The following is a 48748-nucleotide window of genomic DNA, read 5'->3' on the forward strand; positions in this document are numbered from 1 at the left end:
ACGCAAGCTCCGCTGCAGCACCAACCGGATCACCAACATCGTGAAGGCCGTCGTCGTCCTTCACCATGCCTCAACCTGAGGTTGGAAAGGGCTCATTGATCCTCGACCGTTTGCCACTGAACTTTGGCCGGTCGGCTACTGCCGGTCTGGCGCCTCGGAACGTCGAGCCCGAGATTCGCCCCGCTGAGGGTGATGACGAGCACCCACGTGCACACGGGGAGCGTGAGAACCACTCCGCCCTCCAGGAGGCATCCCATACCAAGGCCGAGCCCTTGCTCCGACCGGAGGGACTGCCGCCATACTGCTATCGCCGCCACCATGCCCAAGACACCCATGAAGCCCCCCGGCGCGAACGCCGGACACTCCGGCGTAACAGTCACGGTGCGCCGGTCCTCCCCGCACGAGTACGCCTACTCAACCCTGGCAAGCGGCAAGGACGAAGGGGCACGGGAACGACCAAGCCTTCGGCCGGGAGGTCGGGGGCGTCCGACCGGGCGCCGACGAAGAGAGCGGAACCACCGTGACCAGGGCGATCAAGGGGAACGGCACAGTGGGGCCATCTTCAGTGACAACCGGTCAAGGATCAGTGGCAGGGGACACCGAACCCGCCATAACGGGGGCTGTCCGCGACCCTCTCTACGCTCGAACGTATGAGCACTCCGCCGCCCTCAGAGGGGCTAACGCTTGCGGCCGTCGCCACCATCGTCGAGACGCGCATCCTTGTGGACACGGTTGAGATCTTCCGTCCGGGACCGCAAATCCTGAACCCGGACACTGGCGTCTACGAGCCCGGCCCAGACACGATCCTCTATCAGGACACCGGGGCGGTCTTTTCCCAAGGCGGCCCCGGTCTGGTCCTGTCCCTGGAAGGGCAGGCGTACGCCGACGACACCCGCAACCGCTACCGTCTGCTGACTCCGCTGGACGCGCCGCTCGCCTCACGGGACGACCATGTACGGGTCACCGTCGCCACTCAGGACCCTGGCCTGCTCAACCGGACGTGGCGGGTCCTGGACATCTCCGACGCGAACTCCCTCGCGATCGTCCGTACGACGTGGCTGGACGAGTCCACGCAGACGACGGGAGCGTGAGCAGTGGATATTGAGCAGGCACGCAACGACCTTGAGGCGCTGCTGACGGACACGGTGCGGATCTCCCGTACGGCCGGTCAGCCCGTCCTCGACCCGGATTCGGGGGAGCCCGGCGAGACTCCGACGAGTGTCGTGTACGAAGGGGCCGGTGCGGTGCTGTCGTCGCACGGGCAGATCGTGGTTGCTCAAATCCTCGGCTTTGACTGGCTGTCAGAGGGCGCAGCCTGGTATCGGCTGGTGACTCCGACTGCGACGCCAGTGGCCATGCCCGGCGACCTGGTGGAGGTCATCACTGAGGGTGCGGATGGCCGGACGGGACGCACCTGGCTGGCCGAGGACGCCACCGAGGCGTCCACGGTGGAGATCTGCCGCACCACCCGGCTCACGGAGCGGATCACCTTCGCCCCGTCCGCGATCTGAAGGGGCTGTCCGCGGCGGTCCGTAGGCTGATCGGTATGGATGATCAGCTGCGTCAGGTGCGGATCACCGCCGACCGGGCCGCCAGCACGGTGGCTCTCGACGGCCGCGATATCTCCTCCAAGGTCAACGGCTACCAGCTTCGCCAGTACGCCGGGGAGCCGGCGGAGCTGCTGCTGTCCCTGTCACCGCTCGTCAAGGACGAGTTCGACGGACTGGCCCGTGTCGTCGTTGGTGTGCTCCCTGATCCGGGCCCTGCCGCAGCAGGCTTCCTTTCGGCGATCGATGCGGGGGAGCTTGAGCGGCACGTGCTGTCCCGACACGACCTCATGGACGGCGGACCCAACGAGCTGACCCGGGCCATGCTGCTTCTCCTGCAGGAGTGGGCGTCGGGCAAGTGGCAGCCGGAGGTGACCGATGCCGTCCCCCAGTAGCCCGCACTTCGGCGCCCGTCCCGGCGCGGGCGCCTACAGCAACGCCGCTCAGGTCGCCGCAGCCCTGCAGGGGCGTGCCGAACTGGTGCTGCCACAGACGGTGTCAGTGGTGCGGCACTACGCGATGCTGCTGGAGACCCAGATCAAGGCGAACGCGAGCGGTAGGCCGGGTCCGAACGTGATCACGGGTGACTACCGGCGGTCGTGGACGCACGAGGTGCACGTGAGCGGCGACGTGGTGACCGGGGTCGTTGGCACCAACAAGCCGCAGGCGCGCCGCCTGGAGTACGGATTCATCGGGCCGGACAGTCTGGGCCGCAGATACGACCAGCCGCCTTACCCTCACGTCGGCCCGGCCGTGGAGACGGTGCGGCCCCTGTTCGTTGAGGCCCTCGGCCAGATCGCCGACGGGCAGTGAGGAGGATCATTAGATGAGCGTGTCGGGGCGTCAGGTGGCGCTCGCCGTGCAGACGATGCTGCAGACGGCCACCGCCCGCTCGTGCGGGTATGGGACTGCACCCACATCGACGTCGCAGCCGACGGGGAACACCATCCCGTACAGCGTGCTGTACGAGCTGGGGCAGACCTCCGGCATCGGCCCGTCGCTCGGGGACTCCGACGCGGACGCCCGAGTGCTGCTGCAGGTGTCATCGGTAGGCACAACCGCCGAGCAGGCGTCACTGCATGCCGACAAGGTGCGCCAGGCGTTCTTGGCGCGGGTGCCCGGCAGCGGACTGTTCCTTAACCCGATCAGCGTCGTGGGTGCGACGGTCATCGGCCGGGAGCTGGACCGCGAGGACGGGACCAGTGTCGTCAGCTCCACCTACACTTACGTGCAGCGATTCGTCCTGACGGTCTCGACACCGAACAGCTGATCGGATCACACCTCACCGCGGAGGCCCTCTCGCGGACGTCCGGCCACACGGCACGGGCTGACCCCCTGGCTCGCATCTGCGACCTGTTGGGGACGGGCCTCCGTGCATCCGGGGCCGGGGTCCCCGGAGAGCGAGAATCCCCTTGGGTACCACCCAGCAGCGGTTCATGCGCCGCGGCATCACGAAGATCTACTTCCTGAAGACGATCGCCGCCGCTACGAACGTGCCGATCCGCCCCGAGCTGACGGGCACCAACTCCACTGACCTGTCAGGTGTGATCGCCGACATCGCCGGATGGTCGCTGGCCAACTCCCCGATCGACACCCCTGACATGGGCTCGACCCTCACCACGAACATCCCGGGCGAGGACAAGGCCGACTCTTCCAGCCTCACCTTCTACGAGGACCAGGCGGCGGAGACCATCGAGACCCTTCTGTCGAAGGGCGCCGAGGGCTTCGTTGTCATCCTGCGCAAGGGCGACATCCCGGCGAGCAAGTCCATGGACATCTTCCCCGTGCGCGTCGCGGGCCGCGCCCCCGCCTACTCGACGGGCTCGGACCCGGCGAAGTTCACCGCCACCTTCGCCATCTCCGGGACGCCGACGCTCGACGCCGCCGTTCCGGCTTCCAACTGACCTGGGGATGCTGCATGACTACTGTCGTACCGCCGGCCGTCGCTGTCTCTAAGGACGCGCACTGGGCCGCGAAGATGGCCCGGCTGCGGGCCCGGAAGCTGCCCGAGCGCACTCTGTCGTTCTGTGACGACGAAGAGGTGAAGACGGCTGTCACTGATGCGGCGATGGCGCTCGCGAAAGCTCGCGCCGCGGCGATCACCGAGTGCGCTGAGCAGGGTATCTGCGAGGACCAGCGCGACGCATGGGTGGCCTCCAGCCCGCAAGTACTCGCCGCTGACGGGTCCCTGGACCAGGCGCAGGAGGCACTGGCGGAGGCGACGCTGACTCTGACCTTCCGGGCATTGCCCCGGCCTGTGTGGGAGCAGCTGCTGCGTGAGCACGCGCCGAGCGAGGCACAGGCCGACCAGGGCATGGAATACAACGTCGAGACCTTCCCGGCCGCCGCGATCTTCGCCTGCCACGTCGAACGCGACGAGGCAGGCGAAGAGGTGGAGGGCATGAGCGGTGCCGACGCTCAGGAGCTGCTGGACACGTGGGTGGATGCGGAAGCGAAAGCCCTGTTCACCGCAGTCATGCTCGTCAACCAGACGCTGCGCGTGGACCTGGGAAAAGGCTGATCTCCGAACCGGGCTTCCGGGCGGAGATGGAGCTGTGCCACACCTATGGAATGCCGCACAGCCAGTTCACGGGGGCCGGTGATGGGCGTTGGACGGCGCTGGACCGGTCGAAGGCGCTGGCGTGGCTCGTATACACGCGGGCGGTGTGCTCCGGGTGCGGCACCAGGGCGGGTGAGTGGCAGCCGGAACTGGGCGGGGACCGGTTCGCCTACGTCGCCGATGCGAGCACGTGTCCGGGGTGTGAGCTGCTGGCGATGGAGCGGGAGCAGGTACCGGACGGTCCGGAAGGACGCGGGGTCAAGATCGGGCTCAAGCCCAGGCGGGAGCAGTAGGTGAGCGGCAGCGCCTACAACCTGTACGTCAATCTGCAGGCGCAGACGGGCGGGCTGACGGGCGGTCTGAGGCAGTCCGCGACGCAGCTGCGCCAGTTCGACGGGCAGCTGCAGCAGGTCAACCAGACGCTGATGGAGACCGGGTCGGCCACGCAGCGACTGGCCCGGCTGCAGGCGTCCGCGTCGGCTGACGCAGTCCTGGGCCAGGCGCGTGTCACCGCAGCCCTGGAACGCACCGCGGCCGCGCAAAGGGCTGCCGCCGCAGCCGCCGAACGATCCGGCCGCGCCCAAGCCTTGTCCGCGAACCTCGCCGCGAAGGCGGAGAGAGAGCGGGCCGCGGCGGTCGCGGCCGGCGGGCGAACGCTGCGCGCTCAAGCGGTCGCACAGACCATGGCGGCCCGCGCCCAGGCCGCAACCGGGCGGGGCGCGGTCGCGGCACAGGCCACCGCGAACGCCGCGGCCGCGGCGGCGACACGGGCCGCGCAGGCGCAGACCGTGCAGGAGGAACGGGCGGTCGCCGCGCAGGCCGCTGCCGCCCGCGCAGCCGGGGTATCGACGCGGGCGACGCAGGCCCGGCAGGCGGCAGATGCTCGGGCCTTGCAGACGCTGGCCGCCCGCAACGAGGCGGAGGCTGCCGCGTCGGCGCGCGCTGCGGCCAACGCTGCTGCCGTGCGCCAGGCGGAGGCCGCCGCGCTCGCGGAGACCCGCGCGGCCACGCAGGCCCGGGTCGGCGGCTACCTGCGCACCGGACTGGTGCTGTCGGCGGTCCTCGGCGCGGGGGTAGTGGGGGCCGTGGCGCTGGAGAAGCACATGGCGAACGTCATGACGATTTCCCAGCAGATCAACGCGACGACGGTCAGCGGGTTCACCGACAAGATCGTGGATCTGTCGAAGGACATGACGCAGTCCGCGAACCAGCTCGCCGAGGGCCTGTACCAGGTCGTCTCGACGGGTTTCGACGGCTCGGACGCGATGACGATCCTCGGGGTGGCCGCGAAGGGTGCCAGCGCGGGCCTGACGACAACGGAGATCTCTGCGCGGGCCCTGCTGGGTGTGCTGAAGGCGTACGGACTGACAGCCGCGGATGCCAGCGGCGTCATGGACGTGATGTTCCAGACCGTCAACAAGGGCGTCATCAGCTTCGAGGAGTTGGCGCTGCACCTGGGCGACATCGTGCCGATGGCTGCTGCTGCCGGCATCAGGTTCGAGGACCTGGCCTCCGCGTACGCCGCGGTGACCCTCGCGGGCGTTCCTGCGGCGGAGTCGGCGACCGGCCTGAACATGCTGATGACCAGGCTGATGCAGCCGACCCGAGAACTGAGCGACTTGATGCGCAAGCTCGGCTACGAGTCGGCGGCCTCGGCGGTGCAGCAGGACGGCCTGTACGTCGTTGTGAACAAGGTGGCCAAGGCCACGCACGGCTCCGCTGAGGCAATCACCACCTTGTTCCACGATGTGCGGGCCTCCCGCGCGATGCTGGCCCTGGCCGCCAACGACGGCAAGAACTACGCCGACACCTACCAGGCCATCGCCAACGAGGTGGAGCGGGCCGGGGCCGCGCACAAGGCGTTCGAGATGCAGATCAACACCACCGCTGGCCAGTGGCAGATGTTCGTCAACCGCAGCAAGGCTCTGGGTATCGACCTCGGGCGGGCACTGCTGCCGGTACTGCAGAGCGTCGGCAACGCCCTGTCGGTGTTCGCTGGCACGATCGCAGACGCGCCGGGCCCGCTGAAGTCGGTCGGCGCTGGCCTGTTGGTGATATCGGCGTCCGGGGCGCTCGCCCTGGCCATGATCACGCGAATCACGGCGCAGTGGCAGACATTCCGGCTCGCTCAGGCTGAAGCTTCGGCAGGCGGCGCGGTCATGCCGGCGGTCCTCAAGGGCGCGGGCCTGGCGGTGTCGGGTCTGACGGCGCTGCTGGCGGTGGGTGTGCTCGCCTACTCGGCCTACTCCGCTTCCAAGGAACAGGCCAAGGCGGCAACCGACGACCTCGTGCAGGCTCTGCGCAGCGAGAGGGAGGAGGGGGATCAAGGAGCGGGTCTGCGGGCCCTGACCGAGTCGCTGACCAGCTCCGACGATGCCACAAAGCTCAAGAAGGCTGGCATCGACATGGCTTCCGCCTTGGACGCCATCACCTCCGGCGGCCGGAAGCTTGCAGATCTGAAGAAGGAGATCTGGCGGAACGCTTCCTTCTCCACGGTGGACGTGTCGGGTCAGGTGAGCACGACCCTGACCTCCGAGGGCCGAGGCGCGATGGACGCCCTCGACAAGCAGCACCGCATCTGGTCCGGCGCGGTGAAGAAGGAGGCCGAACTCGCTGCCGCGATGGAGATCGTCAACGCCAAGGTGCAGCAGGCGAAGGGCGGCGCGGCGAAGGCATGGACACTCGACGCTTTGGTGCCCACTGGCAAGGACGGGCTGCCGCAATACACCGATGAGATGAAGGCGATGGCGCAGGCCCTCGGCTCCATCGTCGACCCGGCTAAGGCATGGCAGGCGGCGCAGGACAAGGTGGCCAAGTCCAACAAGAACGCCACCGCGACGCTGCAGGACTATCTAAGAGAGCTGCGCGGCCAGTTGAAGGCGCAGCGCAGTTTCCAGGGCAACCTCAGCAAGCTGGCCGTGGCCGGGTACGGCGACCTCACTGACCACTTCGCCAAGCTCGGCGTGTCGTCGGCGCCGATCCTCGACGAGCTCGTGAAGCAGCTCAGCAAGGGCAAGACGAAGGTCGCCGACGAGCTGGAATCGATCATCACCGAGGCGGCGTCCCGCGCGCAGCCCGCGTTCCAGGCGGGACTAGCACAGTTGCCCGCGATCGCAGCCCGCTACGGCAAGAAGATCGCCAAGCAGTTCGCCGACGCCGCCGAGACCAACGACGCCCGCAAGTTCGGGCGAGTCATGCAGGCGATGGCCGTCTCCGACATGAGCCGCGCCGTGAAAGCGGGCAGCACGGCCGCCCGGACGCAGCTGCGGCGCGGCATGAGCCTGCTGGCACAGGTGGCCGCCGAGAAGGGCGCTGACGCGGCGACCGCACTGCAACAAGCCCTGCTGTCCGGGGACGTGACCACCGCCATGGACCAGATCCGAGCCATCTGGGGGGCGGACCCGCCGATCAGCGAGAAGGACCTGCAGAGCGTTGTGTCCGCGTTCCACACGGCGGGCGGCAAAGCCAAGGGCGAGTGGTCGGCGATGCTGGATCTGATCCAGCAGGTCGCCAAGACGAAAGGCACTGCAGCCGCCTCAGCCCTGACCTCCGCTCTGCTGTCCGGGGACATGGCAGCCGTCCAGGCGCAGTTGGATGCGATCGGCGCGAGCGTGCGGGAGATCCCCGGCACCAAGAACATCTCCGTCAGCGTGGACCCGCCAGCGCCGGTGTCAGTGACCGTGATCCCGCGTATTGGGGCCGGGCCCCTCGCCAACAAGCCGATGCCACAGGCCGATGGCTCCATGCTGTCGTTCTACGCTGGCGGCGGCCTGCGAGAACGGCATGTGGCGCAGGTCGCCCCGCGGGGAGCGTGGCGGGTGTGGGCCGAGCCGGAGACCGGCGGGGAGGCGTACATCCCCCTGGCCGCGTCCAAGCGGGCCCGTTCCAAGGAGATCCTCGACCAGGTGGCGCACCGGTTCGGGGCGACCGTCCAGTACCACGCCGACGGCGGCCTCTCGAACTGGTCGTACACGCCAGCGGGCGGCATGGACGGCGTGATCTCCCTGTCGTCCATCGCGTCGGACTCGATGAACAAGAACGGCACCGCCCTCGATCTGGGCAAGTTCTCGAAGAACCTGCACAAGTCGGTGGTGGAGGCGCAGCGGTGGCGTAAGGACCTGGCGACGGTTGCCCGCCGCGCCGGCCAGGACGTCGCCGATGCGCTGGAGGCGATGGGCTCCGAGGGCATCAGCCTGACGCACAAGATGGCCACCGGCAGCTCGAAGTACCTCAAGAGCATGTCGGCCGACTTGAAGAAGCTGGCCGAGGCAGCGAAAGCCTCCCTGTCCGACTACACCAGCCAGCTCGGCGGGGCGACGAAGCAGACGTCCGAGTTCCAGAAGAACCTGGCCAAGCTGGCGGCCGAGGGCTATGGGGACCTGGCGGCCAGACTGGCCGCGCAGGGCGACCAGGCCGCGCAGGACCTTGCGGCGCAGGCCGTCAAGAGCAAGAAGGGCGCCGCGAAGGCCGACAAAGCGTCGAAGGCCGCGTCGGCGACGCTGTCCGACGAGGACCTGGCCGACCTGCTGACGATCATTGCCGCGGTCAAGACGAACAAGACGGGCATCCACCAGGTCGCCGACGCCACCAAGCTTGGCGAGGACCGGATCATCGAGGTCGCCAACGCGGGCAAGTCCCAGCTGCAGAAAGCCCTCGGTTCTCGGGCCGGCCGACTGCTTGCCGACCTGGGGCGAGCCAACAAGGGTCTCTCGTACGCGTCGGGTGGCGTGCTGACGCCTGGCCTGTACGCGACGAGCAACGGCCTGGTGCGGTTCGCCGAGCCCTCCACCGGCGGCGAGGCGTACATCCCGCTCGGGCAGAACTGGCGGCAGCCGGCGACGCAGGTACTCGAGGACGTCGCCCACCGCTTCGGCTACACGCTGACTGCTCAGGGGGTGACCGGGCCCACGCGTGTGGACGCCCATCCGTCCGGCGGGGTGCAGGTCGTGGTGGTGAAGGAGATGAGCAGGCCACTCATCGGCCACATGCCGGTGACGGTCACCGCCGGTACGGACGGTCGCGGGGCGGCACAGGAGATGGGCGCGGAGGTGATGCGCCGTCTTCGGGCCGCGCAGCGAGGAGGCAAGGTGTGACGGCTCTCGGCGACTACCAGCTTGATGTCGGCGGACTGGTGATCGGAACGGGCACGCTGCTGCCGGTCGGGGAGGTCACCGGCCTGGGTGCTCCCGACCGGCGCACCGCCGACGTCGACAATCCCAGCGACGACGGCGGGTTTCCGGGAGTGGACCTGTTTGGCTCGCGCACGGTGTCGATCGAGGCAGGTATCCGCACTCCTGACGATCCGGGCGCGGCCCTCGATCTCCTTGCCCAGCTGCAGCAGGTCACCGGAGCCGACAGCATCCGCAAGACGGCGGGGTCGCTGGCCGTGCTGCGGGCCAAGTGGCCTGGCCGGGACGTGAAGCGCCTGTACGGCAGGTGGCGGCGGGTGGAGGCCGTGTCGATGTCGCAGGCCCTGTATGGGTGGATTCCGCTCACGCTGGAGTTCGCGGCGACGGATCCGCGCTGGCATGCCGACGCCGCGCAGCGCCTGGTGCTGCCGCTGGACATCTCGAACGACTCGCAGGGGTTCACGGCCCCCGTGGAGGCCCCGATCACCACCGGGGTTTCTGATCCGTCGGAGCGGCCCGGCTGGGTGACCAACGGTGGTGACGTGGCCGCGTGGCCACAGCTGCGCATCGACGGGCCGGTCACTAATCCCAAGGTGTGGGTGGTGGGGACCGGCCGCTACCTGCAGTTGCAGACGAGCCTCGTCGCGGGGGAGCGGATCGACATCGACACCCGGCCCGGGACCCGCTGGGTGCTGCGTAACAGGTCCGGTAACGCGGCGCCGGCGCTGACTTCGGGGTCCCGTCTGGACCTGTTCCAGATCCCGCCGAGGACGAGCGAGATCCGGTGGACCGCCACCGATTACACGAACACCTGCCGCCTGACCCTGTCGTGGCGCGACGCCTACACCGCCCTGTGAGGACACCGAGATGACGCTGATTCAGCCCCCGATGATGGTCAACGGCGGCAAGCATCCCGCCCGCACCATGCGCATGATGATCCGCGACCTGTCGCGCGGGTCGCAGGGCGTGACCGAGTACAACGACCTGAAAGTCACTCAGCAGACGACCCCGGGTGCCGGGGTCCAGGTCGGCGACGGCTCCGGGGTGGTGCGCGGTGCCTCCTGGGGGCAGGGCTCCTACACCCAGTACAACGTGGGAACGGCGCCGGTGAACATCGCCCCGACCGGGGCGCAGGGCCGCACCGACATGGTGGTGCTGCGGGTCCTGGACCCCGAGTACGAGGGCAGCCTGGACCCGGCCAAGGACGACATCGGCTTTTTCTCTGTCGTCTCCAACGTGTCGGCGGCGGCAACCCAGCCGCCGGCGGGGATGACCGCGATTCCGCTCGCGCGGATCACGCTTCCCCCGAACTGCGCCACCGTCACCAACACGATGGTCACGGACCTGAGGACGATCGCCAACCCCCGCCGAACCCGGAAGCTGCAGACTGCTTTCCCCGGCACAACGCTGAACCGGCTCGTGTACCAGGACAATCACTGGCACACCTGGCCGGTGGCGGCTCACTGGACCATCGACGTGCCGCCGTGGGCGGTCACCGCGAAGATCGTGACCACCATCGCCGGACTGCGTCTGGACAGCGCCGACGTCTTCGCCCACATGCAGCAGGTGTTCGGGACCACGCAGGGCCAGGACACGATCATCGACGACGACCAGGGCGCCAACACCCGCCGTAACACCGTCGTGCTCGCCGACAGCCTGACCATTCCTGCCGCGATGCGCGGCACCATCCAGGTCTTGTATCTGCAGACCTTCATGTCCAAGGCCGAGACCGGGAACCTCGGCGTGGACGGCGGCACCTCCCTCATCACGGACGTGGAGTTCGAAGAGGGCGTGATCTGACGGTGCACTCCTACCGCTACCTGACCTGCGATGCAGTCAGCGGGAGCGTCCTGGCCTGGGATCTGCCGCTGACCGGCGTCACCTACGGCCCGGAGCTGAACGGGCCCGGGGGGCTGCAGGCCACTCTGGAGCCGCATCTGGCGCATGTCCTGGACAGCATGGTCGACCCCGGCAACACGCTGATCTTCGCCGAACGGGACTCCAAGCTGATGTGGGGCGGCCTGATCTGGCGGGCCGAGCCGGAGGGCGGCAAGTACCCGATCGAGGCCGCCGGGTTTGGCTCCTACCTGAACAAACGCTACGACCTGCACGGCAACCTCGACGGCCGCGGCCCCTACACGTACGGCGACCCGTGCAAGGTGATCGGGGACGTATGGGCGTACTGCCAGGCGCAGCCGGACGGCAACCTGGGTGTGGTCGTCGACTCCACCGCCTCCAAGGCGACGATCGGCACCCCGGAGGAGCCGTACGCGTCCACCTGGTGGGAGTCCCGCGCGCTGGCCGACATCGTCGCCGACGCGGTCGGCGTGTTCGGTGGGCCGGAGTGGACCGAGCAGGTGGCCTGGGTGGGCGGACAACCCGAGCGGCGCATCCGTCTCGGCTGGCCCCGCCTGGGCGCACGCCGCACGGACGTGTCGGTCACCAGCGGCGTGAACATCGCCGACCTGATACCGGTCACCTACGACGGCGACAGGTACGCGCAAGTCGTAGTCGCTCTCGGATCGGGGGAGGGGCAGGCCCGGCGGCGCGCCACCGATGCCGTACGGGATGGGCGGCTGCGCCTGGAGGACGTGCTCGATCTGCCCACCGTCAAAGGGCAGGACCAGCTTGCGGCGAAGGCCCGCGCGGGCCGGATCGCCCGTCAGCACCGCGGCTCGATCGAGCAGGTCGACATCATCGACCACCCCGCCGCCCGCTTCGGCTCGTTCCAGGTGGGCGACGACGTGTGGGTGCAGGTCCACGACGAGTGGACCGACTACGACGGTTGGGCGCGGGTGACCGGATGGACACTCACGCCGGCGCAGGGGGACCAGCAGGAACGGATGACGGTGGGCCTCGCGCCCGCCGACTCCTTCACCTATGGAGGCTGAACCCTTTGGCTGACACGCTCGCCGTTCTCGCGGCGAGAATCGCGAACCTGGAGCGTCTGGTGCGTGACCTGTCGCGTACCAGTCGCCTGGCGAACTCCTCAATCGAGAACGGCTCCATCGCCGTCTACGACGACGGCGGCCTGCTGCGCGGCAGCATCGGCATACAGCCGGACGGCACAGTGGCGCTGGCCGCCGTCAACGGACCCACTCCGCCTGTTCCCACCGCCCCCACCACCGCCTCCGTCCGTGGGGGTGTCGCCGTCTCCTGGGACGGGAAGTTCACCGACGGCAGCCAGGCCCCGGCCGACTTCGCCAGTGTGGAGGTCCACTTCTCCACCGGCGCCGACTTCCCCAATGGCGGCTCCCTTTTCGCCGCGTTCTACTCGGCGCAGGGCCAGACGATGACCGTGCCTGCTGGCGGTCCGGTGTGGGTGCGCCTTGTGTGCGTGTCGACGTCCGGTAAGGCCTCCGAACCGTCCGCTGCGGCGGGTCCGGCCGGTCCGTCCCCGGTGGTCGCGCAGGAGGTGTTGGCCGGCGTCATTACCGAACTGTCGCTGGCCGACGGGGCGGTCACGCGGGCCAAGATCGAGGCGGGGGCGGTGGACGGTACCGTTCTGGCCGATGGCGCGGTCACCACGCCGAAGCTGGTTGCGGGTGAGATCAACGGCCTCGTGCTTGCCGCCGGGACGGTCAACGCCGACCGGCTCGTTGCCGCAAGCATCACCGCCGCCCAGATCAAGGCACTGAGCCTCACCGGTGACCGGCTCGTCGCCAATACGGTCACCGCTGACCAGCTGGCAGCCGGGACGATCACGGCAGCGTCGGGTGTGATCTCCTCGATCGACGCCACTGTGATCACCGTCGGGAAGATCAAGGCGACGCAGATCGACGCGACGAACCTGGTGATCTCGGCCGCCAACGTCAATGGCACGGTCACCTCCGCCAGTACGGCGGGCAGCGCCAGCACGGTGACCGACTCCATCGGGGCCGGTGTGACCCTGCCGCCTACTCAGATGGGCGCTGGGCAGATCCCGCAGACCACCACGATCAACGGCGGGTCCATTCTCACAGGCACTCTGGATGCGACCAGCATCAAGGCCGGGACCATCTCCGTTGACCGCCTGTCGGCCGGTCTGGCCGGGCAAGTCGGACAGAAGTGGTACGACTTCGGTGACTCGGCGCCGGCTTGGCAGAATCCAGGCGGCACGATGACCACAGTCGCCGTGGCGGACGCGCAATCCGGCGGCAGCGTCATGCGATGCGTCGGCTACGTGCAGGGCGCCTACCGGCCCGACGTGAAGATCCCCTTCGACCCGGCGGTGACGTACCGGGTCAGTCTGCGAATACGGCAGACCGTCGCCAACTCGACCCCCGGCACGAACCAGACGCTGTATGCAGGAGTGGCGGGCCTGGCGGGCGACGGCGTGACCTTCGTCAACAACACCGGCGCCAACTCGAAGTCCAGCCAGTTCTATGTGTCTGCCGACGGTCAGCAGTTGGTCGCCGGCGCAGGCTGGGTGACGTACACCGGCTACATCAAGGGCACCGCGACCAGCCCGGTCAGAACAGTGGCAGCAAACGCCAATGCGCCCGCTCAACTGCACTCCAGCGTCCGCTACCTCACGCCGTTCATGTACGCCAACTACCAGAACGGTACGGGCACGGTCGAGGTGGACATGTTCGCCATCGAGGTCGTGGAGTCCGGCGGCATCACCGCGAGCAACATCAAGGCCGGTGCCATCGACGGGCAGACGATCACCGGTGCCGTCGTGCGGGCCGTGCGCAGCGACGGCTCAGTGGCCGCGCTGATGGCGCCCGACCTCGGCGACGGCAGCGCCGGATTCCTGACCACCTCCGCCGATGGCCAGAGGTTCGCACGGCTGGAATCCGGGGAGTTGATCTTCGGTGTTGCGGGTGTGGACCAGCTCATCCCCACCGGCATTCAGGCCCAGGTTTCCGGTGCCACTTTGGATATCCAGTCCGGCGCCATCGGCACCGGGGCTCAGGCCCACATCATTCTCGCCAGCGCGGACAGTCCGCTCGCCTCAGGAGACGGCGCACCGTTCATCTCCCTGGAGTGGGACGGCGACAGCGGTCCCAGTAACTCGGACATGGTGGTCGACGTGGGCGGGTTGCTCAAGCCCAGGAACTTCCTTTGGGGGCGCGTCACGATCACGCCCTCGGCGTCCAACACACCGACATCCCTGACCGTGACCGGGCTCAACATCCGAGGCAAAACCTTTCGCGGCCTGGCCTCGGCGGTCACAACCGTCCCCGGAACACAGGTTCTCGGGGTCGGCTGTTCAAGCGTCACCGCGGTGTCCGCCACGTTCTGGGTGACGCGAACGAATACGACCCCGACTGCTATCGACTACCTACTGATTGGAGGCTGACATGCCCGGCGAAGAGCAGCCCGTTCTTGTGTCCGCCACCTGCCACACCGATGCATGCCCTGTGAGCGGGGTGACGTTCACCGGAGTGCCCATGTACCCCACCCCGGAGGCGCCGGTCTACAACGCCGTGTGCGGACAGTGCGGCAAGGCGGTCACCGACATCGTGCCGGTCACGCCCTGACTGCGCGGCAGCCGTCGCAACCTGACGGCGCGTCCTCGCATGCCCGTAGACTCATGGACGGCGCGGGGCACGCCTATCCAAGGAGTGCGCGGTGACACAGCCGCCGAGTGCCGAGCCCACCCTGTGGGAACTGCACCGCGCCATGGCGCAGTTGCGTGAGGACCAGCGCGGCGGGATCGCCCAACTCCGTGTTGACCTGCGTGCCGACCTCGCCGCGCTGGCCGGGCGCTTGGACCAGGTCGTCACAGAAGACGTCTATCGGGCCGACCAGCGCACCGTGCTCCAGCGTCTGGAGATCCTGGAGCGCGATCTCACCGCCGCGCAGCGGCAGCGCGAAGAGGACCAGGCTCATCAGACCACAAACCGCCGCCTGATCATCTCCGCGTTCGTCGCCCCTCTAGTGGTCTACGCACTCCAGCTATGGCAGGCATCGCGCGGTGCCAGCCCGTAGGAGGCGGGCCGCAGGACGAAGAACGACATCATCGATTCAGGCGCGGGGGAGAAGGCAGTACGCGCCCGATGACAGTAAGAGGAGTCGACGTCGCCTCGTACCAGGCGACCGACTACAGCACTCGCGGACTCGATTTCGCGTTCATCAAGATCACCGAGGGCACCACCTATACGAATCCGAAGTGGGTCGCGGAGCGCAAGACTGCCCGCGATGCCGGCCTGGTCACCGGCTTCTACCACTTCATCCGGCCTGGCGACGTAACCAAGCAAGCCGACTACTTCCTGTCGAAGATCACACTTCGCGCCGGCGACATTCTCGCCCTCGACTGGGAAGACCCAGGGGTGAGTTGCGCCCAGAAGGACGGCTGGATCCGCTACGTCCAGAAGAAGGCGCCCGGTCACCGGGTGATCCTCTACTGCAACTACGACTTCTGGACCAACCGCGACACGACCTCGTTCGCGGGTGACGGCCTGTGGATCGCCCATTACAACGGCAAGCCCGGGCACCCCGGCATCAAGGCGTCGTGGCGTTTCCACCAGTACACCAGCACCCCGATCGACACGAACGTCGGCAACTTCACGGACAAGGCCGCGCTCCGTGCCTGGGCCGGGCCTTCGTCCAGCGGAACCGGATCGACGCCCAAGCCGAAACCGTCCAAGCCCGCGTACGTTCCGCCGGCGTTCCCGGCCCGGCTCGCGCCCGGCAAGAGCAGCCCGTCGGCGAAACCGCTGCAGAAGGCACTGCGCGCCGCCGGGTTCCTGCCCATCAAGGAAGCGGACCTGTCGGACACGTACGGCCCGCGCACAGAGGCCGGTGTGGGCCGCTTCTTCGATGCGCACCCGCAGTTCCGCGCCAAGGGCAAGCCGCACGATGTGGCGATCGGACCGCACGGCTGGGCGTTCCTCTTCATCCTCGCCTACGGCCGTAAGTGAGAACCCGGTGGATGCCGCAGACGTCATTCGGCGGTTCACGTTCCATCCGGCCGAGACCGCCGAGCGCCGCCAGGCCCACGAGGACATTCGGTCCGGGTGCCTGGTGCTGGCGCTGATGCTGCACGCGGAACTGCCCGCCGGCGCGGAGAAGCAGGCGGCGATGTTCCGTCTCGAAGAGGCCATGTTCTGGGCGACCGCTGCGATCGCCCGCCAATCAAGGGAGTGAGAGTGCTTTACAACTATCTGCTGTCGGTGGTGCGGACCTTCGGTCCGGTCGTCGCCGGTTGGCTGATCACCCAGGCGCTGCGCCTGGGCGTGCACCTGGACGGTCCCGAGCTGGTGTCGCTGATGACAGCAGGGTTCGCCATGGCCTACTACACGGTGTTCCGTCTGGCAGAGCTGCACCTCAGCCGCCGCTTCGGGTGGATGCTGGGCTGGGCGGCGCCGCCCGACTACCAGAACCCACAGGGCTGAGACGGCCCCGGAAACGACCAAGACCCCCACTGCCCAGTGGGGGCCTTGACCTCTTGGAGGGCTCAAGCCTAGAGCGTGCTTGCCGTCCTCGTCGCCTCATTCGTGGCTGTCGCTGGCCTGTGGTATTCGAACGTGCAGAACCGCCAGGCGAACGACAACGCCCGTCAGGACAGGGCGCTTGCTAAAGAAGGTCAGATCACCGATCGATACACCGCGGCAGTGACCAACCTGGGCGAGGACAAGCTCGACGTACGCCTGGGTGGCATCTACGCCCTCCAGCGCATCATGTATCACTCCCAAGCGTCTCCGCGACTGGCCGAGCCGGGAGACATCGAAGAGGGCACGACTCGCTATCTCGCATCGCGAGGTATCGAGCAGGTTGGGTACTTCGATGAGATCGCTGCTCGGATGCCCACGCCGGAGGAAGCCCGGCTACTGGAGATCGGAGCTGGCGTGCCTGTGATGCTCTGGACGCGTACCGGCTACTCGGCAGACCGTCCGATCCGGTGCACGATCACGACGTTCCGAGGGGACCTGAACCGCATGAACTACGAGGTCGGCGACCTGTCTGCCCGAAGCGAGAACTCGTGATCATCACTCCTGCAGAACCGCACGATGTGGCCAAACTGCTTGCCTTTCGAGAGGAAGCGGCAGCCTGGTTGCGCGATCTGGGGTCTGACCAGTGGGGTCGTCCGTATCCCGCCGACAAGCTGTTGGCCACGATCGAGGCGGGCACTGTGTTCATGCTCAGGGACGGACACACGACCGCTGGCACGATCACGCTCACTCCTGACGCCAAGCGGGGCTGTGGACGGAGGACGAACTGACCGAGCCGTCGATGTTCGTCAACAAGCTCACCATTGCTCGTGACTACGCGGGGCAGGACCTCGGGGGCCGACTGCTCGACTGGGCCGGCGACCGTGCACATCGTGCGGGCGCAGGGTGGCTTCGCCTGGATGCCTGGACGACGAACGTGGGGCTTCAGCGGTACTACCTCGCGCACGAATTTGTGCATGTTCGCACCGTCCGAGAGGGATCGGCAGTGAATGGCGGGCCTCGGGTTTCAGGGTGGCTTGCGCAGCGGGCGGCACGGCCAGCAGATCACGGATTTGCTGACCGTACGCCAGCTCCAGTGAGGCTTCGGTTCGCGGCTTGAGCAAAGCCCTTCCTGTCGGACCCCGCGTCGCAGGCCGTTCCTCTTACGGAACAACCCTCAGTTCCCATGCGGCCGGGTAAGAAGGAGCGACCTCCGGCCGCGGGTTTTTGGGCTCGCTTCGCTCGCGCACCGGCCGCCGCCCAGTGGCGAGCCCTGTGAGCGTCCGTCTCTTGGAAGGCGCCCGAGGACGCCTTTACCAGGGGGCAGACGGCCCGCCCCGCACGTAAAGGCCGTCCGTTGCGCCTTCCAATATGGATGCCGGGATTTAACTGAGGATCTCGGCTATTGACGCCGACCATTTTCGCGAAAGTCTGCTCTACGGTCGATAGGCTTCAGTGGCGCGAAATCGGCGAACCGGCTTCTGTGCGTGATTTCGCACTCCACCGGTTCTACTTTGGTGCCGCACGTCAGAGTTCCGGGCTGTTGAGGAGGGGTTCCCACGCTCCGACGGCGTCTCGGCTATGCCGGAAGCATGAGGTATCCCGATGGGTGCGGTCTGACCGCAGAGGAACGGGCTCGGCGAGAGCAGGGCGGTTCGAGGCCTGCGGACGTTTCTTGTCCGGGAGGCGTTGCCGTCAATTCATGCCCAGAGCCACCTTGACCGACGGGAGCATTGTGGTGCATGCACACTCGGTGTCATAAACGATCGCGACTCCGGTAGTTGTTGTGCCTAGATATACGAGATGGCGCCTGGAAATATCTTCAGGAATCCCGCTATCCTTCGTGACGTAGATTCTTTTAACCGGATGCGCAGAGACGTCCAATAGCGTAAATGGACCCAGCGTTACGGGCCCCGCGCCTCCACCGTGTTTAACATTCCATACTCGATTATCGACCGTCTCGGTCATCAAGATCGGCGCAATAAATAGAATGCCCACCAAGAAAGTAATGCCATAGAAGAGCAATGTCGCAACAAGCATTCTAGAATATGCTTCCGCCACACTATTTAGGAGCTTTAACCATTGCCCCTTCTCCTCCTTCTGGGCTTCCTCCTGTCTCTGCTCCTGTCCCCTTTTCTGCTCCCGCTTCCGCTCCTGGATCTGAGTCCGCCTCCGCCGCTGCCCCCGCTTCCGGCCTTGCGCCTGCGCCTCCGTCCGGCTTTCGTTTTTCTTCTGCTGTTGGCCCTGTTCACTCGCCCCCTTTTCCTTTCCCTTTGAAAATCTGCTTAGCTGTGCCGCTAGACTCTCTAGGCTGATCAGGCGCAATACTTTGCGGACCGAGGCAAATAGCGCAAGGACCAATGCGAATGCTAGACAGTAGAGGACCGCGAGAGCGATGAACCCCCATGACCGAGACATCGTCTCGGCATAACCGATTCCTACGCTCGCAGGCGAAATTCCGAATGATCGATAGAACCTTTCGTAAAAATATGAAAGGAAGGCGAACAATGCAAGTCCGGAAACGGTGACCAGCGCCGCGAAGTTCGCAAGAAGGGGGGACAGTGGGGTCTTCCATTTTGATGGCATGGGATAGCTCTACCCTGAAGGATCACGGTGTTCTGCAGTTCCCTCGGTAGATCACCTTATCGACTCAGCGAGGGTCGTCCGCGGCTCGGTCTCAAGATCGCGGCGGAAGCCCAGGCAAACTAACCGCCACCATTCCGACCACTGCATCTGGTTTCCGCCCTCGTGACGCCCCGCGCCGGAGCGGCACTTCTGTCGCTGCCCTCGGTCCCTCGGTATGCAGGTGCGCGATCCGGCAGATTCGTCCGATGCGAAGGTTCCTGGTCGCCTTCCCCGTGGCACCCACACGGGCGGAAGCAGGTAAAGCGCCACACTGCTGACGCACTCGAACGATCCTCGACGGCCATGGCTGATGAGAAAGTGCGACCAGGGTTGTACTGAGCGCGGCAGCGAGGTTGAGGGTCGCGGCGAAGGCTACGGCGGCGCGAGCCAACGCGGTGGGATAGGTGGCATGGTCGCGGCGGGCTAGGTAGCCAGCGCCCGTCCCGACGATGACGGCGACCACGAAGGCCAAGACGCACGCAAGCAGGATCAGGGCGATTCGGTCAGACATGGTGTCAGTTTCCCTAGGTGCGGCGAGTGTTGTCGTAATGCCGAATCTTGTGGATCCAGTGTTCGCCGTGGTTCGCGCGGTCGAAGATGAACGATGGCGAACAGCGGTTCAGCGCAGGGGGCAGCATGGGGACGAGCCATTTCCAGGATCCGGCAGCCGCACTGGCGGAACTGCGCGCCCAACTAGAGGCCAGTCGGGTCGTGCTGGGGTTGAACCAGACTGAACTCGCGCGTCGTGCCAACCTGGGCCGCACTTCGGTCAGCCAGGCACTCAGTAACACCGCGCCTTCGCCTACTGCGCAGACGGTGGGCGCGTTGGCGCGTGTCCTCCGCCTAAGGGCTGTCCCGTAATCCCCGGTGGATCAGCGCGCGGCGTCAGATGCGGTGCATCGCAAGGCGGAGGGTCGTCCTCATACTGGGTGTATTCGGGCGATCCGACAACGCGGCGAGGTGCCGTAGCTGTCGTCGTGCGCCCGCCGGGGATTACGGGACAGCCCTTAGAAGTCCGCCCCTTGCTGGACTTGCTGGCCACTGCAAGTGGGCTGCCTCACGGTTCAGGCAGCGCACTGGGAAGACCGATCGCGGACTGCGATCCACATGACCTGGAAGTGCATCCCGCGGCCGAAGTTCCAAAGCGTGATGCATACGGCCGAGGACCGGGTGGTGCGATCGGGCGGGGGCGGCATTCCCCGCTGCCGTCGTATGTGGCCCGTAGGCACGATGAGGAACTGTCTGCCATCGTCGATGCCACGACGCAGGGATGCACGCAGATGGTGGTGCTGGTCGGTTCGTCCTCGACGGGCAAGACCCGTGCCTGCTGGGAGGCCGTACAGCCGCTGGGCAAGCACGGCTGGAGGCTATGGCATCCATTCGATCCCACCCGGGCCGAAGCGGTGCTGGCCGACATCGAGCGCGTAGGGCCGCGCACTGTGGTGTGGCTGAACGAGACCCAGCACTATCTTGGCGCCGGTGGCGGATTGGGCGAACGCATTGCCGCTTCCCTGCATGCCCTCCTCACTGACCCGGCGCGGGGTCCGGTATTGGTCCTAGGTACCTTGTGGCCCGAGTACGCCACCACCTACACCGCACTGCCCCGCCCGGACGTGGAAGACCGGTACCCGCGCGTGCGGGAGCTACTGGCCGGTCGGCAACTCGCGTTGCCTGAAAGCTTTGATACGGCCGCAATCGCAGACGCGAGGGCTCTTGCCATGGCGGGAGATCGTCAGCTCGCGCACGCTCTGGATCACATGGGTGAGGGGCGCTTGGCGCAGTTCCTGGCGGGAGCGCCAGAACTGGTGCGCCGCTACCAAACCGCATCCCCGCCAGCCAGAGCCCTCCTGCGGGCGGCGATGGACGCGCGCCGTCTCGACGTCGGCCTCCACTTGCCCCTGACGTTCCTTGAGCACGCGGCCACTGACTACCTGACCAGCGACGAATACGACACCCTCGACGACAACTGGCTGGAACAGGCACTCACCGAGGTCACTCAGGCCGTCCATGGCAACCTCGCCCCTCTGCGCCGCATCCGCTCGCGCCCCACTCAACCCCTCACCCCCCAGGGCAACACGGCGCTCGGGCCCGCTTACCGGCTGACGGACTACCTCGAACAACACGGCCGCGACATCGCGAAACGTATGTGCCCTCCGACCTCGTTCTGGGAAGCCGCGCATGACCACCTCACCCAGCCCGACCTTTCTCGCCTCGCAGAAGCGGCCCAAGCGCGCCATCGCATCTTCTGGTCCTACCAGCTATGGCAAAAGGCTGCCGATGCTGGCAGCGCCGTAGCTCTGGCCGAGCTCGCCGTATTGCGGGAGGAGGTGGGGGATAGAGAGGGGGCCGAGCGCCTTGCCGGAGAGGCTGCCGCCGCTGGCAACACTGAGGTTCTAGCCAAGCTTGCTGAAGTACGGGAGCACACCGGGGATAGAGAAGGGGCCGAGCGGCTTGCTCGGCAGGCTGCCGATGCTGGCGACACCAAGGTCTTGGAGTCGATTGTCGGACTGCGCTCGACTAAGGAAGCGCTGGAGTTCGTAGAGAACCCCTGGGCCGCCGAGAAGATCCTGCGGGACGGGGAGGAGCACCTACGGAAGGCCGCCGACGCTGGCAACATATTCGCCATGGTTCTAATCGCCGAACTGCGCTACGTGGCCGGCGATCGGATCGGGGCAAAACAAGTCGCTGAGCAAGCCGTCCAGGCTGGCAATCCCCACGCCCTGCCCTCTCTTGCGCGGATGCAGGAGGAGGCCGGAGATTTGAAGGGGGCTGAGCGGCTTCTGCGACAGGCTGCAGACGCCGGCAACGAGGATGCCCCGGCTCCACACTGCTTACTGCTGGAGAAGGTCGGAGATCGGGAGGGAGCCGAGCTGACCGCCAGGGAGGCTGCAAATGCCGGAAACAGTGCCGCTGTGGACCGACTCGCCCGTATGCGGAAGAGTTCCGGGACAGATGGAGATGGACTGTGGCCGTATGGGCTCGATCCTGATGGCACGCCGTCTGCCCCCTGGTGATGGCTGGGGCCAGTCTCAGTTCTAGTCTCGATTGCTGGCTAATCCGGCATCGTCTGTACTCGTCCACAGACGTCCGGCATGTCACCTGACCTGCGAGGTGAGCTCATTGGCGGACTTCCCCGGATCGCTGAGGAACAAGCCCGGACAGCTCGTAATGCGAAGGTCTCGGTCTTTCTTGCCTACTGACCGTCAGCCGCGACACAGGGTGGCGCGCGCGGATGGCAGACGCAGGGAACCCACAACGCGGGCCTGCGACGCCTCCACGGAGTGGCATTGTCGTCGATAGGCAGCAGCGTTTGTGAGTCGGCGCCGATACCGCAACCGACAAAAGCGTGTTGCCGAGTTTCGGAAGCGCCTCGGCACTTGCGCCCGGCTTCCTCGCGCGTTGGCGAATCTCGCGCCGAAGGCGCCCAACGGCGACTGTCCGCGACGCCCATGCGGGGCGTCCCATGCGGCGTTACGGTTTAAGAGAAGTGTCCAGGTGAGGAGGCCGGAGATGCTGGTGGAGGCGCTAGCGGCGCTGGCTGCGGCTGGCGGCACTGCGGTGGTGCAGGCTGCGGGAACGGATGCGTGGAACGGGTTCCGGCAGGCAGTAGCGCGCTGGTTCGGGCGGGGCAACGCCCAGCGAGAGCAGGCAGAACTAGAACGTCTCGACCAGACCGCGACAGCCCTGCAGACCACCGACCCGGCCCAGGCAGAGCTGGCGCGGATCAGTCAGGAGGCCTCCTGGCAGGCCCGTATCGAGGCCATGCTGGAGAGTTTGGACGAGGGAGAGCGCGACCAGGCAGCCGACCAACTGCGTGGTCTGCTGGCCAAGCACGTCCCAGAGATCCGAGTGACAGCCGGGCCGGGCGGGGTGGCCGCGGGAAGGAACGTGAACGTCCGCGCCGAGAAAGGCTCGATCGCGGCCTGGGACATCCACGGGGGTGCGCACATTGGCCCCCCTCCGACGCCGGATCCGCCCAAGCACTGAGCGGACCGGCCAGCCCCAGCCCACTCCCCGACCCGGCACCTCGCTCCTCCCATGTACCGGGAAGTGCCATCGCCAGCGATCACAGCATCGCCGTCGGGCAAGCCGACAGGGTCGACTTTCACGCCGCACCGCGCCCCCCAATAGCCTGGCCGCACCAGGTCGGCGTGCTGCCCCGGCAAGCCGACTGCTTCCAGGACCGAGCCACCGCCCAGCAACTGGAGCACGCGGTGGACAGCGGGGGCACCGTGGTCCTCGGCCAGGTACTGACCGGCCTCGGCGGAGTCGGTAAAACCCAGCTCGCCGCCCACCACGCTCGCACCCTGTGGCAGGCCGAGCAGCTGGACCTGCTGGTATGGGTCACCGCAGCCACCCGCGACGCGGTCGTCACCGGCTACGCCCAGGCCGCAGCCGAGATACTCGGCGCCGACCCCGCCACCCCGGAGCCCGCCGCGCGCGCGTTCCTGGCATGGCTGGAGCCCAAGCCCGGCACCGAGCGCCGCTGGCTGGTTGTGCTGGACGACCTCGCGGACCCCGCCGACCTGCGCGACTTGTGGCCCCCTGCCAGCCCCTGCGGCCGCACCCTCGTCACCACGCGCCGCCGCGACGCCGCTCTCACCGGTCGTGGCCGTCGACTGGTGCCGGTGGGCCTATTCACGGAGGACGAGGCGACCGCCTACCTCACCACCGCCTTGGTCGTGCACGACCGCCACGAGCCCACCGACCAGCTCGCTGGCCTCGCCGACGACCTGGGATACCTGCCGCTGGCACTGTCCCAGGTCGCCACCTACCTCCTCGACACCGGCCTGGACTGCGCCGCCTACAGACAGCGGCTGGCCGACCGCGTCCACACCCTCACTGACGTGCTGCCCGACCGCTTCGGGCTGCCCGACGACCAGGCCGCCACCGTCGCCGCTGCCTGGTCCCTGTCCATTGAATACGCCGATCAACTACCGCCGACGGGTCTGGCCCGCCCCATGCTGCAGCTCGCCGCAATGCTCGACCCCAACGGCATCCCCGCCGCCGTCCTGACCACTCCACCAGCCCTCAACCACCTCGCCCAGCACCAAACCGCTGCCCCAGCACAGGCACATCCTGCAGAGATCACGGCCCCAGACGCCATACAGGCGCTGCGTGCGCTGCACCGCCTGAGCCTGATCGACCACACCCCGAGCAGCCCACACCGCTCGGTCCGCGTCCACCAGCTCCTCCAACGCGCCGTCCGCGAACCTCTTCCCATAAACCAGCACGACCAACTCGCCCGGACGGCCGCTGACGCCCTGATCGCCGCCTGGCCCGTGATTGAACGCGACACCACTCTCGCCCAGGCCCTGCGCGCCAGTGCCGAAGTGCTCACCCTCCACGCCGAAGACGCCCTCTACCAGGCCGATGCCCACCTTGTGCTTTGCCGCACCGGCCGGAGCCTCGGTGAGGCTGGCCAGGTCGCTGCCGCCCTTCACCACTTCGAGTACTTGGCCAACACCACCCAGCATCATCTGGGGCCCGACCACCCTGACACCCTCACCACCCGGAACGACCTCGCCTACTGGCGGGGGGAGGTGGGGGATGCGGCCGGCGCCGTCACCGCCTTCGAGCAGCTACTCACGGACCGGGAGCGGGTGCTGGGCCCCGACCACCCTGACACCCTCACCACCCGGCACAACCTCGCCTACTGGCGAGGGGAAGCGGGGGATGCGGCCGGCGCCGCCACCGCCTTCGAGCAGCTACTCACGGACCGGGAGCGGGTGCTGGGCCCCGACCACCCCGACACCCTCACCACCCGGGGCCACCTCGCCAAGTTCCGGGGGCAGGCGGGGGATGCGGCCGCCGCCGCCACCGCCCAGGAGCAGCTCCTCACAGACCGGGAGCGGGTGCTGGGCCCCGACCACCCTGACACCCTTACCACCCGGGGCCACCTCGCCAAGTTCCGGGGCCAGGCGGGGGATGCGGCCGCCGCCGCCACCGCCCTGGAGCAGCTACTCACAGACCGGGAGCGGGTGCTGGGCCCCGACCACCCTGACACCCTCACCACCCGGCACAACCTCGCCTACTGGCGGGCGGAGGCGGGGGATGCGGCCGGCGCCGCCACCGCCCTGGAGCAGCTGCTCACGGACCGGGAGCGGGTGCTGGGCCCCGACCACCCTGACACCCTCGCCACCCGGCACAACCTCGTCTACTGGCGGGGGGAGGTGGGGGATGCGGCCGGCGCCGTCACCGCCCTGGAGCAGCTGCTCACGGACCGGGAGCGGGTGCTGGGACCCGACCACCCTGACACCCTCGCCACCCGGCACAACCTCGTCTACTGGCGGGCGGAGTTCGGGGATGCGGCCGCCGCCGCCACCGCCCAGGAGCAGCTACTCACAGACCGGGAGCGGGTGCTGGGCCCCGACCACCCTGACACCCTCGCCACCCGGCACAACCTCGTCTACTGGCGGGGGGAGGCGGGGGATGCGGCCGGCGCCGTCACCGCCCTGGAGCAGCTACTCACGGACCGAGAGCGGGTGCAGGGGCCCGACCACCCTGACACCCTCGCCACCCGGGGCCACCTCGCCAAGTTCCGGGGGCAGGCGGGGGATGCGGCCGGCGCCGTCACCGCCCTGGAGCAGCTCCTCACAGACCGGGAGCGGGTGCAGGGGCCCGACCACCCTGACACCCTCGCCACCCGGCACAACCTCGTCTACTGGCGGGCGGAGGCGGGGGATGCGGCCGGCGCCGTCACCGCCTTCGAGCAGCTACTCACGGACCGGGAGCGGGTGCTGGGCCCCGACCACCCTGACACCCTCACCACCCGGCACAACCTCGCCTACTGGCGAGGGGAAGCGGGGGATGCGGCCGGCGCCGCCACCGCCTTCGAGCAGCTACTCACGGACCGGGAGCGGGTGCTGGGCCCCGACCACCCCGACACCCTCACCACCCGGGGCCACCTCGCCAAGTTCCGGGGGCAGGCGGGGGATGCGGCCGCCGCCGCCACCGCCCAGGAGCAGCTCCTCACAGACCGGGAGCGGGTGCTGGGCCCCGACCACCCTGACACCCTCACCACCCGGCACAACCTCGCCTACTGGCGGGAGAGGGCCAGGGACGCGGCCGTTCCCCAATCGGAGTAGGTCCGTGGTTCGCGGCCACTGCCACGGTCCTTACCGGCGCCCCAACGAGCATGACCATGATCAGCAGCCGCCCAGACTGCCAGTTCCCTCCGACAGCCCCCCATCAACGAAACGACTCCCGGTGCTTCCACTTTTCAGCGACACTCCGCCCGCTGTCAGGCACCAAGTGCTCTCCAACGCGGGCGACAAACGCTCTCCAAAGCGACCTACATAGCCGATGGAGAAGTCCTGGAGACGATCTTGAGTTAGCGTCCCCAGAACACCACCAGAGACCGACACATCCCGACGCTCTGACCTGCATCTTTGACATGATTACCAGGTCGGTGATCTGCCAGGGCCTAATTCGGGACGAAGAGGTCGTGGGTTCAAATCCCGCCACCCCGACGCTGGCCAATGGGTCAATCGCATGATCGCGATTGGCCCTTTGTCGTGCTCGGGGAGCCAAACAGGGGGCCAAACGAAGTTCATCAGGCCGCCCGTCGCCCCTTTCCGTCGCATGGAGGACCATCAGCAGGCGAACGCTGACACCTGCCGGTCTTCAAAGATCCTCTCCCGTGGAACTCCCCGCGGGTTCCCTAAGTCTTGTCCCGTAACTGCTGGCCACGGGTGGGATGATCTTGGTGTGGCTGGTGTGATCACGGCGTCGGAGCCGTCTTGGATAGCCCCGTTCACCGGGCTGAGCTCGCGTCAGTTTGCCAAGCTGATAGCCGCGTTGCGGCGCGAGGGCGCGGATCCGGTCCGCAAGGGCCGGCCGTGGAGCCTGCTGCTGGAGGACCGGGTGCTGCTGGTCGCCGCCTACTGGCGGACGAACCTGACACTGCGCCAACTGGCGCCGCTGTTCGGGGTGTCGAAGTCCGCAGCCGACCGGATCGTCGACCACCTCGCCCCGGCGCTGGCCCTGCAGCCCCGCAAACGGTTCCGCAAGGACACCGTGCTGATCGTGGACGGCACCCTGGTCCCCACCCGCGATCATCAGGTCGCCGAGCAGTCGAAGAACTACCGGTACTCGACGAACCACCAGGTCGTCATCGACGCCGACACCCGGCTGGTCGTCGCGGTCGGCCGGCCACTGCCGGGCAACCGCAACGACTGCAAGGCATGGGAACTGTCCGGAGCGAAAGCCGCCGTCGGCCGCACGACGGTGATCGCCGACGGCGGATACCGGGGTACTGGCCTGGTCATCCCGCACCGCCGCGAACGTGGCCAGGCGGAACTGCCGACATGGAAGGAGGACCACAATCGCTCGCACCGCAAGGTCCGCGCCCGCGTCGAGCACGCCTTCGCCCGCATGAAGACCTGGAAGATCCTCCGCGACTGCCGTCTCAAAGGCGACGGCGTCCACCACGCCATGCTCGGCATCGCTCGCCTGCACAACCTCACCCTCGCCGGATGACGAAGTAGACAGGCCAGGTCAGCAGGCATACCCGAAGCCAATTACGGGACAAGACTTAGGTACTGGCATCCCGGAGCCGCGGCAGTGGGAGGTCAGTCCCGGAGCCGGGTGCCGCAGCCAGCGGGATTCGATCTCGCGGCCGTCCGGCAGGGTATGGCGCGGCGGGCCTTCGGTCGGGACGAAGCCGGCGCCGGACAGCGCTCGAGCGGACGCGGTGTTCGCCGCTTCGTGACCAGCACGCACGGTCTGAAGGCCCGTATGGGCATGCCCAAGCAACGCCGCTGCCTGAAACAGCTCTACGCCAAGTCCCAGGCCACGGGCATGGGGAGCAAGCCACCCACCGATCTCCCCGGTGTCGGTAACCAACTCAAAGCCCCCGGCGTACCTGCCGTCGTCCAGACGTACGGCGGTCATCAACTCCACCCGGCCCGCGGAAGGCTCGAAGGACTCAGTCAGCCAGCGTCGCGACAGCAGAGCGGGCACGCGCACACCGTCGACCCCGGGACGCAAGTCGACCAGCACTTGGCGAATGCGGGCATCTGCCACAACGTGATCGTTGCGCCACCCAAACCACCGTTGGGCCTCGGGGTCCGAAGCTCCAGCCATGGCAGCTACGGCGTCCAGCTGTGTCACCGGGGTGTAGAACAAGATGCGCTTCGTACGCACGACATGCCGCCGATGACCACACACGCGTGGCAGCGGAGTCTTGGGCACCGTCCACCCGCGACGCAGCCGTGACCAGACCATTTGCCCCCCCTGAAGCCCCCGCGACCGGCTCGGCCCGCGTTGAAGTTGGCCGGAGTCTAATTTCACCGATGCGGACTCCACTCTTCAGGGCCACTTAGCTTGACTCTGTCGGGGATCTTGGAGTTTCGCGGTGCGGCGGCATGGCCAACGGGCATGCTCGGGGAGTTCCGTTGACCGATGTAGCTGTCGAGGTGCCCGTTGTCCCTCCGCCCACGTTCCGGTGAGCAGGTTCCGCCTCTGACTGCACAGGTCGCGCGGGCGAGCAACCCGGGCGGCACGACGGCGATATGGGTGTGCGACCGGCTGGATGGGCTGTGGTGCCACGAGGACTTCGCCGACTGGTACCCGCGGGACGGGCGTCCAGGTCTCTCGCCTGCTCAACTGGCCACCGTCTGTGTGCTGCAGTTCCTGCTGGGTCTGTCGGACCGGCAGGCCGCCGAGGAGGTTCGCTGCCGCATCGACTCCAAGTACGCGATGGCTATGGAGCTGGACGATCCCGGTTTCCATCACAGCGTGCTGGCCGACTTCCGCGACCGTCTCGCCGAGGGGGATCGTGCTGACCGCCTCCTCGACCTCGCGCTGGCCCGTCTCAAGAAGGCCGGACTGGTGCGCGAGCGCACCACACAGCGCACCGACTCCACCCATGTCCTGGCCGCGGTGCGTGACCTGACCCGCCTGGAGCTGATCACCGAGGCGGTCCGTGCCGCACTGGAAGAGGTCGCCGGTACCTTCCCTCACCTGCTGGACGACTTGGTCGATGAGGACTGGGGGCGCCGCTACGGCCGACCAGTCCGCCTGGGCAAGAACCCCACCAAGCCCAAGACCAGAATCCTCGCCACCGGAAACGACGCCGTCCGGCTCCTGGAACACCTCTACCGGCACGGGACAGACCGGACATCCGGTCCCCGCATCCAGGCCCTGCGCCAGATCATGGTGCAGAACTACCACCGTGACGCCGCAGGACACCTGCGCTGGCGCACCGCCGAAACGGAAGGCGGGCCCGGACTGCCGCCCTCGTCCCGGGCAGTCGTCTCTCCCTACGACACCTCGGCCCGCTACGCACGGCACGGACACATCATCAGCTGGAAGGGGTTCTCCGCTCACCTGACCGAGACCTGTGCTCCCGACGGCCCCAACGTGATCACGGACGTGGCCACCACCGCGGCCACCACCCACGACAGTCAGGTCCTGCCCGGCATCCACACCCGCCTCTCCCGCCGGGGACTCCTGCCCGCCGAGCACCTGGTCGACGCCGGCTACACCTCCCTGCCCCACCTGGAACAAGCCACCCGTGAACACCAGGTCATAGTCTCCGGGCCCCTCCGGAGCAACCCCACCCGCCGGCACCGCCGCAACGAGGGCTTCGCCCGGGACGACTTCCACATCGACTACGACCGCCAGCAAGTCACCTGCCCCCAGGGGCAGGTCAGCGCGGGCTGGCACGGCCCCTACCCGACCTCCTCACCCACCGCGGCCCCGCTGATCGTGGCCAGGTTCACCAAGAGCCAATGCCGCCCCTGCCCGGCACGCACCCAGTGCACCACCACCGCCGACAGCGCCCGCACCGTGGGCTTTCCCTCGCGAGAGCTCCGCGACCTGCAACTCCGCGTCCGCACCGAGCAGCAGACGTCCGAGTGGAAGACCCGCTACGCGGTCCGCTCCGGAGTGGAGGGCACGGTCAACGAGTTCGCCCACGGACACGGCATGCGACGCTGCCGCTACCGAGGACAGGGAAAGGCCCACATTCAGCACGTCCTGACGGCCATCGCCGTCAACATCGAGCGCCTCAGCGGACTGCCGCCGACCGAGGAAGCACCCACGCCCCGCCGGCCGACTGCCTTCCAGCACTACCTCGACCAGCGCGAGATATCCCGGCCAAAGTCCTGGCGAACCCTGGGCCGTTGACCTCGGCAACTCCAAGATCCCCGACAGAGTCAAGCTTAGGTTCTGTCTCTTTGGTCAGTGTCGGGTCCAGATGAGGATGCCAGCGAGGTGGAGCGCGGCCTGATAGGCGATGGCGAAATTGTCGGTTCGTGTGGCCAGGCCCTGCCACTGCTTGAGGCGGTTGATGCAGCGTTCGACGGTGCCCCGTTGCTTGTAGGCCTCGCGGTCGAAGCCGGGTGGGCAGCCGCCGTGACGGCCTCGCCGTTGGCGGAAACGTCGACAGATCGCGGCACACGAGCTGGGCCACACCATGGGGCTGTGCCACAAGTCGGACGCGGGCGGTCCGGCTTACGTGCGGTCGGCGCGGCGGGCCGGCGGATCAGGGCCGGACGCCCCGGGCCCTGATCCGAAGGACACGGGACGGGGCGAGTTACCCCGGGCCCGTCGCCCCGGCCGGAGAGTCAGCCCTTGATCAGGTTGTAGACGAGACCCACGACGAGGAAGTAACCCAGATAAGTGGCAAGTACCACGCCCAGCATCGCCAGGAGCTTGACCGGCGTCCCGAACGGCTTGCGGGCAAGGGAGAGGTTCGCGAAGAGGCCCGCCGCCCCGATGGCCCCGCCTATCGCCCCGCCGACCGGCATCAGGAGCATCGGCACGATCGAGAGGACCAACTGCCACCAGGCGAGCCCTCGGAACTTGGCCCACGGATCCGGCTTGCCGAGCGAGTTCTTTCCGAGGTCGGGGATGTGCTGCATGTGCGGGAAACCTTCATTCTCTTCATCGTGATCGTGCTGAACCGTCAGGATGCGGGTGACGGGCCCGCCGGGCAACGACGCGCCGACAACGGTTTGCCTACGAAACTCGGCTGTCAACGGCCGGCTCGGCGCCCTTGCCCGCGCATTCAGTCCGCCTGGGACGTGTCCTTCGGATCAGCCCGCGGTGCCGGGCGCCCCGGGCCTGACCTGATCAGAGAGACACGGCCTAACAGCGGCTGAAGACGGGGTCCCTGAGTGCGCCAGTTAGAATCTAAGGGCAGTCCAGTGAGGAGAGGAACCGTGGTGGCGAAGAAGCCGTTTCTGGTCGGCAGGCAGGAGTTCGCCGCCCTGTACGGGGTGCAGCCGACGCAGGTCACGCAGTGGGTGGCGCGAGGTGTTTTGGACTACGACTGTGCGGTGATCGTGTCGGGGTCGCCGTATTGGCTGCTGTCGTTCGTGCGCGGGTTCGGGCAGATGACGCCGCGGCCCAAGGCGCTGAACGAGACGGAGCTGCAGCGGCTCGTGGCCGAGCAGGAGCCCGGGGAGTGGGCGCGCAGCGTGGAGGGTCTGCATCCGCTGCTGGGTCTGCAGGAGGCGACGGCGCTCTTCGGCCTGTCGAGTCAGCAGAACCTGTCGGCGGTGGTGAGGCAGGGCCGGTTCGCGCCGGCGGACTACCAGCTGTCGGGTTCGCCGCTGTGGCTCCTTGACACACTGATCAAGGCCGCGCCGGAGATCCAGGCGAGGTCCCGCACTGTGGTGTGGGCGGTCGTGCCGCAGGTCGAGGCGGCGCTACGGCAGGGCCGCTACCACGGCCCCGGTTCTGTGATTGCCCCGCGTGGACGTGCCGCAAATGCCATCTGACCTGCGAAAGTAGCTCGACTCCCCTCCCGAGTGGAGCTAGAATAAGAGCGGCGCCATCGAGTGATGGCGCCGCTCTTACCTTTGGGGGGACGATGCAAGGCGCTGTGCCTGCAGCCCGGTCGCCGACCGTCGGGTGCGAGTTTCGGGGCGGCATCCTGGTTGATCGCGGCAGATCCTTCGTGAAAGATGTGCCACACCATTGGAGTGGTGCTATGACTCGTAGGGGTCTCGTGCCCGTTCATCAGCAGCAACTGCCCGGCCTGGACGACATCCAGCCCGTCAAGCAGCCCGATGTCGAACCCGGCCAGTCCATCCAGCAGCGGTTCGAGGCATTCCACGCCCTCAACCCGTGGGTGCTGCGGCACCTGGAAGCACTGACGGCCGACTGCATCGCCAAAGGCTTCCGCCGAGTCGGCATCGGGATGCTCTTCGAGCTCCTGCGCTGGCGCTACGGACAGGCCACCCAAGGCGACGCCTTCCGCCTGAACAACAACTTCCGCAGCCGGTACGTGCGGCTCTTGATCGAACGCCACCCCGACGGGGCGGCGCGGTTCGAGACGAGGGCCCTGCGCGCGCATGAGACCACCAACCTCTTGGAGCAGCCCAGATGGGCATCAAGCTGAAGACCCGCAAGCCGACGGGCATCGTGCCGTGGCCTCTCCTCCTCCTGGAGGGGGAGGAGGGGGCAGGGAAGACCTACTCGGCCGCAGAGTTCTCCGCCTCCGACCTCATCGGCCAGATGTACTGGATCGACCTGGCGGAGGGCAGCGCCGACGAGTACGCGGCGATCCCCGGCGCCGACTACGAGATCATCGACCACGACGGCACCTACCGCGACATCCTGGAGCAGATCCGGGCCGTGTACCTCGAAGCCCGCAGGGCCGCTACCGCCGGCGAGCCGCCCGTGGTGCTGTCCGTCGACTCGGGCACTGCGCTGTGGCGGATGCTCAAGACCTGGACCCACGAGCGGGCACGGCGCGGGAACCGCAACGCGAAGGCCCTGCAGGAGGATCCGGACGCCGCGATCGACGTCGGCATGAACCTGTGGAACGACGCCACCGAGCGGTGGCTGGACATCATCCATCTGCTGCAGACGTTCCCCGGCATCGCCATCATCACAGCCCGGGGCAAGCAGATCACCGCCATCGACGACAACGGCAAGCCCGTCACGGACGGCCGCGGCCGCGCCCTGAAGGAGTGGAAGGTCCAGGCGCAGAAGGACCTGGCGTTCGACGCCTCCGTGTGGGTGCGGATGCGCCGGGGACAGGCCCCGCAGGTCATCAAAGCCCGCTCGCTGCGGCTGCGCGTCGAGGACGGCAAGCCGCTGGACCTGCCCGACTTCACCATCGAGGACCTGGTCTTCACACGGCTCGGCTGCTCGGTGGAGTCGCAGCCCCGCCAGATGCCCGCTCTGGTCGGCGACCGCGTGCAGGCGTGGCTGGACGAACACGACGTGGCGGAGCTGCGCGACGTCGAGCTGCTCCGCGAGCTGTGGTGGGAGGCGGCCGGGGATGACACGGGCCTGATCCGCGCTGAGGTCGTCTCGATCCGCGCAGCGATCGAGCGGAAGGTCGCCGAGGTCGAGAACCCGCCCACGGAGATGGGCCACGGCCCGGCCAGCGACGCCGACCGGCTGCGGGCCGTCGTCGAGCGCAGGGCCGAGGAGGGCGACGACGAGCCTGCCGATGAGGCCGAGCCGGACAAGCGCCCCGTCCGCAAGGCCCCCGCCAAGCGTGCCTCCGCCAAGACGACCAGCGCCCGACGCTGACCTGCCCCGCGGGCCGGGCCCCAACGGCCTGGCCCGCGCCACATCCCTTGGAGTATCTGATGACTGCTCAGCCTGTGGAATCCATACCGTCGCTGTGGACGGCCGCGCACGACGTCGACGCCAGACGGCCGCGTTCCCTGCAACGGCAGCTCGGCGCCTCGGACACGGTGTGCGAGCGCCGCGCCGCCTACATCGTCGCCGGGACCGCCCCGACCAACGACTCCGACAAGCGTGCCGCGATTCTGGGCACCTACATCCATGAGGGCCTGCTCGGCGCGGCGCGCAGCGAATACGGCTGGCTGGTGGAGCGCGCCGTCGCCGACGACACGATCAAAGGCCACATAGACGTCGTACAGCTCGACGAGGCGACCGCAGCCTGCCTCCCCGTCCGCCACCGCCCGAAGGTTGCAGCCGTCGGCGGCGTGACGGTGGAGGACATCAAGACGAAGTCGACGTTTCTGTGGGACAAGGTGCGCCGCTACGGGCCCAGCGAGGCCGAGCTGCGGCAGGTGTACCTGTACGCCGACCTGCTGCGCACGGCCGGCTTCGAAAACGTGCGCGGGCAGCGGTACCTGGCCAAGTTCGGCCCGCTGGAGGTGGCACGGATCCGCTTCCGATTCGTCAACCGCGACAACGGCGAAGAGCACATCGAGGAGTTCGACTTCGACCCGACGGAGGCCACCCGCGCCCGCTGGTGGGTGCAGCGCGTACAGGAGCTGAGCACCCCCGAGGAGGGGCGCCGGGACTTCGACGGGCCCGGTCTGGACGGCATCTGCGACCACTGCCCGTTCATGACGGCCTGCTGGGGCCGTCCCGAGCAGCCCGGCACGCCCGTGCAGACCATCCTCATCCGCAACGACGCCGACCGTACTCAGACACTCGCCGACTACGTGCACGGCCACACGCTGGAAACCGAGGGCAAGCGGATCAAGGCCCTCGCCCGTAAGAAGATCGACACCTCCTCGGCGGGCGCGTATGGCGCCAATGAGCTCGCCTGGGGCGGCGGGAATCCAACGTGGGCCATCGATGTGGAGGCCATGGTCGACCTGCTCGAAGATGCCGGCATCCCGGTGCCGATGGTGCCCGACGAGGGGCGGATGGTCGCCACCTTAAAGGAAGCGGGCCTGGCTGTCCCGGAGAAGCGGACTGCCAAGACCACGCCCAGGACCATCATCGTGCGGCCCTTCAAGGCCTGATCGGACGGCCGCCGCCCGCCCCGTCGGGGCGGGCGGCGGTACGGCCGTGGAGGGAATCTTCCGTTGTCCATTCACCTGATGGTCGTTGCCGCCTATCTGCCCGATGACGTGGTTACCCAGGGGCAGAAGCTGGCCCTGATGAAGATCTGCGACTCGGCCGACGATGAGACACGGCTGTCCAGGCCGGGCTTACGCAGACTGCGGGCGTGGGTCGGCGTCGGTGAGAAGCGGTGCACGACCATCGTCACCGAGCTGGTCGCCAAGGGCCTCATAGAGCGCGTGGAGACAGGCAAGGCGGGCCGCCGCGCGGTGTACCGGGTGTTCCCGAAGGGAGTACCGCCGATCCCGTCCAATGACGACTTGGACGCCCGCTTCGCGGCGGCCGACGCGGCGCCGAAGAACCCGCGCAAGGCTCGCACCGGGGTTCGCCGAGCGGCGCCGTCCAGGCCCGCGATGACGCACGAGGACATCGACGCGCGGGCGTTGGCCGCAGGCGAAGGTGTGAAGGGGGCAGGGTTCCACGGGTGGAACCCTGATGAGGGCGAGGGCAGGGTTCCACCGGTGGAACCCACTGGGTTGCACCCATGGAACCCACTGGGTTCCACCGGTGGAACCCCTTCTCTTCCTTCTTCTTCCTTTGTCCTTCCTTCCCCCCCTACCCCCGCGGCTGCCGCCGCAGGGGAGCGCGGTGGCTGCCCCAAGCATCCTGTCGCTGCCGTGAGTTGCCGTGCCTGCGGCACGAACCCTCGCGCCGCTCGCGCGGCGCGGGAGCGTGAGCAGGCGGAGGCGGATCGGGAGACGGAGCAAGGCTGGCTGCGTGGGTTCCAGGCGGACCTCGACGAGGCGCGGCGGGTGAGGCAGGAGCGGCCCGAGGACGTCGAGGCAGCCCGGCTGTTGGCCCGTCAGTTGGCCCGCCAGGGGAGGGAGAAGACCCGCAACGGGAACGCGTCCGAAAAAAATCGATCTTGACCCCCACTTGAATGCCACTAGAATAAGAGGAATGAGAGAGGGGTGGCCCTCTCCCTCTGATACCGCAAGGAGAACCGCGTGAGCGAGCAGTCGACTGCAGAGGTAGCAACCGCCACCGTTCTGGACGGGAGCTGGAAGCTCCAGGTCACGTACGAAGAAGGCAAGGCCATCGCCGAGGTCTCGTCGTTCGGCGTGACGCTGAGCATTACGACCCTGACCGCTGGGGGCGTCGTCACCGTCGAGGACCCGGCCAGTGGCCCGACCGTCCACCGATTCGCCGACACCAGCGAGGCGTACGACGCGACCCAATGTCGCGCCGACATCCGCGACGGTGACGTCCTGGTCGTCGAGCCCGAGCGGGTCATCGGGATTCTCGATGCCGCCTGGCCGTTCGCCGTCACCCAAGCGCACGGCGAGTTTCACGCCCTGAAGATCCCCGCCAGTGAGCACAAGGACGGCCGCTACACGGCCAGCGCCGACCTCGCCGAGCGGATTGCCGCCGAGCTCGGCTTCCCTCTCGCCGTCCAGCCCGCTCGTACGGCCTGACCGGCCGACGCCGGCCGTGGTCAGCCCAGCCACTCGCCCGGCAGATCTGCCGCACCACCACACCCACATCGCCTCTTGGAGGAACCGCATGGGACACCTGCCCACCCTGCGCCCCGAACACCCGAATGGCCTCGTCCTTGACTCCGCCCAGCAAGTCACCCCCGTCCTGATCGCCCTCGCCCGCGCCTGGCGCGAGGACCCCGTCGGTACCGGTGCCCTGTTCGCGGACATCGCCGACCGCGACGACCAAGCCCGCGCCGAAGCGCACCTGGACGGCCTCGGCTTCGGAGAGCACGCCAGAGACCAACTCGCCGACCAGCTGCTCGCCGAGCTCGGCGGTGCCAAGTTCCACCTCGGCCGCACGCGCGACCGCCACGCCGTCCATCAGGCCCGCCGGCTCGCCGAGGAGGCCCGGCATATGGCCGACATCCTCGATGCGCACGCCAACTGGATCACGATCGAGGTCGAGGAGGCCGAGGGGCTGCGCGCTGCCCAAGCCGCAGCCGAGTTGCAGTACCTGCGGGCCTGGTTCAGCTGGGCCGACGCCCGCCCGGTCATGGTGGCGGTTGCCGTCCCGGTCCGCTGCGGGCACTGCACCTGCTGGCCGTCCCATGCGAACGGTCTTGCGTGCCACCTGGGTTGCGGAGCCAGGGCGACGCCAAGGCCGTGAGCCGTTGAGAGCGGGGTGGCGGAATACAGTCCGCCACCCCGTTTCGAAATGTGCCACAACTCTGTACCGTTCAAACCGCCTCTTGGAGATCGCATGAATATCGCACCCCTTCCCGACCACGGCCGTGTCAGTCGCCCGGAGTGGCAGGCCTTGTGGCAGCAGTACGAGCCGGTCACCACACCGCTACGCGTGGTCGGACTCGACTGCGACATCGAGACCTGCGGCGGCCAGACCGTCATCCACGTCGACCTGCCCGACGGCACGTACCTGGTCATCGCCGCCGACGACGCGCTCCCCGACCGCCTTGAGCAGGTCACCGGCTGGCGCATTACGCGCAGCCACCACGACAACCCCAACTTCGACGCCCTCGTCTTCGACTCCACCGACGGCGGCGAACACGAGGGGCTCCACGCCGACATCATCTCGATGCTCGCCGCGGTCGCTCTCTACCTGAAGTCCCTGCCCGACGTGGACACGCAGACGGTCGGAACCAAGATCGGCGAAATCCTGATGGCCTCCGCCCACCGGTTTGCCGTCGCAGTCACGGGCGTCAACTCCCAGCACGCCTCCCAAAGCCAGGTCATCAGCGGCTCCTTCGCCAGCCACCCCGAGACGGTCAAGGAGTACGGCTGGCAGACCCACCTCCTTGAGGAAGGCGGCTGGAAGAGGGTCCACGAACAGGGCGGCACCGACTGGCCCCTGACGGTATGGCAGCGCCCCGACGCGGTGCTGCTCGTCTTCGTCACCCGCCTGCTCCTCGTCTGACTCCACCCGCCCGACCTGCCCGGCCCCGCAAGGTGCGGGGCCGGGCCGCCCGACTTCTTGGAGAGCAAACCTTGTTGGCCACTCTTCCCCGCGACATCCAGCTGACATTCAACGACCTGCTCGCCGGGGCCGGCGGGTCCTCCTCCGGCCTGGTGGAGGCCGGATGGCGCGGCAAACTCGCCATGAACCACTGGCAGACCGCGATGGACTCCCACGCCGCCAACCACCCCGGCATCGAGCACCTGACAGCCGACGTCACCGGCTACCCGATGCGGTTCCTGCCCCGCGCCCTGCTGCTGTGGGCGTCGATCATCTGCACCGAGGTCAGCCCGGCCGGCGGCAATATTCACCCCACTGATCAGCTCGACCTCTTCGATGCGCTCGAACACCTCGACGACGACGAGGCAGAGGACTGGAAGGCGCTGACCCCGGAAGCGTTCGAGAGGACCCGGGCCACGGCCTGGTGCGTCGTGCGGGCCTGCGAGGCCAACCGGTTCCCGTACGTCGTGATCGAAAACGTCGTCGAATTCGCGCTGCTCTGGGTCAACTTCAAGTCCTGGGTCAAGGCGTTGAGGGAGCAGGGCTACGAGGCACCGCAGATTCTGTGCGTCACCTCCGCACACATCGGCGATGACGACAACCTGCGGGCCCCGCAATGGAGGGACCGCATTTACATCGTCTTCCGCCTCAAGGGCATGCCCAAGCCGGACCTGCAGCCCCGCCCACTGGCGTTCTGCTTCGAGTGCGGCAAAGACGTCCACGCGAAGCAGGTGTTTTTCGACCTCAGCGTTCGTGTCGGCAAGTACAGGCGCGACTACAGCTACCGCTGCCCCAACAGGCGCTGCCGTCACGCCGAGGTCGAGCCGTACGTGCGCCCGGCCGCTTCCGTCATCAACTGGGACGACCTCGGCCAGCGCATCGGCGACCGCAAGAAGCCGCTGGTGGAGACCACCATGGACCGCATCCGGGCGGGCCTGGCCAAGTTCCCCCATCAGCCGTCCTCCATCACCGTCAACCACGGCAAGGACGGCACCGACCGGGCATACGCGGTGGCCGAGCGGCCGTTTTCCACCCGCACCATCAAGCAGGGCGACGCGCTGCTCGTGCCGACCGGCGGCAGCTGGAACACCGCGTGCAGCGACGTCGCCGACCCGATGCGTACCCGGCTGACCCGCGAAAGCGAGGCCCTGGTCGCAGTCGACCCAGAGCCATTTGTGATCACCTACCGGCAAAACGCCAACCCGGCGCTGGCGACCGAGCCGATCACCAGCGTGACCGCCCAGGGCAACCATCACGGCCTGGTCGTCCCCGGCGGGGCCGTCCCGCCCGGTCTGCGCAACACCCTTGTCATCCCGTACCGCAAGGCCGCCGTAAAGACCGCCGCCGAGCCCGTTCACACGCTGTCCACCCGCGACTCGGCTGCACTCCTGAACACCGCGCCCGCTGTGGAGGACTGCCACTTCCGGATGCTCAAACCGCGCGAGCAACTGGGAGCCCAGCGGTTCCCCGATCGGTACGTCGTCCTCGGCACCCAGGCTGAGCAGACCATGCAGGGCGGGAATGCGGTGTCGGTCAACGTGGCCCGGCATATCGGCGAGTGCATCAAAGAAGTCCTGTGACTGGCGGGTGGGCCCTTCGCGCGCCCTGCCACCTCCGTGACGGTTTCACCGTCACGGAGGACGACTGGAAAACGGGAGCCGACCTCAAGCGCCTGTGCGGGCCCCAGCTCCCCACCTGCGGGCCGTGCCCGTTCCGGGCCCTGTGCATCGCCACCGTCAAACCGGCCCAGGCCAAGTTCGACGGCATCGCCGGCGGACGCCTGTGGTGCAACGGCGAAGTCATCGACGCCCTCGACGACGTCAGCGACGAGGAGCTGGCCGAGCCGAAACTGCGCGCCTCCTGCGGCACCGAGGCCGGAGCCAAGGACCACACCCGCCACGGCGAAAGCCCCTGCCCCTCCTGCCGCCAAGCGGTCCGCGAGATGACCGCGCGCCGCAAGGAGGAGGCGGAGGCCAACGCTAGAGCCAAGGCCAACGGGCCCGGGCAACTGCAGTTCGAATTCGCCACCACCTGAACCCTCGCCTGCCCGCCCCGGACCGGGGCGGGCAGGCCCCGCCATCCCGCATTGGAGAGGACCATGCCCCATCCCGCCACCCCGCGCCCCCTGCGCCAGAGCCTGCAGCCCATGATCGCCGGTGCCGTCCTGGCCAGCTCCCACCCTGGCCTGACCGCAGACAGCATCGAGATCGACCACCTCGGCGTCGCCACCGGCGACGACCCGCTCGGCCTGCGCGTGTTCCTGTACTACCCCGGCGACGGCGTGTTCCAGCAGTGGGTGCACGCCATCGGCGCCACCGAGTTCGGCGCCCCCCGGCCCACCAGCCGCCCCGGCGAGCTGTCCCACACCGCCACCGGACACGTCGGCCACACCCCCGTCGAGGTCACCTGTCTGATGCAGCGCGACGAGTGGGTGTGGCGCACCAGCACCGAAAGCGACGTCCACAAACGGGACCACGCCCAGGACGGTTCCTGGGCCCTCTGCGGCGACCTGATTGTGGGCGTCGTCGATCCCGGCAACTCACAGCAGCCGCAACCGCCCTGCCCCGGTTGCGAGAAACCCGACACCGTCCCGGCAGCCGCGCGGTGATCCGAACCAAGAGCCGCGCCTGCACCGGCAAGCGCCGCCACGACACCCGCAAAGAAGCCATGGAGCACTGCGACCGGCTGATAGCCAAGGGCGCCGTGCGCTTGGCCGCCTACCCGTGTCGCAACCGCACTTGCGGCGGCTGGCACGTCGGCCATCTGCCCAAGCCCCGCTCCTGACAGACCCCCGAACCGGGCCGCGCCCACGGTGATCACCCCTGCGGGCGCGGCCCCACCACCCCTCGTGAAGGAGCACAGGCCACCATGGACACTCCCAGCCGCACCCAGCTCGTCCAACTACGCGCCGCCAACGGTGACTTCAGCCAGGTCGCGCCGGCGAGGAGCGACATTGCCGCGGCCATGGACGGCCGCGAGATGTACGGCGTGTGCTGCGGCCTCGCTGAAGCTGCACGACAGGCCCTCATCCGGTTGTACGGGCCCGAGCCCGCAGCTCCTGTGGGCGCTGGCCGCACCCGACCCGGCCGAAGGCCCCCAGCACCCGGCACGCAACTTCTCACTGCGATTCATCACCGCCTACGTCAACGGCGACCTGCCGACCTGCCAAGCCCTTCACCAGGCGGCGGCATCCGCGGGTCCCCAAGGCTACGAGCACTTCCTGAAGGCGCTGATCGCCGGCGTCTCCCACCTGACCCGAGTTGCCCTGGAAGAGCAGACCGCCAACGGCGAGACGCCCGCCCAGCACCCGTACTAGCCCCGAAGGCTGGCCCGCGCCCGCAGCGACCACCCCTCGGGGGCGCGGCTTCCATCAACCATGCAAGGAACGGCCAGCTGACCAGGTGAAACGCGAAAAGATTTCTTGCCCCCACCAGGAATGCACGTAGAATAAGAGGATCAGGAAGGGGAGTCGCCCGGTGTCGAAGACGCCAAGGAAGCGCGCCACGGGGGACGTGGACGCAAGGCGCAGGGCTGGGCGGCGCTCCGCAACGACGATCGGCCTCTTGGAGGAGCCCGTGATCACCCTGCTGGACCAGTTCGCCGCCAACCTCGGTGAAGCCGAAGACGCTGTCGCCGCCCTCGTCGGCGACAGCCTGTATGTCCGCTACGCCAACGACCCGGCCGTCCTGAAGATCACCTCTCGGCCTGGGGGTGACGAGGTCAAGATCACTTTCCAGGTCATCCACCCCGAGCGCGGCCCGATCGACGCAGCCAGCTTTGTCCTGACCCGCGCGCTGGACTTCACGTTCGCCCTGGAGCAGCTGGAGTCGTACCAGGAGATCTGGTTCGCCTGACCTGCCCTGCGTCAGTCGCCCACCTGATGGCGGGCGGCTGGCGTCGTCCCTGCAGGACCACGGCCTCTTGGAGGAAGCCATGAACAGCACCGGACGCACCGACCCTCTCGCAGCTCCGTACACCCTCATGACCGGCCAGGTGACCGAACGTTTCGCCGATGTCCTTGAAGGCCCGCACCTGCAAGCCCTGCTTGCGGAGCGTTTCCGCCTCACCGCTGACGCTGCAGGCCAGGCCGCGATCACCGTCGGCCAGGTCTTGACCGTGACCTGGCATGCGGCGGGGTACGGGCAGGAGTTCCGTACGTGGATCGGCTGCATGCCCGACGTGCTTCTGAAGTGCTTCGTGGAGATGGCCGCCCGCGCCGAGCGTGACGAGTTTGCCGCTGGCCACGCGGTGCACATCGGCCGTCAGGTGTTCACCGAACTCGCCTTGCGGCTCCGCCCGTTCTGACCCGCCCAGGGGGTCACCGCGGTGGCGGCCCCCTTCACCGACTGGGAGATAGTCATGAGCAAGACCATTCGCGGCGTCCGCCTCGACGTCGACGGCACCCTCACCGACGTTCAACTGCCCGCCGGCGATGGCCTGACAGAGGCGCTGCGCGAGCACATCGACGGGTGGGTTGAGATCGCTCACTACGCCCGCCCCGACGGCACGCGCCGCCTGGCTGTGGCCGTCGACGCCGACGGAGCGGCCCGGAAGTCCGAGAACCTGTACGCGACCTCGCTGCTCAACGCCGTCTACGTCAAGCAACTGCCGTACTGCCTGCGCGGGCCGGTCGTCCTGCTGGGGGCGCTGGATGACTCGCGTCACCACACGGACGTTCCCGAGCAGCTGCACGAGATCCTGCCGAAGATCATGGACGCCCTCAAGGTGCGCTACGGCACCGCCACCTGACTGACACGGCCTGGTCCAGCCGGGATCCGGCCGCAGTGATGTGCCACACCATTCGAGAGCGCATCGCCACATCGTTATCGGGTCGGGCACCGCACCACGGGTGCCCGGCCCCTTCAGCACCGGAGGCAACCTTGCCCACTCGCGCGATCATCGCCCGCCCCGTCGGCGGCGGCTTCGCCGGTCGCTACCTGCACCGGGACGGCGCACCCGACAGTGCCGTATGGCTGCTGCGGGACCTTGTCCTCAACGTCCATGGCGGCGACATCGAGGCCGCCACCCGGCTCTTGCTCGATGAGCACCCAAACGGCTGGGTCAGCCTTCCAGCGTCCGACAGTGACGGCGAGTGCTTCTGCCACATCGGCGACGATGCCGACCTGCTCGACGGGGAACTGCTCACTCAGGAGGGCGCCGCCAGCAGAGACCTGGAGTACGCCTACGTGCTCCACCGTGACCACATCGCCGTCCTCGTCCCCGACGGCGACGGAACCAACTGGACCGAAGTCGGCCAGGCTGCCTGGTCCGACTGACCTCGCACCGCCTTCCCCGTAGCGCCCCACCGCTCCGTTGGCCCCGGCGGGCGGTTGGCATGCCCCCGCCCTATATGTGCCACACCATTCGATCGAATGAAGGAATCGGAGTCACCGTGCCGTGACCATCACCCGACTCGACTATCTCGCGGCGAACGGCACCAACGGCATGAACCAGCGGATCTTTATGGCCGACGGACATGGCCTCAGTGTCAAGGGCAAGCCTGGCGCCGTCGAGTTCGAAGAGGTCTACCTGGCCGAGAGCCTCGATGCCCCCGACACCGACGGCTGGCAGCAGCAGGACGACATGGAGCTGTGGCTCACCACGGGGGACCAGCCTGACAACGGCCACCTGTTCTACGACGTGCCGGTGGCCGTCGTTCGCCTGCTCATCGATGAGCACGGCGGCGAGGATACCGGCCAGGATCCCATCGCCTGACCCCCGTGCGCCCCGTCACCCTGCCGGATCCCGGCCCGGGTGGCGGGGCGCCTTCATGCCCTCACCCGAAGGAGCAATTCGTGGAGCAGCTCGACCTGTTCGCCGCCGCCGAGAAAACCCCAGTTCCGGCAACCTTCGCCGCCCGTCCCAAGTCGCCCCGCCCGGTCGCAGTCCCCCCAGTGCCTCGTCCGGCGTCCGCGCCCCGCTCGGTCGTCGCAGCCGACGACGAGGCCAGCGCCCTGTTCGCCGACCCCTGCGTCGAACTGCCGTCCGTCCAGGCCCCCATTCCCTCGCCGCGCCGAATCGCTCCGCTGCTCATCGGAAACCCTCGCGACGCCGGGCAGCGCCTCGGTGAAGCCGTCGCTGACACTTGGCACGCCTCCAACTGGGGTGGCTACCGCATCGACATCCCCGTCAGCATCGTCGCCGGCCTGGCGCTGTTCCCCATCAAGGGCCACACCGAGGACATCACCCGCATCATCAATACCTCCACCGACTGGCAGCTCCTGCAGGGCTACCGCGAGATCTACGCGCACACCTGGGCCCACCGCCCTGACCTCGGAGCTCTCATGGCCCCGCTGATGGGCTGGCTGACCGAGGAGAGCGTGGAGGAGAAGGCGTACGCGGTGCGCCGGGTGACCGAGACGGCGCTGCGCTACGGCATTCTGCAGCTGACCGGCGACCCCGACCCCTACCTCCGCTCCGACACCGACGTGATGTCCTGGACGATCACCTCGCTGCGCTCGCACGGAGCCCGCCAGGGCCTGGGGGAGTACCACACGCCCCCCGAGGTGTGCGACCTCATGGCGGCCATGACCTGCACCGAGGCGCCCGAGAAGGGTGAGCGGTTCCACGAACCCGCCGGCGGCACAGGCGGCATGTTCCGCGCTCTCGCACAGCAACTACGCCACCTGCTGGCGGACCCGGCCGACTACGAGTGGGCGCTGAACGAACTCGAACCACTCTCGGCGGCCGGCGCAGCCGTCAACGCGATCGTGTGGGGCCTGGGCCCGAACGTGGTCATCGCCTGCGGCGACACCCTCGCCGACGGCGGCCTGCACGAGCGGTCAAAGCGGGAGCGGGCGCACCTGTTCGAGGAGCGCGACCAGATCCTCGGCTACATCGCAGCGGTCGACGCGGCGCAGGAAACGTTCGCGCTCGTCGATCGGCTCGCAACCGTCAGGTAGGCCTCCTGACCAGGGGGTTCGTAAAAAAATTGTTGCCCCCCACCCCGAGTGCAGCTAGAATAAGAGCAAGGAGGGGGGGTGCCCCACCTACGCAGAAGGGAGCCCAGTGAGTACCAACTACCTCGTCGGCCAGCGCATTAGAACCACCGTGGATGCCCCCGCCTTATGGCCAGGTGCCTTTAGCGCCCCCGCCGGCACCCTAGGCGCGATCACTAGCCTCCCCGACCAGTTCGGCGCCTACGGAGTCCTCCTCGACGGCGACCCCGACAACATGCCCAGCTCCTACAGGGCCCACGAGATCGCCCCCGCCTGACCCACTGCGGCCCCGCCCACCCGGGCGGGGCCGCAGTGATGTCACCCGCCTCTCGGAGAACACCATGCAGCCCGAACTCCCAGACCCCGCCGTCACTGCCAGCACGTGGGCGAACCGCGCCCGCGCACTCGCCAACCGTGCCGTGTGCGACGACCAGGAGCACGCCCTGACGGTCGCTGCAGTCCAGTTCGACTCCGCCACTCGATTCCTCAACCACGGCGAGGTTGGCAAGGCCCGCGACGCCCTCCGCATCGCCAGCAACTACGCCGGCAGCGAGGAAGCCGGCGCTCCCCGCATCGCCGAGGCCGCCCGCACCCTCCTGGCAGCCATCCCGGCCTGACCCCCAAGCCTCCGCCCACAAGGGCGGGACCCGCACCACACCAACGACCTCTTGGAGAAGAACGTCGTGCAACTCGCGCCCTCAGCACTCCAATCCACCGCCGAAACCCTCACCGGCTCCCTCGGTGCCGACAACTGGCAAGTCAGTGAGGTGATCATCGACGGCATTGTCAGCCTCGACGGCCCCCACGACCGACGGATCGGCATGCGCCTCCTCGGCGACGGCAGCAGCATCCAACTGTGGGCCACCGGCGGCGCCGAGCCTGCCGACCGCGAGCCCATCGAGGGCATCGCCCCCCTGCCGTACAGCCACCGCTGGCACACTCCCGTTCACATCGGCTGGCTCGAAGCGGACCAGGACCCCGCGGCCGTCCTCTACGACGCGATCAGCAACAGGCTGCTGCCCGCCTTCGACGCCAAACCCCTCTACGTCGGCCACCGACCGTGGGAAGAGGCATTCGACAGCGCACTGTCCCAAGTGCTGGACGAGTCTTCGGTGACGACAGGAACCTCACTACGCGACTGCGGACCGGAAGCCCACACGCAGCCCCACGACGTCGGTCACGACCCGGAGCACTCAGCCGACACAGAGCCTGCCCCCGTGCCCGAGGCCGCGCCTGAACCCGAGCTGCAAGCCCCAGCCGCGCCGACCGAGGCCAAGCCCAAGCCGGAGCCCGCCGGGAAACGGATCCGCCGCCCCAAGGCCGCCCCTTCAGCCGACGACGGCGACGCCAAGTCGAGCACCACCCGAAAGCGCACGGCCGCCAAGCCCGCCACCCCAGCAGCCGACGGCGAACCCAAGCCGCGGCTGGCCCGGAAACGCGCCAGCAAGCCCACCACCTCCTGACCGCGTCTCCCAGTAGGGCCGCCCACCCCACCGGTGGGCGGCCCGCTCCATAAGCTTGCTCTTTATGGTCTGACCTCGGACGATGCCCCGAACGCGCTCGCTCGTACGAGGATTCCAGGGACGTGAACACGGCCGCCGTCTGATCCTGTGCTCCGACCAACGAGGCACTTGACCAGCACGAAGGCCGTGGGGGAAATGCGTCTGCTGCACTACGATGCCCGGCGGGTAGCGTTCGCGGTGGCGTCACACTTCCCGGACGACTTCTTCGACTGTCTGACCGCGCGCGGGGACACGCTGTTCGAGCTGACCGATGCGTTGCTGTGCGCGGACGGACCGGTGACGGCGCCGGTGGACCTGACACTGACGGCCGGGCACCGGTGCGGGCACGGCGCGATGTACGACGCGCTCAACCGCGGGAAGGTCGATGTGCCCCGGCTGCGGCAGGTGCTGGCCGGTCTCCTCAGCCGCAGGCCGCCGACGGGCGCCTGGTGCTGGCGGTGGACGTCACCCACTGGCTCCGGCCGGACGCGCCGACCAGTGCGGACCGCTTGTGCCCGGAGACCACCGAGACGGCCACAGCGACGGCGACGAACCGCCACCCGGCACTGCCTTCGTCCGCTGACGTTGCCGTCAACTACTGCCGTCACCCCACCCAGAAGCCCCGCCAGGATGCACCTGACGGGGCTTCGACTTTGCTACCGGGATCCGCGCACGCCGCTCACAAGATCGGGGCTGCCCGCCTGGGAAAATCACGTGCCACGGAAATCGACCCAACGGCTTCAGGAACGGGATGTCGGCGGCGAGCCAGCCACAGCTCCAGGTCAGGTCCTTAGCGCACTGGCCCGCCTGCTCGTAGTCGAAGACGAAGAACTTGAAGAGGTCCTTGCCCTGCGTGAATCTGCGGTTCTCCCCCTCGGGAACGACGCCCGGAAGAATCTGTCCCCTTCTCAACATGGTCTCTTTGATGACTATGTGCGCAGAACCCGACGAGATTGTGGTCGTGATGATGTTCGAGCCGTCATCGCGCGCAGCCCCGATGTCCTCAGCCACGCAGCGCGAATAGATGCCCCATGCGGCTTACCTCCGCTCGCGCGGAGAGGACACCGGAGGGCCCGACGGCCGGTCGTGGTCATGCGGCTTACCTCCGCTCGCGCGGAGAGGACAGGTCACGGACGTGGTCCTGGAGGCGGTCGAACGGCTTACCTCCGCTCGCGCGGAGAGGACCTCACCCGCGGAGAGGACACGCACGGGCTCGGGCGCGGGTTCTCCGTAGCCGGCTTACCTCCGCTCGCGCGGAGAGGACATCCCCACCGACGGCGACTACCACCTGGTCCGCGGCTTACCTCCGCTCGCGCGGAGAGGACATCGGCATGAGCTCGGGGCGGCGCTCCAACCTGGGCTTACCTCCGCTCGCGCGGAGAGGGCGAACGGGCGGTCGTCGACCGGCAGCAGGCCATCGGCTTACCTCCGCTCGCGCGGAGAGGACACCACGTTCGGCGCCGCCAACGCGAACTGGGCCGGCTTACCTCCGCTCGCGCGGAGAGGACTTCGATGGCGAAGATTCCGCCCAGGTTCAGGTCGGCTTACCTCCGCTCGCGCGGAGAGGACTCCCGGCCAACCTCATTCAGTTCCCGAAGCAACGGCTTACCTCCGCTCGCGCGGAGAGGACGTGACCAGCCGCAACCTCACCTGGGGTCAGGGTGGCTTACCTCCGCTCGCGCGGAGAGGACCTGTGGTCCAAGGGCCGCAGCATGGTCGGCGGCGGCTTACCTCCGCTCGCGCGGAGAGGACTTGATCAGATCCTTCGCCAGTTTGTCGATCTGCGGCTTACCTCCGCTCGCGCGGAGAGGACCCCTCCCAGCCTGGCAGCAGTCAGGGGCGCCCCGGCTTACCTCCGCTCGCGCGGAGAGGACCGGGCGTCGTTGTGGACGATCCCCGTGACGAACGGCTTACCTCCGCTCGCGCGGAGAGGACCTCTCACGGAAACTCACGGTCGGCTTACCTCCGCTCGCGCGGAGAGGACAGAGCCTTGTCCACGCCCTTCTTCTGCAGGTCCGGCTTACCTCCGCTCGCGCGGAGAGGACTCGGAGGGGAGGAACACTCACCGCATGACGACCGGCTTACCTCCGCTCGCGCGGAGAGGACGAAGCCCGTCAGCTCAGTCTCCTGACCGGTCACGGCTTACCTCCGCTCGCGCGGAGAGGACGGCTTACCCGTCGCGGATGTGATCAGCTCGTACGGCTTACCTCCGCTCGCGCGGAGAGGACGTACCGAGCAGCGACTCGGTCGCGTTGACGCGCGGCTTACCCCCGCTCGCGCGGAGAGGACTTAGGCAGCGACGTGACAGCCTGTCGGCGACGCTTGAATAGTGAGCCGATTCCGGCGGGTGAAAAGTGACCCCCACTGCGTCAGTTGATGTTGGTCATTCCCCGGTGTTGGCGGCG

The 48748-nt window shown here is 68.0% G+C and carries 48 protein-coding genes, 4 pseudogenes and 1 CRISPR repeat array; of the genes and pseudogenes, 47 read left to right on the forward strand and 5 right to left on the reverse strand.

What is annotated here, in order from left to right; translation table 11 throughout:
- Window positions 1-650 precede the first annotated feature (650 nt).
- The 19 genes and pseudogenes from ABZX90_RS41315 (at window position 651) to ABZX90_RS41405 (ending at window position 17714) form a co-directional block, all read left to right on the forward strand.
- Complete coding sequence (locus tag ABZX90_RS41315) at window positions 651-1091, forward strand: DUF6093 family protein (protein WP_355213429.1); 441 nt, start codon at window positions 651-653, stop codon at window positions 1089-1091.
- A 3-nt stretch (window positions 1092-1094) separates the two neighbouring features.
- Window positions 1095-1511, forward strand: coding sequence for a DUF6093 family protein (locus ABZX90_RS41320; protein ID WP_355213430.1), 417 nt, complete (start codon window positions 1095-1097; stop codon window positions 1509-1511).
- 35 nt (window positions 1512-1546) lie between these two features.
- Window positions 1547-1942: a hypothetical protein gene (locus tag ABZX90_RS41325; RefSeq protein ID WP_355213431.1), complete on the forward strand. Its 396-nt coding sequence runs from the start codon at window positions 1547-1549 to the stop codon at window positions 1940-1942.
- Entirely contained in the window at window positions 1926-2360 is a 435-nt protein-coding gene (locus ABZX90_RS41330; protein WP_355213432.1) for an HK97 gp10 family phage protein, read from the forward strand. Before ABZX90_RS41325 ends, ABZX90_RS41330 begins: the two co-directional genes overlap by 17 nt.
- 13 nt (window positions 2361-2373) lie before the next feature.
- Entirely contained in the window at window positions 2374-2817 is a 444-nt protein-coding gene (locus ABZX90_RS41335; RefSeq protein ID WP_355213433.1) for a hypothetical protein, read from the forward strand.
- Between the two features lie 142 nt (window positions 2818-2959).
- Window positions 2960-3451, forward strand: coding sequence for a hypothetical protein (locus ABZX90_RS41340; protein ID WP_355213434.1), 492 nt, complete (start codon window positions 2960-2962; stop codon window positions 3449-3451).
- A 14-nt stretch (window positions 3452-3465) separates the two neighbouring features.
- Window positions 3466-4068 (forward strand): hypothetical protein, encoded by a 603-nt coding sequence (locus ABZX90_RS41345; RefSeq protein WP_355213435.1) that lies wholly within the window; start codon window positions 3466-3468, stop codon window positions 4066-4068.
- Between the two features lie 50 nt (window positions 4069-4118).
- Window positions 4119-4400, forward strand: a complete 282-nt coding sequence (locus tag ABZX90_RS41350; RefSeq protein WP_355213436.1) for a hypothetical protein — start codon at window positions 4119-4121, stop codon at window positions 4398-4400.
- A complete protein-coding gene (locus tag ABZX90_RS41355) occupies window positions 4401-9200 on the forward strand; it encodes a phage tail tape measure protein (protein WP_355213437.1) in 4800 nt (1599 codons plus the stop codon).
- Window positions 9197-10093, forward strand: a complete 897-nt coding sequence (locus ABZX90_RS41360) for a hypothetical protein (RefSeq protein ID WP_355213438.1) — start codon at window positions 9197-9199, stop codon at window positions 10091-10093. The genes ABZX90_RS41355 and ABZX90_RS41360 overlap by 4 nt, the downstream gene beginning before the upstream one ends.
- Window positions 10094-10103: 10 nt before the next feature.
- The gene (locus ABZX90_RS41365) at window positions 10104-11036 is read left to right on the forward strand and encodes a hypothetical protein (RefSeq protein WP_355213439.1); all 933 of its coding nucleotides are present in this window, start codon (window positions 10104-10106) and stop codon (window positions 11034-11036) included.
- A 2-nt stretch (window positions 11037-11038) separates the two neighbouring features.
- Window positions 11039-12127, forward strand: coding sequence for a hypothetical protein (locus ABZX90_RS41370; RefSeq protein WP_355213440.1), 1089 nt, complete (start codon window positions 11039-11041; stop codon window positions 12125-12127).
- Window positions 12128-12132: 5 nt separating this feature from the next.
- Window positions 12133-14520, forward strand: a complete 2388-nt coding sequence (locus ABZX90_RS41375; protein WP_355213441.1) for a hypothetical protein — start codon at window positions 12133-12135, stop codon at window positions 14518-14520.
- 272 nt (window positions 14521-14792) lie between these two features.
- Window positions 14793-15152 (forward strand): hypothetical protein, encoded by a 360-nt coding sequence (locus tag ABZX90_RS41380; RefSeq protein ID WP_355213442.1) that lies wholly within the window; start codon window positions 14793-14795, stop codon window positions 15150-15152.
- 68 nt (window positions 15153-15220) lie between these two features.
- On the forward strand, window positions 15221-16084 hold the full coding sequence (locus ABZX90_RS41385; protein WP_355213443.1) for a glycoside hydrolase family 25 protein: 864 nt from the start codon (window positions 15221-15223) through the stop codon (window positions 16082-16084).
- A 7-nt stretch (window positions 16085-16091) separates the two neighbouring features.
- On the forward strand, window positions 16092-16310 hold the full coding sequence (locus ABZX90_RS41390; protein ID WP_355213444.1) for a hypothetical protein: 219 nt from the start codon (window positions 16092-16094) through the stop codon (window positions 16308-16310).
- Between the two features lie 2 nt (window positions 16311-16312).
- A complete protein-coding gene (locus ABZX90_RS41395; RefSeq protein WP_355213445.1) occupies window positions 16313-16558 on the forward strand; it encodes a hypothetical protein in 246 nt (81 codons plus the stop codon).
- A 303-nt stretch (window positions 16559-16861) separates the two neighbouring features.
- Window positions 16862-17149 (forward strand): annotated as a pseudogene (locus ABZX90_RS41400) (UTRA domain-containing protein); the annotation flags it as partial.
- Window positions 17146-17714, forward strand: a pseudogene (locus ABZX90_RS41405) (GNAT family N-acetyltransferase). The pseudogenes ABZX90_RS41400 and ABZX90_RS41405, both read left to right, overlap by 4 nt.
- 575 nt (window positions 17715-18289) lie before the next feature.
- Here the strand turns inward: ABZX90_RS41405 and ABZX90_RS41410 are convergent.
- The gene (locus ABZX90_RS41410) at window positions 18290-19180 is read right to left on the reverse strand and encodes a hypothetical protein (RefSeq protein ID WP_355213446.1); all 891 of its coding nucleotides are present in this window, start codon (window positions 19178-19180) and stop codon (window positions 18290-18292) included.
- A gap of 675 nt (window positions 19181-19855) precedes the next feature.
- On the opposite strand from ABZX90_RS41410, the gene ABZX90_RS41415 reads away from it, so the two are divergent.
- The 5 genes from ABZX90_RS41415 to ABZX90_RS41435 all read left to right on the forward strand — a co-directional run bounded on the left by ABZX90_RS41415 (window position 19856) and on the right by ABZX90_RS41435 (window position 27700).
- On the forward strand, window positions 19856-20080 hold the full coding sequence (locus ABZX90_RS41415) for a helix-turn-helix transcriptional regulator (protein WP_355213475.1): 225 nt from the start codon (window positions 19856-19858) through the stop codon (window positions 20078-20080).
- A 419-nt stretch (window positions 20081-20499) separates the two neighbouring features.
- Complete coding sequence (locus ABZX90_RS41420; protein ID WP_355213447.1) at window positions 20500-22233, forward strand: hypothetical protein; 1734 nt, start codon at window positions 20500-20502, stop codon at window positions 22231-22233.
- Between the two features lie 496 nt (window positions 22234-22729).
- Window positions 22730-23206, forward strand: coding sequence for a hypothetical protein (locus tag ABZX90_RS41425; protein ID WP_355213448.1), 477 nt, complete (start codon window positions 22730-22732; stop codon window positions 23204-23206).
- A 164-nt stretch (window positions 23207-23370) separates the two neighbouring features.
- Window positions 23371-26307 carry a tetratricopeptide repeat protein gene (locus ABZX90_RS41430; RefSeq protein ID WP_355213449.1) on the forward strand — a complete coding sequence of 979 codons (2937 nt, stop codon included), beginning with the start codon at window positions 23371-23373 and terminating at the stop codon, window positions 26305-26307.
- Window positions 26308-26929: 622 nt separating this feature from the next.
- Window positions 26930-27700 carry a transposase gene (locus ABZX90_RS41435; RefSeq protein WP_355213450.1) on the forward strand — a complete coding sequence of 257 codons (771 nt, stop codon included), beginning with the start codon at window positions 26930-26932 and terminating at the stop codon, window positions 27698-27700.
- An 18-nt stretch (window positions 27701-27718) separates the two neighbouring features.
- On the opposite strand, the gene ABZX90_RS41440 is transcribed toward ABZX90_RS41435, so the two are convergent.
- On the reverse strand, window positions 27719-28447 hold the full coding sequence (locus tag ABZX90_RS41440; protein WP_355213451.1) for a GNAT family protein: 729 nt from the start codon (window positions 28445-28447) through the stop codon (window positions 27719-27721).
- Window positions 28448-28645: 198 nt separating this feature from the next.
- Between ABZX90_RS41440 and ABZX90_RS41445 the strand changes: the two genes are divergently transcribed.
- Window positions 28646-30352 (forward strand): IS1182 family transposase, encoded by a 1707-nt coding sequence (locus ABZX90_RS41445; protein WP_355213452.1) that lies wholly within the window; start codon window positions 28646-28648, stop codon window positions 30350-30352.
- Window positions 30353-30406: 54 nt separating this feature from the next.
- Here the strand turns inward: ABZX90_RS41445 and ABZX90_RS41450 are convergent.
- Both ABZX90_RS41450 and ABZX90_RS41455 read right to left on the reverse strand, forming a co-directional pair.
- Window positions 30407-30601 (reverse strand): annotated as a pseudogene (locus ABZX90_RS41450) (IS5/IS1182 family transposase); the annotation flags it as partial.
- 191 nt (window positions 30602-30792) lie between these two features.
- Window positions 30793-31089, reverse strand: a complete 297-nt coding sequence (locus tag ABZX90_RS41455; RefSeq protein ID WP_355213453.1) for a hypothetical protein — start codon at window positions 31087-31089, stop codon at window positions 30793-30795.
- A 300-nt stretch (window positions 31090-31389) separates the two neighbouring features.
- On the opposite strand from ABZX90_RS41455, the gene ABZX90_RS41460 reads away from it, so the two are divergent.
- The 22 genes and pseudogenes from ABZX90_RS41460 to ABZX90_RS41565 form a co-directional block, all read left to right on the forward strand.
- Window positions 31390-31950 (forward strand): hypothetical protein, encoded by a 561-nt coding sequence (locus tag ABZX90_RS41460; protein WP_355213454.1) that lies wholly within the window; start codon window positions 31390-31392, stop codon window positions 31948-31950.
- A 212-nt stretch (window positions 31951-32162) separates the two neighbouring features.
- A complete protein-coding gene (locus ABZX90_RS41465; RefSeq protein WP_355213455.1) occupies window positions 32163-32573 on the forward strand; it encodes a hypothetical protein in 411 nt (136 codons plus the stop codon).
- Complete coding sequence (locus ABZX90_RS41470; protein WP_355213456.1) at window positions 32558-33718, forward strand: AAA family ATPase; 1161 nt, start codon at window positions 32558-32560, stop codon at window positions 33716-33718. The genes ABZX90_RS41465 and ABZX90_RS41470 overlap by 16 nt, the downstream gene beginning before the upstream one ends.
- A 59-nt stretch (window positions 33719-33777) precedes the next feature.
- A complete protein-coding gene (locus ABZX90_RS41475) occupies window positions 33778-34914 on the forward strand; it encodes a hypothetical protein (RefSeq protein ID WP_355213457.1) in 1137 nt (378 codons plus the stop codon).
- Window positions 34915-34977: 63 nt separating this feature from the next.
- Complete coding sequence (locus ABZX90_RS41480; RefSeq protein WP_355213458.1) at window positions 34978-35883, forward strand: hypothetical protein; 906 nt, start codon at window positions 34978-34980, stop codon at window positions 35881-35883.
- A gap of 78 nt (window positions 35884-35961) precedes the next feature.
- Window positions 35962-36429, forward strand: coding sequence for a hypothetical protein (locus tag ABZX90_RS41485; RefSeq protein WP_355213459.1), 468 nt, complete (start codon window positions 35962-35964; stop codon window positions 36427-36429).
- Between the two features lie 88 nt (window positions 36430-36517).
- Window positions 36518-37099 carry a hypothetical protein gene (locus ABZX90_RS41490; RefSeq protein ID WP_355213460.1) on the forward strand — a complete coding sequence of 194 codons (582 nt, stop codon included), beginning with the start codon at window positions 36518-36520 and terminating at the stop codon, window positions 37097-37099.
- Window positions 37100-37192: 93 nt separating this feature from the next.
- Window positions 37193-37864 carry a hypothetical protein gene (locus ABZX90_RS41495; protein WP_355213461.1) on the forward strand — a complete coding sequence of 224 codons (672 nt, stop codon included), beginning with the start codon at window positions 37193-37195 and terminating at the stop codon, window positions 37862-37864.
- A 74-nt stretch (window positions 37865-37938) separates the two neighbouring features.
- The gene (locus ABZX90_RS41500; RefSeq protein ID WP_355213462.1) at window positions 37939-39483 is read left to right on the forward strand and encodes a DNA cytosine methyltransferase; all 1545 of its coding nucleotides are present in this window, start codon (window positions 37939-37941) and stop codon (window positions 39481-39483) included.
- Window positions 39480-39938, forward strand: a complete 459-nt coding sequence (locus ABZX90_RS41505) for a hypothetical protein (RefSeq protein WP_355213463.1) — start codon at window positions 39480-39482, stop codon at window positions 39936-39938. Before ABZX90_RS41500 ends, ABZX90_RS41505 begins: the two co-directional genes overlap by 4 nt.
- Window positions 39939-40001: 63 nt before the next feature.
- Window positions 40002-40511 carry a hypothetical protein gene (locus tag ABZX90_RS41510; RefSeq protein ID WP_355213464.1) on the forward strand — a complete coding sequence of 170 codons (510 nt, stop codon included), beginning with the start codon at window positions 40002-40004 and terminating at the stop codon, window positions 40509-40511.
- Window positions 40508-40687 (forward strand): hypothetical protein, encoded by a 180-nt coding sequence (locus ABZX90_RS41515; protein WP_355213465.1) that lies wholly within the window; start codon window positions 40508-40510, stop codon window positions 40685-40687. Before ABZX90_RS41510 ends, ABZX90_RS41515 begins: the two co-directional genes overlap by 4 nt.
- Before the next feature lie 169 nt (window positions 40688-40856).
- Window positions 40857-41219, forward strand: a complete 363-nt coding sequence (locus ABZX90_RS41520; protein WP_355213466.1) for a hypothetical protein — start codon at window positions 40857-40859, stop codon at window positions 41217-41219.
- A 247-nt stretch (window positions 41220-41466) separates the two neighbouring features.
- Window positions 41467-41757: a hypothetical protein gene (locus ABZX90_RS41525; RefSeq protein ID WP_355213467.1), complete on the forward strand. Its 291-nt coding sequence runs from the start codon at window positions 41467-41469 to the stop codon at window positions 41755-41757.
- A 79-nt stretch (window positions 41758-41836) separates the two neighbouring features.
- Window positions 41837-42208, forward strand: coding sequence for a hypothetical protein (locus ABZX90_RS41530; RefSeq protein ID WP_355213468.1), 372 nt, complete (start codon window positions 41837-41839; stop codon window positions 42206-42208).
- Window positions 42209-42262: 54 nt separating this feature from the next.
- Window positions 42263-42652 (forward strand): hypothetical protein, encoded by a 390-nt coding sequence (locus tag ABZX90_RS41535; RefSeq protein ID WP_355213469.1) that lies wholly within the window; start codon window positions 42263-42265, stop codon window positions 42650-42652.
- Window positions 42653-42783: 131 nt separating this feature from the next.
- Window positions 42784-43179 (forward strand): hypothetical protein, encoded by a 396-nt coding sequence (locus ABZX90_RS41540; RefSeq protein WP_355213470.1) that lies wholly within the window; start codon window positions 42784-42786, stop codon window positions 43177-43179.
- A gap of 121 nt (window positions 43180-43300) precedes the next feature.
- Window positions 43301-43618 carry a hypothetical protein gene (locus tag ABZX90_RS41545; protein WP_355213471.1) on the forward strand — a complete coding sequence of 106 codons (318 nt, stop codon included), beginning with the start codon at window positions 43301-43303 and terminating at the stop codon, window positions 43616-43618.
- Window positions 43619-43698: 80 nt separating this feature from the next.
- A complete protein-coding gene (locus ABZX90_RS41550; RefSeq protein ID WP_355213472.1) occupies window positions 43699-44805 on the forward strand; it encodes an N-6 DNA methylase in 1107 nt (368 codons plus the stop codon).
- Between the two features lie 377 nt (window positions 44806-45182).
- Entirely contained in the window at window positions 45183-45458 is a 276-nt protein-coding gene (locus ABZX90_RS41555) for a hypothetical protein (protein WP_355213473.1), read from the forward strand.
- A 51-nt stretch (window positions 45459-45509) separates the two neighbouring features.
- Window positions 45510-46304, forward strand: coding sequence for a hypothetical protein (locus ABZX90_RS41560; RefSeq protein WP_355213474.1), 795 nt, complete (start codon window positions 45510-45512; stop codon window positions 46302-46304).
- 195 nt (window positions 46305-46499) lie between these two features.
- Window positions 46500-46855: pseudogene (locus tag ABZX90_RS41565) on the forward strand (transposase); the annotation flags it as partial.
- 79 nt (window positions 46856-46934) lie between these two features.
- Here ABZX90_RS41565 and ABZX90_RS41570 read toward each other — a convergent pair.
- Window positions 46935-47354 (reverse strand): hypothetical protein, encoded by a 420-nt coding sequence (locus ABZX90_RS41570; protein WP_355213476.1) that lies wholly within the window; start codon window positions 47352-47354, stop codon window positions 46935-46937.
- Window positions 47355-47517: 163 nt separating this feature from the next.
- A CRISPR array of direct repeats spans window positions 47518-48632; the repeat unit is 29 nt; unit sequence CGGCTTACCTCCGCTCGCGCGGAGAGGAC.
- Window positions 48633-48748: the final 116 nt, after the last annotated feature.

The sequence above is a fragment of the Streptomyces sp. NPDC002935 genome (assembly GCF_040611295.1).
Taxonomy (GTDB): Bacteria; Actinomycetota; Actinomycetes; order Streptomycetales; family Streptomycetaceae; genus Streptomyces.

Coding starts and splice junctions, on each gene's coding strand:
- ABZX90_RS41530 (WP_355213468.1), top strand. CDS start 41,837: ATGAACAGCACCGGACGCACCGACCCTCTCGCAGCTCCGTACACCCTC.
- ABZX90_RS41410 (WP_355213446.1), bottom strand. CDS start 19,180: ATGCCATCAAAATGGAAGACCCCACTGTCCCCCCTTCTTGCGAACTTC.
- ABZX90_RS41440 (WP_355213451.1), bottom strand. CDS start 28,447: ATGGTCTGGTCACGGCTGCGTCGCGGGTGGACGGTGCCCAAGACTCCG.
- ABZX90_RS41385 (WP_355213443.1), top strand. CDS start 15,221: ATGACAGTAAGAGGAGTCGACGTCGCCTCGTACCAGGCGACCGACTAC.
- ABZX90_RS41420 (WP_355213447.1), top strand. CDS start 20,500: ATGGTGGTGCTGGTCGGTTCGTCCTCGACGGGCAAGACCCGTGCCTGC.
- ABZX90_RS41465 (WP_355213455.1), top strand. CDS start 32,163: ATGACTCGTAGGGGTCTCGTGCCCGTTCATCAGCAGCAACTGCCCGGC.
- ABZX90_RS41325 (WP_355213431.1), top strand. CDS start 1,547: ATGGATGATCAGCTGCGTCAGGTGCGGATCACCGCCGACCGGGCCGCC.
- ABZX90_RS41350 (WP_355213436.1), top strand. CDS start 4,119: ATGCCGCACAGCCAGTTCACGGGGGCCGGTGATGGGCGTTGGACGGCG.
- ABZX90_RS41470 (WP_355213456.1), top strand. CDS start 32,558: ATGGGCATCAAGCTGAAGACCCGCAAGCCGACGGGCATCGTGCCGTGG.
- ABZX90_RS41415 (WP_355213475.1), top strand. CDS start 19,856: ATGGGGACGAGCCATTTCCAGGATCCGGCAGCCGCACTGGCGGAACTG.
- ABZX90_RS41315 (WP_355213429.1), top strand. CDS start 651: ATGAGCACTCCGCCGCCCTCAGAGGGGCTAACGCTTGCGGCCGTCGCC.
- ABZX90_RS41490 (WP_355213460.1), top strand. CDS start 36,518: ATGGGACACCTGCCCACCCTGCGCCCCGAACACCCGAATGGCCTCGTC.
- ABZX90_RS41510 (WP_355213464.1), top strand. CDS start 40,002: ATGCCCCATCCCGCCACCCCGCGCCCCCTGCGCCAGAGCCTGCAGCCC.
- ABZX90_RS41425 (WP_355213448.1), top strand. CDS start 22,730: ATGCTGGTGGAGGCGCTAGCGGCGCTGGCTGCGGCTGGCGGCACTGCG.
- ABZX90_RS41365 (WP_355213439.1), top strand. CDS start 10,104: ATGACGCTGATTCAGCCCCCGATGATGGTCAACGGCGGCAAGCATCCC.
- ABZX90_RS41345 (WP_355213435.1), top strand. CDS start 3,466: ATGACTACTGTCGTACCGCCGGCCGTCGCTGTCTCTAAGGACGCGCAC.
- ABZX90_RS41475 (WP_355213457.1), top strand. CDS start 33,778: ATGACTGCTCAGCCTGTGGAATCCATACCGTCGCTGTGGACGGCCGCG.
- ABZX90_RS41495 (WP_355213461.1), top strand. CDS start 37,193: ATGAATATCGCACCCCTTCCCGACCACGGCCGTGTCAGTCGCCCGGAG.
- ABZX90_RS41555 (WP_355213473.1), top strand. CDS start 45,183: ATGCAGCCCGAACTCCCAGACCCCGCCGTCACTGCCAGCACGTGGGCG.
- ABZX90_RS41455 (WP_355213453.1), bottom strand. CDS start 31,089: ATGCAGCACATCCCCGACCTCGGAAAGAACTCGCTCGGCAAGCCGGAT.
- ABZX90_RS41330 (WP_355213432.1), top strand. CDS start 1,926: ATGCCGTCCCCCAGTAGCCCGCACTTCGGCGCCCGTCCCGGCGCGGGC.
- ABZX90_RS41535 (WP_355213469.1), top strand. CDS start 42,263: ATGAGCAAGACCATTCGCGGCGTCCGCCTCGACGTCGACGGCACCCTC.
- ABZX90_RS41335 (WP_355213433.1), top strand. CDS start 2,374: ATGAGCGTGTCGGGGCGTCAGGTGGCGCTCGCCGTGCAGACGATGCTG.